The sequence below is a fragment of the Salinisphaera sp. SWV1 genome (genome assembly GCF_052044155.1).
Taxonomy (GTDB): domain Bacteria; phylum Pseudomonadota; class Gammaproteobacteria; order Nevskiales; family Salinisphaeraceae; genus Salinisphaera.
This window is the reverse complement of sequence record NZ_JBQDYE010000010.1, coordinates 54,991-112,661: the sequence shown is the minus strand read 5'-3', so window position 1 is coordinate 112,661 and position 57,671 is coordinate 54,991. Positions and strand designations below refer to the sequence as shown.

General features: G+C 63.6%; 46 protein-coding genes and 2 pseudogenes (2 of these 48 only partly in view). 19 read left to right on the top strand and 29 right to left on the bottom strand.

Annotated elements, in window-relative coordinates; genetic code table 11:
• Positions 1 to 559, bottom strand: partial view of a LysR family transcriptional regulator gene (locus ACS8YF_RS07175; RefSeq protein WP_440849531.1) — the 5' portion only. The gene continues 323 nt to the left of window position 1, outside the view; only the first 559 of its 882 coding nucleotides appear in the window; it begins with the start codon at positions 557 to 559; the stop codon falls past the left edge of the window.
• 148 nt (positions 560 to 707) lie between these two features.
• Between ACS8YF_RS07175 and ACS8YF_RS07170 the strand changes: the two genes are divergently transcribed.
• The 4 genes from ACS8YF_RS07170 (at position 708) to ACS8YF_RS07155 (ending at position 4,273) form a co-directional block, all read left to right on the top strand.
• A complete protein-coding gene (locus ACS8YF_RS07170) occupies positions 708 to 962 on the top strand; it encodes a hypothetical protein (protein WP_440849530.1) in 255 nt (84 codons plus the stop codon).
• A 20-nt stretch (positions 963 to 982) separates the two neighbouring features.
• On the top strand, positions 983 to 1,606 hold the full coding sequence (locus ACS8YF_RS07165) for a LysE family translocator (protein ID WP_440849529.1): 624 nt from the start codon (positions 983 to 985) through the stop codon (positions 1,604 to 1,606).
• A gap of 112 nt (positions 1,607 to 1,718) precedes the next feature.
• Positions 1,719 to 2,672, top strand: a complete 954-nt coding sequence (locus ACS8YF_RS07160; protein WP_440849528.1) for a restriction endonuclease — start codon at positions 1,719 to 1,721, stop codon at positions 2,670 to 2,672.
• Positions 2,673 to 2,860: 188 nt separating this feature from the next.
• The gene (locus tag ACS8YF_RS07155) at positions 2,861 to 4,273 is read left to right on the top strand and encodes an MFS transporter (protein ID WP_440849527.1); all 1,413 of its coding nucleotides are present in this window, start codon (positions 2,861 to 2,863) and stop codon (positions 4,271 to 4,273) included.
• A 230-nt stretch (positions 4,274 to 4,503) separates the two neighbouring features.
• On the opposite strand, the gene ACS8YF_RS07150 is transcribed toward ACS8YF_RS07155, so the two are convergent.
• The gene (locus ACS8YF_RS07150; RefSeq protein ID WP_440849526.1) at positions 4,504 to 6,390 is read right to left on the bottom strand and encodes a GMC family oxidoreductase; all 1,887 of its coding nucleotides are present in this window, start codon (positions 6,388 to 6,390) and stop codon (positions 4,504 to 4,506) included.
• Positions 6,391 to 7,849: 1,459 nt separating this feature from the next.
• On the opposite strand from ACS8YF_RS07150, the gene ACS8YF_RS07145 reads away from it, so the two are divergent.
• Complete coding sequence (locus tag ACS8YF_RS07145; protein WP_440849525.1) at positions 7,850 to 9,166, top strand: MFS transporter; 1,317 nt, start codon at positions 7,850 to 7,852, stop codon at positions 9,164 to 9,166.
• A gap of 382 nt (positions 9,167 to 9,548) precedes the next feature.
• Here ACS8YF_RS07145 and ACS8YF_RS07140 read toward each other — a convergent pair whose 3' ends face one another.
• Positions 9,549 to 10,223, bottom strand: a complete 675-nt coding sequence (locus ACS8YF_RS07140) for an SH3 domain-containing protein (RefSeq protein WP_440849524.1) — start codon at positions 10,221 to 10,223, stop codon at positions 9,549 to 9,551.
• A 744-nt stretch (positions 10,224 to 10,967) separates the two neighbouring features.
• On the opposite strand from ACS8YF_RS07140, the gene ACS8YF_RS07135 reads away from it, so the two are divergent.
• Both ACS8YF_RS07135 and ACS8YF_RS07130 read left to right on the top strand, forming a co-directional pair.
• Entirely contained in the window at positions 10,968 to 12,884 is a 1,917-nt protein-coding gene (locus tag ACS8YF_RS07135) for a DUF3857 domain-containing protein (protein WP_440849523.1), read from the top strand.
• Positions 12,881 to 14,779, top strand: a complete 1,899-nt coding sequence (locus ACS8YF_RS07130) for a DUF3857 domain-containing protein (protein ID WP_440849522.1) — start codon at positions 12,881 to 12,883, stop codon at positions 14,777 to 14,779. Before ACS8YF_RS07135 ends, ACS8YF_RS07130 begins: the two co-directional genes overlap by 4 nt.
• 214 nt (positions 14,780 to 14,993) lie before the next feature.
• Here the strand turns inward: ACS8YF_RS07130 and ACS8YF_RS07125 are convergent, their stop codons facing one another.
• The 10 genes and pseudogenes from ACS8YF_RS07125 to ACS8YF_RS07080 all read right to left on the bottom strand — a co-directional run bounded on the left by ACS8YF_RS07125 (position 14,994) and on the right by ACS8YF_RS07080 (position 26,376).
• A complete protein-coding gene (locus tag ACS8YF_RS07125; protein ID WP_440849521.1) occupies positions 14,994 to 15,815 on the bottom strand; it encodes a sulfurtransferase in 822 nt (273 codons plus the stop codon).
• A 555-nt stretch (positions 15,816 to 16,370) separates the two neighbouring features.
• Complete coding sequence (locus tag ACS8YF_RS07120; protein ID WP_109993686.1) at positions 16,371 to 17,957, bottom strand: APC family permease; 1,587 nt, start codon at positions 17,955 to 17,957, stop codon at positions 16,371 to 16,373.
• A gap of 48 nt (positions 17,958 to 18,005) precedes the next feature.
• The gene (locus tag ACS8YF_RS07115; protein ID WP_440849520.1) at positions 18,006 to 19,319 is read right to left on the bottom strand and encodes an NAD(P)/FAD-dependent oxidoreductase; all 1,314 of its coding nucleotides are present in this window, start codon (positions 19,317 to 19,319) and stop codon (positions 18,006 to 18,008) included.
• 250 nt (positions 19,320 to 19,569) lie between these two features.
• A complete protein-coding gene (locus ACS8YF_RS07110; RefSeq protein WP_109993688.1) occupies positions 19,570 to 20,232 on the bottom strand; it encodes a GntR family transcriptional regulator in 663 nt (220 codons plus the stop codon).
• A gap of 117 nt (positions 20,233 to 20,349) precedes the next feature.
• The gene (locus ACS8YF_RS07105; protein ID WP_440849541.1) at positions 20,350 to 21,927 is read right to left on the bottom strand and encodes an aldehyde dehydrogenase (NADP(+)); all 1,578 of its coding nucleotides are present in this window, start codon (positions 21,925 to 21,927) and stop codon (positions 20,350 to 20,352) included.
• A 77-nt stretch (positions 21,928 to 22,004) separates the two neighbouring features.
• The gene (locus ACS8YF_RS07100; RefSeq protein WP_440849519.1) at positions 22,005 to 22,952 is read right to left on the bottom strand and encodes a dihydrodipicolinate synthase family protein; all 948 of its coding nucleotides are present in this window, start codon (positions 22,950 to 22,952) and stop codon (positions 22,005 to 22,007) included.
• 65 nt (positions 22,953 to 23,017) lie between these two features.
• Complete coding sequence (locus ACS8YF_RS07095) at positions 23,018 to 23,953, bottom strand: 4-hydroxyproline epimerase (RefSeq protein WP_109993690.1); 936 nt, start codon at positions 23,951 to 23,953, stop codon at positions 23,018 to 23,020.
• 277 nt (positions 23,954 to 24,230) lie between these two features.
• A complete protein-coding gene (locus ACS8YF_RS07090) occupies positions 24,231 to 24,593 on the bottom strand; it encodes a transposase (protein ID WP_440849518.1) in 363 nt (120 codons plus the stop codon).
• Between the two features lie 99 nt (positions 24,594 to 24,692).
• Positions 24,693 to 24,870, bottom strand: a pseudogene (locus tag ACS8YF_RS07085) (transposase); the annotation flags it as partial.
• 651 nt (positions 24,871 to 25,521) lie between these two features.
• Positions 25,522 to 26,376 carry a thioesterase family protein gene (locus ACS8YF_RS07080; RefSeq protein ID WP_440849517.1) on the bottom strand — a complete coding sequence of 285 codons (855 nt, stop codon included), beginning with the start codon at positions 26,374 to 26,376 and terminating at the stop codon, positions 25,522 to 25,524.
• Positions 26,377 to 26,545: 169 nt separating this feature from the next.
• Here ACS8YF_RS07080 and ACS8YF_RS07075 point away from each other — a divergent pair, with 169 nt between their 5' ends.
• A complete protein-coding gene (locus ACS8YF_RS07075) occupies positions 26,546 to 27,178 on the top strand; it encodes a TetR/AcrR family transcriptional regulator (RefSeq protein WP_440849516.1) in 633 nt (210 codons plus the stop codon).
• Between the two features lie 406 nt (positions 27,179 to 27,584).
• Here the strand turns inward: ACS8YF_RS07075 and ACS8YF_RS07070 are convergent, their stop codons facing one another.
• The 3 genes from ACS8YF_RS07070 to ACS8YF_RS07060 all read right to left on the bottom strand — a co-directional run bounded on the left by ACS8YF_RS07070 (position 27,585) and on the right by ACS8YF_RS07060 (position 30,484).
• Positions 27,585 to 28,028 (bottom strand): PaaI family thioesterase, encoded by a 444-nt coding sequence (locus ACS8YF_RS07070; protein WP_440849515.1) that lies wholly within the window; start codon positions 28,026 to 28,028, stop codon positions 27,585 to 27,587.
• 417 nt (positions 28,029 to 28,445) lie between these two features.
• A complete protein-coding gene (locus ACS8YF_RS07065; protein ID WP_440849514.1) occupies positions 28,446 to 29,231 on the bottom strand; it encodes an SDR family NAD(P)-dependent oxidoreductase in 786 nt (261 codons plus the stop codon).
• 35 nt (positions 29,232 to 29,266) lie between these two features.
• Positions 29,267 to 30,484 (bottom strand): GGDEF domain-containing protein, encoded by a 1,218-nt coding sequence (locus ACS8YF_RS07060; protein ID WP_440849513.1) that lies wholly within the window; start codon positions 30,482 to 30,484, stop codon positions 29,267 to 29,269.
• Positions 30,485 to 30,541: 57 nt separating this feature from the next.
• On the opposite strand from ACS8YF_RS07060, the gene thiM reads away from it, so the two are divergent.
• On the top strand, positions 30,542 to 31,366 hold the full coding sequence (gene thiM / locus ACS8YF_RS07055) for a hydroxyethylthiazole kinase (protein ID WP_440849512.1): 825 nt from the start codon (positions 30,542 to 30,544) through the stop codon (positions 31,364 to 31,366).
• A 29-nt stretch (positions 31,367 to 31,395) separates the two neighbouring features.
• Here thiM and ACS8YF_RS07050 read toward each other — a convergent pair whose 3' ends face one another.
• The 5 genes from ACS8YF_RS07050 to ACS8YF_RS07030 all read right to left on the bottom strand — a co-directional run bounded on the left by ACS8YF_RS07050 (position 31,396) and on the right by ACS8YF_RS07030 (position 36,783).
• On the bottom strand, positions 31,396 to 32,544 hold the full coding sequence (locus ACS8YF_RS07050) for an AMP-binding enzyme (RefSeq protein ID WP_440849511.1): 1,149 nt from the start codon (positions 32,542 to 32,544) through the stop codon (positions 31,396 to 31,398).
• A complete protein-coding gene (locus ACS8YF_RS07045) occupies positions 32,541 to 33,818 on the bottom strand; it encodes a diguanylate cyclase (RefSeq protein ID WP_440849510.1) in 1,278 nt (425 codons plus the stop codon). The genes ACS8YF_RS07050 and ACS8YF_RS07045 overlap by 4 nt, the downstream gene beginning before the upstream one ends.
• 16 nt (positions 33,819 to 33,834) lie before the next feature.
• Complete coding sequence (locus ACS8YF_RS07040; RefSeq protein WP_440849509.1) at positions 33,835 to 34,203, bottom strand: phosphonate transporter; 369 nt, start codon at positions 34,201 to 34,203, stop codon at positions 33,835 to 33,837.
• 431 nt (positions 34,204 to 34,634) lie between these two features.
• On the bottom strand, positions 34,635 to 35,564 hold the full coding sequence (locus ACS8YF_RS07035; protein ID WP_440849508.1) for an alkaline phosphatase family protein: 930 nt from the start codon (positions 35,562 to 35,564) through the stop codon (positions 34,635 to 34,637).
• A 106-nt stretch (positions 35,565 to 35,670) separates the two neighbouring features.
• Positions 35,671 to 36,783 (bottom strand): lipid A-modifier LpxR family protein, encoded by a 1,113-nt coding sequence (locus tag ACS8YF_RS07030; protein WP_440849507.1) that lies wholly within the window; start codon positions 36,781 to 36,783, stop codon positions 35,671 to 35,673.
• Between the two features lie 364 nt (positions 36,784 to 37,147).
• Here ACS8YF_RS07030 and ACS8YF_RS07025 point away from each other — a divergent pair, with 364 nt between their 5' ends.
• The gene (locus ACS8YF_RS07025; RefSeq protein ID WP_440849540.1) at positions 37,148 to 37,447 is read left to right on the top strand and encodes an ArsR/SmtB family transcription factor; all 300 of its coding nucleotides are present in this window, start codon (positions 37,148 to 37,150) and stop codon (positions 37,445 to 37,447) included.
• Between the two features lie 60 nt (positions 37,448 to 37,507).
• Complete coding sequence (locus ACS8YF_RS07020; RefSeq protein WP_440849506.1) at positions 37,508 to 38,521, top strand: zinc-dependent alcohol dehydrogenase family protein; 1,014 nt, start codon at positions 37,508 to 37,510, stop codon at positions 38,519 to 38,521.
• Positions 38,522 to 38,608: 87 nt separating this feature from the next.
• Here ACS8YF_RS07020 and ACS8YF_RS07015 read toward each other — a convergent pair whose 3' ends face one another.
• Positions 38,609 to 39,880, bottom strand: coding sequence for an O-acetylhomoserine aminocarboxypropyltransferase/cysteine synthase family protein (locus ACS8YF_RS07015; RefSeq protein WP_440849505.1), 1,272 nt, complete (start codon positions 39,878 to 39,880; stop codon positions 38,609 to 38,611).
• 196 nt (positions 39,881 to 40,076) lie between these two features.
• On the opposite strand from ACS8YF_RS07015, the pseudogene ACS8YF_RS07010 reads away from it, so the two are divergent.
• Positions 40,077 to 40,855 (top strand): annotated as a pseudogene (locus ACS8YF_RS07010) (transposase); the annotation flags it as partial.
• Between the two features lie 156 nt (positions 40,856 to 41,011).
• On the top strand, positions 41,012 to 42,289 hold the full coding sequence (locus ACS8YF_RS07005) for an MgtC/SapB family protein (protein ID WP_440849504.1): 1,278 nt from the start codon (positions 41,012 to 41,014) through the stop codon (positions 42,287 to 42,289).
• A 102-nt stretch (positions 42,290 to 42,391) separates the two neighbouring features.
• Here ACS8YF_RS07005 and ACS8YF_RS07000 read toward each other — a convergent pair whose 3' ends face one another.
• Positions 42,392 to 44,902 (bottom strand): YbcC family protein, encoded by a 2,511-nt coding sequence (locus ACS8YF_RS07000; RefSeq protein ID WP_440849503.1) that lies wholly within the window; start codon positions 44,900 to 44,902, stop codon positions 42,392 to 42,394.
• On the bottom strand, positions 44,895 to 46,520 hold the full coding sequence (locus ACS8YF_RS06995; protein ID WP_440849502.1) for an NADH-quinone oxidoreductase subunit L: 1,626 nt from the start codon (positions 46,518 to 46,520) through the stop codon (positions 44,895 to 44,897). The genes ACS8YF_RS07000 and ACS8YF_RS06995 overlap by 8 nt, the downstream gene beginning before the upstream one ends.
• A 96-nt stretch (positions 46,521 to 46,616) precedes the next feature.
• Between ACS8YF_RS06995 and ACS8YF_RS06990 the strand changes: the two genes are divergently transcribed.
• Positions 46,617 to 47,507 (top strand): LysR family transcriptional regulator, encoded by an 891-nt coding sequence (locus ACS8YF_RS06990; RefSeq protein ID WP_440849501.1) that lies wholly within the window; start codon positions 46,617 to 46,619, stop codon positions 47,505 to 47,507.
• Positions 47,508 to 47,923: 416 nt separating this feature from the next.
• On the opposite strand, the gene ACS8YF_RS06985 is transcribed toward ACS8YF_RS06990, so the two are convergent.
• From ACS8YF_RS06985 to ACS8YF_RS06970, 4 genes are all read right to left on the bottom strand, one after another.
• Positions 47,924 to 48,601 (bottom strand): Spy/CpxP family protein refolding chaperone, encoded by a 678-nt coding sequence (locus ACS8YF_RS06985; protein ID WP_440849500.1) that lies wholly within the window; start codon positions 48,599 to 48,601, stop codon positions 47,924 to 47,926.
• 366 nt (positions 48,602 to 48,967) lie between these two features.
• On the bottom strand, positions 48,968 to 50,359 hold the full coding sequence (dbpA, locus tag ACS8YF_RS06980; RefSeq protein ID WP_440849499.1) for an ATP-dependent RNA helicase DbpA: 1,392 nt from the start codon (positions 50,357 to 50,359) through the stop codon (positions 48,968 to 48,970).
• Between the two features lie 91 nt (positions 50,360 to 50,450).
• The gene (locus tag ACS8YF_RS06975; protein WP_440849498.1) at positions 50,451 to 51,800 is read right to left on the bottom strand and encodes a cytochrome P450; all 1,350 of its coding nucleotides are present in this window, start codon (positions 51,798 to 51,800) and stop codon (positions 50,451 to 50,453) included.
• A gap of 210 nt (positions 51,801 to 52,010) precedes the next feature.
• Positions 52,011 to 52,604 carry a fasciclin domain-containing protein gene (locus ACS8YF_RS06970; protein ID WP_440849497.1) on the bottom strand — a complete coding sequence of 198 codons (594 nt, stop codon included), beginning with the start codon at positions 52,602 to 52,604 and terminating at the stop codon, positions 52,011 to 52,013.
• 324 nt (positions 52,605 to 52,928) lie between these two features.
• Here ACS8YF_RS06970 and ACS8YF_RS06965 point away from each other — a divergent pair, with 324 nt between their 5' ends.
• Both ACS8YF_RS06965 and ACS8YF_RS06960 read left to right on the top strand, forming a co-directional pair.
• Entirely contained in the window at positions 52,929 to 53,171 is a 243-nt protein-coding gene (locus tag ACS8YF_RS06965) for a hypothetical protein (protein WP_370453173.1), read from the top strand.
• A gap of 170 nt (positions 53,172 to 53,341) precedes the next feature.
• The gene (locus ACS8YF_RS06960; protein ID WP_440849496.1) at positions 53,342 to 53,896 is read left to right on the top strand and encodes a VOC family protein; all 555 of its coding nucleotides are present in this window, start codon (positions 53,342 to 53,344) and stop codon (positions 53,894 to 53,896) included.
• A 100-nt stretch (positions 53,897 to 53,996) separates the two neighbouring features.
• On the opposite strand, the gene ACS8YF_RS06955 is transcribed toward ACS8YF_RS06960, so the two are convergent.
• The gene (locus ACS8YF_RS06955) at positions 53,997 to 54,479 is read right to left on the bottom strand and encodes a universal stress protein (protein WP_440849495.1); all 483 of its coding nucleotides are present in this window, start codon (positions 54,477 to 54,479) and stop codon (positions 53,997 to 53,999) included.
• Positions 54,480 to 54,662: 183 nt separating this feature from the next.
• Between ACS8YF_RS06955 and hemG the strand changes: the two genes are divergently transcribed.
• From hemG to ilvG, 3 genes are all read left to right on the top strand, one after another.
• Positions 54,663 to 56,060, top strand: coding sequence for a protoporphyrinogen oxidase (gene hemG, locus ACS8YF_RS06950; RefSeq protein WP_440849494.1), 1,398 nt, complete (start codon positions 54,663 to 54,665; stop codon positions 56,058 to 56,060).
• A gap of 13 nt (positions 56,061 to 56,073) precedes the next feature.
• Entirely contained in the window at positions 56,074 to 56,856 is a 783-nt protein-coding gene (gene otnI, locus ACS8YF_RS06945) for a 2-oxo-tetronate isomerase (protein ID WP_440849493.1), read from the top strand.
• Between the two features lie 364 nt (positions 56,857 to 57,220).
• Positions 57,221 to 57,671: the 5' end (the start) of an acetolactate synthase 2 catalytic subunit gene (gene ilvG, locus ACS8YF_RS06940; RefSeq protein ID WP_440849492.1), read on the top strand. It continues 1,283 nt past the right edge of the window; 451 of the gene's 1,734 nt are visible here — the first part of the coding sequence; its start codon is at positions 57,221 to 57,223; its stop codon lies beyond the right edge, outside the window.

The window sequence follows — 57,671 nt, the reverse complement described above, 5'->3', positions numbered from 1 at the left end:
ATGTCGTATGAAGCATGGTGCGGGCGGCGCTCGTTGAATGAACCATCGCCGGTGACGCCACAATGCCGGTAATCTCATCGGCGACGCGGCAGGCGAAGACTTCCGGCCCCCATTCGAAGTCGTCTCGCCGTAGCGCGAGATCGATCGCGCTCGCCTGAAAGTCCACTGGCCCGCCCGACGCGAACAGGTGCAGCGTGATGCGCGGATGCTGGGCGTAGAAGTCTGGCAGACGGGGGATCAGCCACTGCATCGCTATTGTCGGTTCGCAGGACACCACCAGCGGTTTATCCGCGGTGACGGGCTGCTCGAATGTCGTCAACGCGCTCGAGAGCGTATCCAGAAGATTCTGACTGACGCGATATAGCTCGACGCCTTTGGGCGTCAGGCGCACGGCGTGGTGCTCGCGATCGAAGAGTGGGGTGCCGAGTTCACGCTCCAGGTCGCGGATTCGCTTGCTCACGGCACCGGGCGTCACGAATAAGCGATCCGCTGCGGCCGTCATGCTATGGGCTCGGGCCACGGTGACGAATACACGCAGGGCGTCAAGAGATCTGATCATGCGGCGTTTCCTGGCCCTGGCTGGTGCCGTGAGAAAAAGTCTCACATCAGTGTGAAAAAAAGTCGTTTCTCAGCCAAGTGTCTTTTGTCCGATTGTGTCGGCATGAGCCGATGCAATGCCCGGAAACGCACGGGCCAGGAGGGCAAGCATGTCGACTTTGCAGGAAGCCGCAGCAAGACGTTGTCTCGAGGGCCGCATTTTCCCCGAGATCGATATCGAAGATCCATGCCGCAGCGTCGCGCGATACAACCATCGTTTCGTCGACGGCTCCAAAACGACTCAACTGCCCACCCGCCTGGGGGCCCATGCGCCAACCCCCGACGATCTTGGGGGTGAGCGGCCCGCGGTGTTCGGGTGGCGACGTTCCGCAAGGACTTCTAACAGGAGCGTGGCGTTCGCCTGACGGGCGTCGCGTACATATTGATGATCGATGCCAATTATTGGCCCATGCTCGGCACCGTCATGTTAATCGCGGTGGGCATGGCCATCAGCCCCGGGCAGGATTTTGCGCTCGTCAGTCGAAACGCGATGGTGTATTCGCGCCGCGCCGGTGTCTGGGCGAGTTTTGGGATCGCAACGGCGGTCTGGCTTCACGTCGCATATTGCATCACCGGCGTTGCCTTGCTTGTGGCCAGCTTCCCCCGGCTCTACGTGGTGATCCGCTGGACCGGTGCCGCCTATCTCGTTTATCTCGGCATTCAAAGCCTTTTCAGATCGACCGCACACCCGGAAGAAACGCCGGCTCATCAGTCCGATATAACAGACCGGTCGGCTTTTGGTGCGGGTTTTTTATGTAATGCGCTCAATCCGAAAACTACGCTGTTTTTCCTCAGCATATTCACGCAATTGATTAAACCCGCAACGCCGATAAGCATTCAATTATTGTGCGGATTGATCATTTCTCTCGCCCACCTGGCTTGGTTCGGTAGCGTTGCGTTCTGGCTGTCCACCCCACGGCTGCAAGCCGCCATATGGCGATTCAAACCGTGGATCGAAAGGGCGGTCGGCACTGTTCTGATATGCCTAGCCGCGCACTTGGTTTATTAATCGTCATCAATCCTATCTCGCTGATGAGTCAGTCAATACGGCCGCGTCGGGGTTTGTTGTCATATCTCTGGCTTGGGCCTATATTTCGTTAAAAGGATAGGCGACGGGCGGCATGGCGCGGGGGAGAAGACGAAAGCAGGCCGGTGGCCTGGAAGTAATAGCCGGCGCGCCTTGGCCGATCGGTTTTGCTCTGGGCCTTGTTGGGTTCGTGGTCATCCGTTATGGCACCGCCCTTGCGCTGTCGGGTACGGGCAATCCTTACCTGGCACCCACGGCAGAGCTGCTTCGCGGTGGCGCGCTTGCGGGACTGGCGTGGTTGTTTCTTGGCGTCTGCTGGTTCGCGGCGCTGATGTCGTTTGTGCGGCAGCGGTTTTCATCGCCATCGGCGACGGCCAAGAAGCCACCCGCCAAGCGCAGCACGCGGCGTCGTGGCAACGCGCCATCGTCGGCCTACAGACGAGAGGCGCCGTGGGTGTTCGTTGATGAGTCGTCTCGTACGCCCACCCATGCGGCGTCCAGCCAATCGAATGAACCGGCGCCGGTGACGCCGGAGAACATCGCCAATCTGAGCTGGCTGCAGTTCGAGCAGTTGATTGCGGCCAGTTTTCGCCGGAAAGGCTTCTCGGCAGAGCTGACGGCCGAGGGGGCAGACGAAGGCATCGATATCGTCTTGCGAGAACGCGACAATATGCTGCTGGTGCAATGCAAGCACTGGGCGGCGGTGTCGGTAGGCGTGAATGTGGCGCGTGAGTTGTTTGGTGTGATGCACGCCAAGGGGGCTCGCAAGGCGATATTGGCGACCTCGGGCCGGTTGACGCCGGACGCGCGGCGATTCTGTAACGACAACGCAATCCACTGTATCGACGCGGGCAGTCTGTATTCGTTTGTCGATCCGTCCGCGATGCCGCCGCAACACGAGATTGCTTCCGACCGGCGCGATCTTTGCCCCTTGTGTGGCGCCGCCATGGTGCTCCGGCGCGGGCGCCAGTCCGGGCGCCGCTTCCGGGGCTGCTCGCGTTATCCTGCTTGCAAAGGCAAGCGGTTCGCCGGGGTGGCCGACGGCTGATCGGATAGCCGCTTGCCCGGTGTCCGTGCCGGCGTAACCTGGCACCCAATATCTCCCGGATTCGTGGCGGCCCGTGATCTGATCGCGGGTATAGACCCAGTCGTGAGCGAATTAGCTTGTATCATAGGCCGCCACAAAGCGCCTGACCCTTTGCCTGGATTGAAGCCTATGCCGGAAGCTATCTTTCCGTGAGCCGCCTTTTTTCCGACCAACCCGGCGACGACGGGCTGCCGGGTGCCGAGCGCCGGCTGGCTGTTCTGGTGCTGATCATCGGCACGCTGATGGCCGTTCTCGATGGTTCCATCGTCAATATCGCTCTGCCGACCATTGCCGACGAGCTGCATGCGTCGGCTTCGACCACGATCTGGGTCGCCAACGCTTTTCGCCTGATCAGCGCCATGGGCTTGATCAGCTTTGCCGCGCTGGGTGATGTCATCGGCTATCGAGGCGTGTATCTGTTCGGCCTGGTGGTGTTCACCCTGGCGTCGCTCGGCTGTGCATTGTGCGATGCCATGGTGCCGCTGATCGCCCTGCGCGGTCTGCAGGGGTTCGGCGCGGCCGCGACCTTGAGCGTCGGCCCGGCGCTGTATCGCACCATTTTTCCCAAGCGGTTGCTGGGCTCCGCGATCGGCTTGAGCGCGCTGGTTGTTGCCTCGGGAATGGCTGCCGGACCCTCGATCGGCGGCGGTATTCTGGCCGTGCTGGGCTGGCCCTGGCTGTTCGCGATTAACGTGCCGTTAGGGCTGATCAGTTATCTGATCGCGCGCCACGCCTTGCCGAGAGAAGGCGGCCGGGGCGGCCGTTTCGATATCGTCGGCGCCGTGCTCTCGTCGATATCCCTCGGCGCGCTGGTGCTCGCGGTGGATGGGCTGTCCGGCCAGGGCGCCAGCGCCTGGGCGGCGCCCCTGTTCACACTGAGTGTGGTTGCGGGGGTGTTGTTCATTGTCTGGCAACGCCGGGTCGCGCATCCGTTATTGCCCCTGGATATCTTCCGGTCCCGCCGTTTCTCCATGGCGGCCCTGACGTCTTTTACCGCGTTCACCGCCCAGGGCATCACCTTCATTGCGCTGCCGTTTTTGTTCCAGAGTATCCAGGGTTACAGCCCTTTGATGTCGGCCCTGTTGTTCTCGCCCTGGCCGATCATCGTGATTGCTGCCGGGCCGATAGCCGGGCGCTTGTCGGATCGTTTCAATCCGACGCCGATCTCGACCGTCGGTCTGGTGGTGTTCATGCTGGGCATGGTGTCGCTGGCATTGCTGGGCCCGGCGGCGAGCGTCGCGGATATTGTCTGGCGCACCGCGCTCTGCGGCCTGGGCTACGGCTTCTTCCAGGCGCCGAACAATCACGAGCTGCTCGGCAGCGTCCCCCGCGAACGTAGCGGCAGCGCCTCGGGTATTCTGGCCAGCGCGCGGACCTTTGGTCAGTCCCTCGGCGCGGCGTTTGTCGCGATTGTGCTGGCACGTGCGGCCGAGCAACTGGCACCGGGCGCGGTTGCCATGACGGTCGCGCCGGTACATTTGGCCTTATGGATAGGTGTTGGCATCGGCTTGTCGGCAATCGGCATCAGCGCGGCAAGAATATCGATGCACCGGGCGGGCTGATCGTCCTGTTACGAACCGGTAGGGCAGGTTGTGCATACCGTGCGTGCGGGGCAGGTCGTGGCGGTTACAAGACTGGCGCCTGAATGAGCGCATCGGAGGCTCTGCGTGAAAAGCGCGCCGTGGCATCGGCTGCATGAGCCGCCGAAGCCAAGTCGTGTGGCCGAAGGACTTGCACGCCCGAACCTTGCGGCCAGGCAGGGTCGCTGCCGGGCCGCAAGGTCCGCTGTCGTTCAAGCGTCCGCTTGAGCTACACCTTCGTCACGAGGGGTCTGGGCGGGTTCACCGACGAACTCGGCGATCTTCACGCCGTGCGCGGTGGCGATCATTTCCGCAGCCTTTTCGCCAATCATCATCGTGGCCGCGTTTGTATTGCCGCTGACCACGTTCGGCATGACGCTGGCGTCGGCCACGCGCAGGTTCTGGACGCCCATCACGCGTAACTGTGGATCGACGACGCTGCCGATCCGGCAGGTTGTGGTGGGATGATAGACCGTGAATGCGTAGTGGCGTGCAAGGTCTTCGAGCAGTTCATCGCCTGGCACATCGCCTTCGGCGTGCCCATGCTTGTCGGCCAGGAAGGGCGGAATCAGCACGGGGCCGATGCGCCGATCCCCGGGCCAGTGGGCGACCACATCCAGGACCTTGCGCATGACGGCGACCATGACCTTCATGTCGTGCGGATCGTCGAAGTAGTTCATGCGGAGGGCGGGATGATCGGCAGCGCGGGTGCTCTGGAGCACGATCTCGCCCTCGCTGTGCGGCTGAACCGGATTCGCGAGCACGATGATGCTTTCGGCATCGGCCGCCAGTCGTTTGGACGCGTCGTCGAAGTACTCGTCCGGATCCACCCGAAAGCAGCCCCGCCACAGATCGTGGTTGTAGCCGCAGGCCAGAAAGCCGATCTGTGCATCGTGGGTGTTTTGATCGCCCAGTTGGGTCGAAAACCACGCGCCCGCATCGTAGAGCGACGAGGAAATCAGGCTCTCCCCCTGGCTGGCCCATTGGTTAAAACGCCGCTCCGCCTCCTGTTTCAGCGCCTTGAGTGCCTCCGGCATGTGCGCGTCGTCCGCGGGATCCGCCGGCAGCGGCCCTGCAGGCGCGCGCAGTGCATCGGGGCCCAGGGACATCCCGACCTCGCTCATGGGCACCCCGACGCCGGGCGCGGGGAAGAACAGGCCGACGTGGACGTGGTCCTTGAGATGCTTGCCCACATGCGGTGAATCGACATGGCATTCGACGCCGACGGCTTCCAGCTCTGCTCGCGGCCCGATGCCGGACAAAAGCAGCAGATGCGGCGATCCGATGGCACCGCCGCTCAATACCACTTCCCGGGCAGCCGACACGGTACGGGTCTCGCCGCTGGCTGTGCGGTACTCGACACCTGTTGCGATGGATTGCCCCGCGGGGCAATCCAGATGCACCCGTGTGACGTGTGCACCCGTGATGATCGTGAGGTTTTCCCGATGTTCGGGCTCGCCCTCGAGAAAGGCATGGAACGTGCTCGAGCGCTTGCCGCTGTGCGTTGTGGTCTGGAACAGTGAGGCGACACCCGCCGGGCCGCCGCGATCCCGTCCATTGTAGTCGCCCCAGGGGATACCCGCGGCGTCGCAGGCGTCCACGAATTCACGCGCGCCCGGGATCACGGGCGAGCGCACGGATACCCCGAGGGGTCCTTCAGTGTTGTGTGCCGCCTTGTCGATCGGTATTTCGTCGCTCGGCGCGAGCCCTTCCGTCTTCTTGAAATAGGGCAATACCTCGTCGTAACTCCAGCCAGTGGCGCCGCCTTGTGCCCACGCGTCGAAATCCCCCGGATGGCCGCGAACATAGGCCATGTAATTGATGCCCGATGAGCCCCCGAGCATCTTGCCTCGCGGCATCATCATGCGGCCGTCCTTCAGGCCGAGACCGCACTGGCCGGCGTCCGCCGTGTACATCCAGTCGGTTTCCGGGTTCAGTTGTAGCGCCGCGCAGGCGGCCGGCACCAATTCCTCGGCTGGCGGCCGCTCACCGGCTTCCAGTAGCGCGACCCGACAGGTGGGGTCCTCGGATAAATGTGCGGCTATGATCGCGCCGGCGGATCCACCGCCCACGACAACAAAATCGAAATCGTCTGACATGTCTGCTCCTCTCGCACCGGTGTTATTTATGTGAGTATCGGATTCAAAGCCGTTCCCATTGCCGTGTATGCATGGGCGGCACCCCGTTCGCCGCCGAAGTGGGCCTCGAACGTGAAGGAACCGCCGAACCCGGCAGTGGCCGGGCTATCGAGCGCGGTGATCGACTCAGGCGAGTGCGCTAGCCGACGTTACGTGCTGCCGGCCAGCTCGAAGGCGCACGAGCCGGGGAACAAAACCGGATGTCCGCAGATTACCCATTGCTTACAACGACGATAGCAAAGCGCGGGTGTAATCGCGGTCACCGGCAGCTTATGCTTTAGTCGTGCGCAATTTGCGGATATTTTGCCCCGCAGCTCCGTCGGCAAACTTATCTGGTAATTGAGAATACGCTGGCCGTGCCGAACGCGTGGTCGTTTGACTCGCCCTGAATTGGCGCGGCATAACCACTTTATTTGTCGATCGTGGCGGGATTCGGGCGGACGCTGACCTTTGGCATGGTTATCCGCGGTGAATAGGCGTGGCGTTGCCGCCAGGTGGCGGGTCAGTGGGCTGCAGCTTCAGGCTCTGGCTGTACCGGAATTGCAAGTTCGTTGCGACGCATGAGCGGAAAGGGCCTTTACCATTCGTTCTGTCAATTGGCGCCTGAGTCGGCCAGGCGACAAGCCGGGCCCTATTCTTTCGCTGGCATGCATTGGCCGTGGATGGCGAAAGGCGTGATGAATGGCTTGTCCACGAGAGGTCGTGAAGCCGCGGCGGCTGAGCGAGTGGTCAGCGCGGTGTCTGGACGGATTCAGCGATGCCGTATCAACGCTGATTATTAACCCGGCACAAAAATAGATGATTTTTCGAGTTAATAGCGCGAGTATGTGACCGCATGCTCGCTGCGGCCATCGGTCGCGAAGCCTTTGAAAATAAAAGACGGACAGGCGCCGGCTTTTATTTTTGAAGGCGTTGAAAACAGCTGATGAAGTCAGCTGTTTTGATGCCGGATTAATAATAAGGCGATGAGCGTATCGGGCAAATCTTGTGTCCTGCGTTTGATGGCTCACGCACTCACAGGGAAAGACCGCGATTTCCATCCAGTACTTCGTCGATACCGACACAAGCTGGATATCGAATCTTGTTCGGCGACAGCGTCGAATCTCGCGGCCTGGAGGAAAAACGCTGATTGCACTCGACGAACAGGCATGTATTGGCGTTGAGCTTCGAGCAAGTATCCGGATGTTAAGCCGTTGACAATTCAGGCGGTTGCAGCCCGATTGGAGGCCGGTAGGCGATAACGCAGGGCCTGTTTCGGTTGCTCGGCAGCGCTTGTTGAGCCCACCATTTAATGGCATTACGGTCAGCAGAGGTCGGATGTCGCGAGGCCAACGCATGAATCGAGGGCGTCGCGGGTTGGAGATTCAGTCTGACGCCGCAATGGTCCTCGATTATTCACGGCGTATGCGACGGAGGCGATATGAACTCTCGTTCGGGCACAGGTTTTGCGCTGCTGGGGGCCTCGCTGATCGCCATCAGCTATGGGCTGGCGCGCTTTGCCTTCGGGCTGTTCGTGCCGCCAATCCGCGCCGATCTGGGACTGACCCCTTCGGTGATCGGCATCATCGGTGCGCTGCCTCTCGTCAGTTTCGTACTGGCCACGCTGGTCGCGCCGGTCGCCGCCGATCGCTTGGGTGCCCGCAACACCGCAGTACTGTCCGGTCTTTTCGGTCTGGGTGGTCTGGGGCTGATTAGTCAGGCCAGCGCGGCCCTGCCGCTCGGCGTCGGTGTGTTTTCTTGCGGCATCTGTACGGGTCTGATGATGCCGGCGCTCACAGCCGCCATGCAGGTACTGGTGGACCGCTCGGTGCACGGGCGTGTGAGCTCGGTCATGAATGCAGGCACCAGCATTGGCGTGATCCTTGCTGTGCCGACCGTTCTGTTCCTGGCCAGCGCGTGGCGTACGGCGTATATCTCCTTTGCCGTTCTGGCGGGCATCGGGGTGATTGCGGCGTGGTTGTTCATCCCCTCGGTGTCGCGGGTCATGCCTTCGAACGCCGCGCCGCCGCCGCCGATCAGCGGCTTGCAATGGCGACGTCTCGCGCGGCTATCACTGTTTGCATTCGCGATGGGGGTGGTGTCTTCCGCATACTGGATCTTTGCGCCCGATCTGGTGGTCACGCTTGGCGGACTGGCGTCGGATGCCACCGGCTGGCTATGGCTCGCGGTGGGTATCGCCGGCCTCGGCGGTGCCGTGGTGGCCGATCTCGCCGATCGAAACAACCCGCCGATTACACAGGCGCTGATGCTGATGATGCTGGCAGCGAGCCTGGCGTTGCTTGCCGCCAGCCCCGGCCAGCTGGACATCACGGCGTTTTCCGCGCTGGTCTTCGGTCTGGCTTATATGAGTCTCACGGGCCTTTATCTAATGACGGGCATCCGTCTGTTGCCCGGCCGGCTGTCCATGGGGCCAGTCCTGCCATTCATGGCGGTCTCGCTGGGACAAGCGACGGGCTCGCCTATCGTCGGTGCGCTGGTTAATAAGCTTGGCTACGCTCATACGTTTGCCGTGTTCTCGGCGATTGGTGTTCTGGTGGCGATGTTGTCGCCACTTTACCCGCGCTACATCGACCATGAGCCCGAAGAACCGGCCGAGGACGAGACGGGTCTGCAGGCCGCGTACGATTACCAGCTTCAGGACGCGGATGGCGAGCCACTAAGATCGTTCGACGGAGAGGCTGAAAGCCCTGCGGCCGACACAGAGAACCAGACAGACACCGGTACTCGCAATCCCTGACCCGAATAGGACAAACCGGCCCGAATGCCGCTAAGCCAAGGCGTTCGGCGCGGTATCGTGCGCGGTGTGATATTTCTTCCAGCGGAGGCATCCGTCTGCTCGATGGCGTAAACGGTTGAGGTCTGCATTTGACGCATTGCGCCATAGCCAGGGGCAGATGTTGTGCTGTGCGTGCGCAGCCAGGCTGCTCATGATTCGCGCAACGCTGCCAACTGCCATCGGGGTGCGCACGGCGCATCAATCGGCGCGCCGTTGCCGGGGCTGTTGTCGTGACCCGGGATGCAGGGGAGGGCGGTTCGCCGGCATCGTGGACGCCTGAGCCGCAGTCCGGGTAAGGGGCCGGTCCGAGTGGATGGCTCGTGGCCGGCCCTTGAAAGATTCGCTATCTGTTACCGCCGTGCTGTTCCTGACCGTTGTGGCGCTGATCCTGACCCGGGCTACCCGGATTATTGTGCTGCCGTGGTTGTTGCTGGGACGGCGGGCGGCTTCTCTGTTGCTGGCTGTGATGTTGCTGCGCATGCTCCGGCTGCGCTTGTGTTGGCCGGCGCTGATGCTGCTGGGTCGGTTGACGCTGCCGCTGGTATTGTGGTCGCGACTGACTGCGGCGCTCGACGGTATGGACCGGCGGACGGCGATCCGGTGCGCCGCTGCCCGGGCGGTGTTCGCGCCCGCGATCGCCATGGGGGCCGAAACGCTGTTCGTAGCTATGACGCTCGCGATACCACGGGCGATCCCGGTAGTGGTGGGACCAGTAATCGACGAGGCTGAAGGCAATGATGGCGACGCCGATCTGTGGGCCGTAACTCGCGATCGTGACGCGACGGTTGTCGTAGTTATAGTCCAGATAATCGGCATAAACCCAGCCGCGATAATCGAGCGCCGATACATCGCACCAGGTGTAGTCGTCCACACAGCCATAAACCAGAACGCGTACGCCTGGCTGGAGTATATATAGCGCGGGATAGTCGACGCGCGGGCCGGCACGCAGGTTGACCTGGGCAGAGACGACGGCATAACTCTGTGCCCAGGCCGGCGTCGAAAATACGAGCGCGCTCACGAGCATCAGGCCCCATAGGCATGAGTATCGGCGGCGGGAATTCAAACGAGTTGACATGGCTTTACTCCGTGACGTTGCATCCAGAGGCCAGTAACCCGTTTAGCGAGACCGCGACTTGGGTGGGGCGGGCTGTTCCAGGCGGATTACGAACGGTGCGGCAGAAGACAGATTCAGGCGTGGCCTTTGCTGCAGCGTCGCCGCTCCCGCTGCCTGACTGCGGCGTTCGTTCGCACGCCAAAAGTCCCGCCCGGCCGGCTCGATAAGCGCGGCGGGCCACGTTCATTTGATCATACGCCTTACCCATGTGGCCGGCTATTCGAAGAGGTTATTGCCGAAGCGCGCGATATCCGCACTTAGAGACTGGTCGACGCAGTGTCCATGCCAGAACCGAAGAGCAAGGCCTTATCGCGCCCGCTACGCTGAATGTGTAAGCCCGCCAGGTTGTTCAGGTCGAGGCCGAGGACACTGGCGGCTTGCTCTTTCGCGTCGCCGGCGGTAACCGCCTGCAGACGGGCGCGAAAACGCTATCCCCGCGTTTTCTTTGGGTGTATCTCAGACGCTACGCGTGGCAGAAGGCCTGTTCAAACGCCTTGCTGACCGTGGACGGGTGCGACCGGCCGTAAGCTGGAATGAACGTCGGTCTGGTAGAACGGTCATAGCGACAGCCGGGACGATGCGGGCCGAACGCGATTTGCGGTGGCCTGCTTTGCCCGCTGCCGAGTTCAAAACAGGGATCTGATCTGAATGCCGATGATCGCCGATGATGGAAAACCGCTGCAGGCGCTGGCGGCCTGCATTTTCGTTCTTGTGCTGACGCTTGGAGGCGGTGTGGCGCGTGCGGCCGAATCCCAGAGCGGGGCGGCCATCCGGCAGCTCAGTTTTACGGCCGATGTGCACGTGAAGGCCAATGGGCAGTTCACCGAGCGGGATAGCCAGGTGATCGAGGCCCTGACACGCAGCGGCGCACATTCGATCAACCCGTATCAGCAGAAGTTTTCCAGCGCGCTGTCGAAGCTGAAGGTCGTTTCGGCCTGGATCGAGACCGCGCAGGGCAAGCACGTCTCGGTTCCGAAGTCGGATATCTTCGTGCGACCGGTGCAGGCGGCCCAGGGCGCGCCGATGTTCAGCCACGCCAAGGTGCTGAACGTGGTGCTGCCGAATTTCGGCAAGGGTGACAAGCTGCACATCGAGACACTGCAGACGCAGACCAAGCCGTATTTCCCCAAGCAGTACTTCGGCGAGTGGGGCGTCGACGAGCGGCGGTCGGCCCGCAACCAGAAGGTTGTCGTGCATGCGCCGGCCGCCATGCATCTGAAGGCAGCTCAGCGCGGCGGTTGGCGCATGTCGCATCACACCCAGGGCGGCACGGAGACCTTCAAGGCGACGCTGGCGACGCATCATGCGCACTTTCCCGCGCCGGCTACCGTCAGCGCGCACGACTACAGTCCGTTGTTCGAGGTGACCAGTTTCCCAAGCTGGGCCTCGGTGGGCCAAGCCTATTGGGCACGGGCCAAGCCCAAAGCCAGGGTGACGCCGCGGGTCAGGAAGGTCGCCGACAAGGTCGCGGGCAAGTTGCATGGCTGGGCGGCCGTAAAAGCGCTCTACGCCTGGGATTCGGCCCATATCCGCTACGTTGGCCTGGAACTGGGCGTGGGCGGATATGTCCCGGTTTCGGCCAACAAGACGCTGAAGACCGGTTATGGCGACTGCAAGGCGCACTCCACGCTGCTCGAAGCCCTGCTGGCCGCGCGCGGCATTACTGCCTATCCGGTGATGATCAACTGGAACAATACCTTCAACCTGACCCCGCTGCCCGGCCCGGATTTCAACCATGCCATCGATTACCTGCCCAAGTATCACGTGTTTCTGGATGCGACCGGGGAAACCGAGACGCCCGGCCAGCTGGCCATCGGCGAGCGCGACAAGACGGTGGTGGTCGCCGGGCCGCATCCGCGGGTGATGCATACCCCCGGCGGGCAGCCCGACCACAACAAGCTGGTCTACAACGCCCAGTTGCAGCTCGCACCCGATGGCACGCTCAGCGGTAAGGCACATATGACCACATCCGGCTGGTGGGCCTGGTACAACCGCATGATGTTCTCGGAAATACCACCCGGGGCCTACGGCCGGTTGATGAATGCCCTGTTGAAAAACGGCGGCGGCGGGAAAGGAAGTTTCCAGCACAGCAATCCGCGTGTTCTCGACAAGCCGTTCCACGTCAGCGCCCACTGGACGACGCCGGCCTATGCGATTCCGGGCAAGACCCTGACGGTGTCGCTGCAGGCCGGGCCTTATCTGGTGCCGGACACGGGGGGGACCAACGATCCGGTCAGCGCGCTGGCTGCCGTGGCCGGGCCGAATAAACGAACGCACAGCGTGAGCACCTACCTCGGCGAGATCGACTGGCATACGACGCTGACCCTGCCCGCGGGCTACACCGCCACGTATCTGCCGCCGGCCGCGCACATCCACAATGCGGCGGGTAATTTCAGCTTTAGCGTGCACGCCAAGGGCAACAAGGTGCAGGCCAACTACAAGCTGCGTCTCGCCCACGTCCTGTACAAGCCGGCGCAGTATGCCAAGTTGCGTTCCCTGTTACGTAGCGACCTGCGTGATCTGAACACGCCCCTGGTCTTCAGTCACAGCAAGAGTTCGTCATGAATACGCGCAAGATTGCATTGGTCGCCGCGATTGCCCTGGCGGGACTGGCGCCGCTGGCGGCCCAGGCCCGGGTTCAGGCGCAGCCCCAGCCTCCGTCCGGCAACGCGACGTCGCCACAGGTCAACTACAGGATCATCAAGCAGCACGTGGCGTTGAAGATTGCCAAGGACGGCAGCTACACGAAGACCGTCTCGCGTGTCATACAGCCCTTGACCCTGTCGGGCGTCGAGCATGTCTCGCAGATGCAGATCAGCTACCCGGCCAATTTCGCTGCGGTGAAAATTCTCAAGGCCTATACCCAGACCGCCGGCGGCAAGCACATCAACGTTGCTTCCTCGGCGATTTTCACCCAGTCCACGCCCAGCGCCCTGCATGCCCCTTTTCTCAGCGACGGCACGATCAAGAACGTGGTGTTCCCGAGTGTCGCGCCCGGGGCGACCATTCATTTGAAATATGTAGAGCATTTCAAGCACGCCTATCTTCCGGGCGTTTATGCGGTGGCGGCCAAACTCGCCCCCAACGTGCCGGTCAAGTCGGCCAGCGTGAGCGTGACCGCACCGAAGTCGATGGCGCTTCATATCCACGCCCGGGGGACCTGGTCCAAGCACCGGCACCAAGACAACGGGACGACCACGTTGAGTGCCGAGTCGAGCTGGTCGCATGTCGATTTTCCGCCGGAGGACACCGCCGCGCTGACCCAGTATGCGCCCATGGTCGTGATCGGCACGGCGACCGATTGGAAGGACGTGGCCCAGGCCTACGACCGTTTGACCGCGAAATCGCGGCATTTGACGCCGGCCATTCGCCAGACCGCGGCCCGGGCGGCGAACGGCGCGCACGGCCAACAGGCCGTGTCACATATCTACCGCTGGCTGCAAAAACACGTCCAGGTCGTGAACGTCGATTACCATGAAGCCGGCTATCAACCACCGTCGGCGGCCAGTACGCTGGCGCGCGGTATGGGCGACAGTAATGCCAGCGCCAATCTGTTATGCAGCCTGCTTCAGGCCGAGGGCATCAAGGCCGAGCCGGCCCTGATTTCGACCGCGCATCGCTTCGTCGCGTATCCCGGCGCCGATGCGTTTGCCTTCAACCATGTGTTGGTTTACGTCCCGAAATATCATCTGTATCTCGATACCAGCGAGCGCTATGCGGGGATCAACGCTCTGCCGCTGAAGGACGCCGGGCGGCCGGTGCTGCTGGCCGGCCCCGCCGACACCTTGACCCACACCCCGGCACCCGCGCGCGGTGACGTCGAATACCGCGAAGTGCAGAACATGACGTTGAACACGGCGGGCGTGATCCGCAGCGACAGCCGGGTCACCGCTTCGGGCTGGGGCGGCATCGCCTTACGCAAGCATTGGCTCGGCGACAAGAGCGGCGCCCGTCTGCAGAGTGCCGTGCAGACCGGTTACTACGGCAGCGGGCACACCGGAACCATCAAGATCGCGGATATCTCGCATCGATACGACTTGAATCGACCGGTGAGCCTGCACATGCATTGGCGCAATAACGATGCCGTCATGCCGGGACAACGCATGGCGCTGGTCTTGCCGACCCCCGGCCGGATAGCCCGCGAAATGTCGTCTTTCATCGGACAGAAAACGCGCCATTATCCGAGCGTTCTCAAGCCCGGGACGATAGTAGACGTGGTGCACTTGCACCTGCCCGCGGGCATGCATCCGGTCGGTCTTCCCAACAACGAAACCTTCAAGGCGCCGTTCGGCCGCTACCATGTGAGCTATCACTACGCCAACGGCACGTTGGATGTCACGCGTCGGCTGCAACTGACCCGGTTTATCGTCACCCCGAAGAATTATCCGAAGCTGCATCAGTTGGCGCAGATGGCCGTGAACGCCTCGCGCAAAGGGTTTTTGCTCGAGCAATCGAGCTGATCCGCCAACAGCCGCCGACGCCAGGCGTGCTCGGCGATCGCGCCGCCAGCGCATTCCCGGCCGGCCCTGAACGCCGGCGCCGCGGCGATGCCAGGACGCGGTCGGCATCGGCGCCGGGCCCGTCGGCAATGCACGTTGCGGTCAGGACTCGAAGCGCTACATCGCGCATGGGGCAAGACCCGACGCCATGGCGCCCGGCGCCGAACGCCGCGGCTTATGCGCCGGTGGCCACCGGCCGCGACGGGCCGCTGCTCCAGGCGCTCCACGAGCCCGGGTATAGACGCGGCAATGGCCGGCCCAGCACCGCACAGGCCAGGATAATCTGGCAGGCGCTGATGCCCGAGCCGCAGTAGCTGATGGCGGCCTCGTCTTGCGGCAATGCCTGCGCCAGCTCGTCCGGCGAGAGGAAGCGGGCGCGGGCGTCCACCAGCGATCCGGCCGGTATATTCCGGGCGCCGGGGATATGGCCGGCAGCGGGGTCGATCGGCTCGTGCTCGCCGCGAAAGCGCTCGCCGGGCCGGGCGTCCAGCAGCACGGCGTCGCCGCGCGCCACGTCCTCGGTGGTGGCGATCAGGTCGTCGTCGAACGTCGGTTGCCAGTCGCTGGGGTTCGGTGCGGGCGATACGCTTTCGACGGGGTAACCGCCCTCGCGCCATGCCGGCCAGCCACCATCGAGCACATGCACCGCCGGGTGCCCGGCCCAGACCAGCATCCACCAGGCGCGTGCTGCCGCGAGCGCACCGCCCATGTCGTCGTACACCACGACATCGCACCGCGGCGTAATGCCCCAGGCCCGCAGTTGCTCGGCAAACCGCGCGTGGCTCGGCAGTGGATAGCGGCCGCCTTGCGTGGAGGGTGGTGCGGACAATTCGCGGTCCATGTCGGCATGACGTGCGCCCGGCACGTGGCCTTCCTGCCAGAGCGCTCTCCCGGCCTCGGCATCCTGCAGGCGTGCCCGCGCATCGAGCACGACGATATCGCGACCCTCAGCCAGCCAGCCGGCCAATGTTCCGGCATCAATCAATATGTCTTCCATGGTTCGTTCCGGCAGGGCTCGAAGTGGGTGACCTTCAGAGCGTGCCAGTGGTCCGGCCGGCGTGCCAGTAGCCGCCTGTGTGTACGCCCGCCGGCCGAACGCAATCCCCGGATTTGGATTGGTGGTGTCTTGCGCGTAACGCGCGCGCGGGGTGCGGGGTGAAATAAAAAAAATTTAATACAATAGGTTGCAGTGCATCTCGGTCCCGATCGATCGCTTTGGTCAATCGGCGAGCGCGTGTTTTCGAACGGCCGGGCCGGACGATGCCAAGAGCTCGAGATCAGCCCGCTGCGCGAATGTCGTAAGCAGTTTGGTGGCGGCCCGGTGTCGCTCCATTTCGCTTGTTGGCGAATCCGTAATGCCTGGGCGGTTAACCACATTCATGGCGAAGCGTTTTACGATCATACCCGCGCCGGCATAAGTTCCGACAGGCGAATTCGCCGAGGCCGTTGAAAGGCCTCGGCGTGTTCAGTGCGGCTCACGCAATGCGTGGACGAGTGGCAGCTATCGGAGCAACGCCCCGGTATCGTTCCGAGGCGATTGCTTCGCGACATGTCATGTCATTTCTTGTGCCGAATATTCGGGCAGTGAAGCATGTGGCAGGCGGGCCCAGTAAACGGCCCAGTAGTAGGTGATAAGCGCCACTATGGCGATCGCGACTTGATCCCACGGGCTGGCCAGCGTGTGTGAGCCGCCAAAACTGCCCAATGCCGAAATGACCATTATGAGAACGTAATAGAAGACCAACCAGAGCGATGACCGCAGCTGTTCGGCGAAACCGGTACGTGTTGCGGCAAGATGCTTGCCGAAGACCAGATAAACGATAAAGACCAAAACCTGGACGCCCAGTAGCCATGAAATGGTCTGCCAGCCCGCCCAATACAGAATCAGCGAAGCGATGACGAATGCCAATGGGCTGACGACGCCGAGCCCTTTCAGGAAGAACGGGCGGTGCATGTCAGGATTGCTCAGGCGTAGAGCGTGAGCTGAAATCGGGGCCAGGGCGTAGCTGAAGATCAGCGCTGAAGAGACCACGCTGATCAGCGCATCCCACGATGGGAAAGGCAGTGTCCAAAAGATCGACAAGAAGAATGTCAGCCATAGCGCCGGTCGAGGGATGCCCGTGCGTTTATCCACTTTGCCGAAAAACTGGAAGAACGTCCCGGTACTCGACCAGCCGTAGATCACCCGTGGCGTGGTTGACATGTAGATATTACCGGTACCGCCGGGCGAGATGACGGCATCCACGGTTACCAATACGGCCAGCCAAACGAAACCGAGCGATATGGCGATGTCGTAGTACGGAAGATTAAAAACTTGGCCGACTTTGGACCACCCATCGTTGGCAACGATGTGGGTGGGGACACCGCCCACGAAAGCAAACTGAAGCAAAATATAGATTATCGTCGAAGCCACTGTTGTGCCGATCAGTGCCAGTGGCAGGTTACGCTGCGGCCGGCGGACTTCGCCGGCCAATGCCATGAGCGGCGTCAAGCCGAGATAAGCGAACATGACGCCGCCGGTCGCCACTGCTGAGGTTATACCGCTTACTCCGTTGGGCGCGAAGCCGCGTACATCGAAATTGGCGCCTTTGAGTTGGCTTAGCAGGCACACGATCACCAGCGTCGGCACGATGAATTTAAACCAGGTGATGATCGTGTTGGATTTTGCGAAAACGCCGATACTCCAGTAATTCAGCAGGAAGAAGACGACGAATAACAGGAGCTGAATGAACCAGCCGAGTACGGTGGGTGAATCGCTGCCGGCTTGAGTCAAGGCGGGCCACCACCCCGATGCGTATTGGCGAACGGCCAGGACCTCGATGGCAATGAGGCTGGAGAATGCGATCACAGTAATGAACGACACCATGCCGCTGACAAGCGGACCGTGCGTGTAATAGGGGTAACGTACCAGGCCACCGGCTTGCGGCAGCGCTGCCCCCAGTTCCGCATAAACCAGCCCGAGCAGTAGCAAGGCGAAGCCGCCAATCACCCATGACAGTGACCCGGCCGGCCCGGCGACCGCCGCCACCTTGCCGGCGGCGAACAGCCAACCGGAGCCGATGATCGAGCCAACCCCGACCAGAATCAGATCGATCGCGGAAATTTGTCTTTTGAATTGTCCTTGGGCGGATGCCGTCATTGGATTCCTCCTGAGTCGCGTGTTGGCGACAGATGGTAGAAAGATGGCTTACGCGAAACGCGCCAGACGATAAGGCGCGAAGTCGGGTAGAGCGCCGCCTCCGGCCCCCGGCGTTGACGATCGATTGCTGGCGGCCAACGAGGTGATCATTTCCGCCGTCAAGGCCGCTTGGGTCAGCCCCAGGTGATGATGGCCGAAAGCCAGCAGTACCCGCCCATCCATGGCGTGATCGATGATCGGCAACGAGTCCGGCAGCGACGGCCGAAAGCCCATCCAGGGTGTCGCGTCTGTGGCGTCGAGCGGTTGTCGGAATAGCCGGTGGCTGAGGGTTTCCAGTTGCCAGGCCCTGGCCATGTTCGGCGGTCGGGTCAGGCCGGCGAATTCGACAGTCCCGGCCAGACGAAGGCCCTCGTTCATCGGGGTCATGATGAAACGACGTTCGAAAGAAGTAACGGAGAAGGGCAGTCGACCCGTTTCATGAGGCAGCATCAGGTGATAACCGCGCTCGGTATCCAACGGCACCCGTACGCCCGTTAGCGCCTTGACCAGTGGCGCGGAGTGCGCGCCACAGGCCACAAGTGCCTTTCGGGCCGTGAGAGTCCGCTGATCGGTGTGGAGTGCCACGCCGGAAGCGGTAACACGTCCTGATCGCACGTTTTCGCGGACGAATTCAACGCCTTCACGTCGTGCGGCGGTCACGAGGGCATCGACCAGTTGCATGGGATTGACACAGTGCCCGGTGGCAGGAAAAAACAGCGCACCACGAAGTTGGTCCGACAGCGCGGGTGCCTGACGTGCCAATGTGTCGGGCTCCCAAAAATCCACCGGCACATCGTTTGCCTGCATTCGAGCCTGCAGCGCCTGGATGGCGGCGCGCGAGTGTTCTTTTTCGAATACGAGAACGGAGCCGTTGTCGCGCAGAAGCGCGCTATCGCCGGTTGATGCCAGCAGGCGATGCCAGGCGGGCAGGCTATTCTGATTCAGAGCGCGCAGGCCGTTGACGCTGTTTTCAAAAGGGGCAGCGCGCAGATTCAAGAGCGCTTTGAGAAACCATGGCATTGCCTTGGGTAGATAACGCCAATCCACACGCAACGGCCCGGTGGCATCCATCAGCAACTTGGGGAGCTGCACAAGGATTGAGGCGTCAGCGACCGGAAAGACTTGCTCGGTCGCCATGTGGCCGGCGTTACCATATGAAGCGCCATGGCCGGGGGCTTGGGAATCCAGCACCAGCACGCGATAGCCGGCGCGTTGCAGGTCCAGCGCGCAGGTAACACCGATAATACCGGCGCCAACGACGGTCAGATCGAAAGAAGGCGCGGGCTTGTTCGCGTCTCTCGCTGATTGGTTTGTGCTCGCCATCTGCTGCAAATCGTAGATTGTATAAAATATATAATGCGAAAGCTGTGCTAAGTTGTCGACATCGACTTAAGTCGGAGGTGGAGCCAGTTAATTGGTGAAAGACGGCGCGACTTCGGAGGTTGAAGGGCGGCGTGTGTCTACGTTTGCAAGCCGAGAGCGGCGGCCCGGGCGATTCATGCCGGTGCAGTCGTCCCCGTAAAGGCGCACCGCGGTAACGCGGGGAGCCAGCGCTTGCGAAGACGTTGCTGCACTAGGCGGTCAGGACGGAGTTGTCTAGTACGGCGACAATGCTTTCGCAGGCCTCGCGGATATGGGCCTCCAAGGCGGTAGCCGATTCGTCGATTCTGCCCTGACGTGCCAGCTCGATCAGGCCGCGATGTTCTCTTTCGGCCTTATCGATTTCTTTGGTGTATAGCAGCTGCATACGGATATAGCGATCTGCCTTGGTGTTCAGCTGCGAGATGATCGTCATCGATTCCGGTAGATCCGCGGACTGATACAGCGTGCGATGAAAGGCCCAGTTGTATTCACTCCAAGTACCGATACGACTACCGGAGTCCAGAGCGGCGTCATACTCATCGAGGATTTGCTCGGCGCGAGCAAAATCCTCGGCGGCCATGCGCGGGATCGAATGCTTGAAGACATAGCATTCCAGCATGACTCGAAGATCAAAGAGTTCACGAATCGTGGTTGTGGAAAGCTCGGTCGTGAAGGCGCCGCGATGGGGGTGGAAGGCGACCAGCCCCTCGGCTTCCAGAGTCAGCAGCGCTTCTCGTACCGGGATGCGACTGACTTCGTAATCCCGAGCCAGCGCATCCTGGCGCAATTGCGTGCCGCCCTTGAATTCGCCGCCGAGAATCCGTTCGCGCAAATCATCGGCGACATGTTGGGCACGGGTCTTGAAGCGGCTCAAGCGGCAATCTCTTCTAAGGTTATTTTGGATATTTTATGCAATAAAAAATCCAGACGCCATGCGTGCGTTGCACCGCTTGGAACCCGACCGGGATATCGGCCGGGCTCGACAGGCGCGTCAGGCTTGGTACTGGCCGTCGACCAGGCGTGGATGTGCTTCCGGGTTGTCGTGCCGTAAGGCACGAGGCAGCAGCTCGTTCGGGAGATTCTGGTAACAGACCGGTCGTAGAAATCGAACGATCGCCGCCGTGCCAACCGATGTGGTGCGAGCGTCAGTGGTCGCCGGAAACGGGCCGCCGTGCACCATGGCATCGCACACTTCGACCCCGGTGGGCCAGCCGTTGGCCAGGATGCGCCCGGCCTTGTCTTCGAGTATCGGCATGAGGGACTGCGCCAACGGGATGTCCCGATCTTCCAATTGGAGCGTCACGGTCAGCTGGCCTTCCAGCCGTCTTGCCACACGATGCATTTCGTCGATATCGGCGCACGCGACGATCAGTGATGATGCCCCGAAAATTTCGTTCTGAAGTGTCTCGTCGGCGAGAAAGTCGCCGGCGGTGGTGGTAAACAGGCCGCTCTGACAGTCGTTTGGCCCGATGCCGGTCTGGCCTCGGGCAATCTCTGTCACGCGCTCGTGATTGGCAAGCGCGCTGACGCTTTGACGATACGCGTCGGAAATTCCGGGCGTGAGCATGGTCTGTGCATCGCTGCGCCCGATTGCTGCTTGCGCTGCGCCGATAAAGGCATCGAGTCCGGGGCCTTCCAGGGCGATGACAAGCCCCGGGTTGGTACAGAACTGACCGGCGCCCATACTGAGCGACGCAACAAACGTCTCGCCCAAATCGGCGCCGCGGGTTTCCACAGCGGACGGCAGTGCGAACACCGGATTGATCGAGCTCATCTCCGCATAGACAGGGATCGGTACCGGACGTGACTGTGCGGCCTGCCACAGCGCCAATCCACCTCGCCGCGATCCGGTGAAGCCGACGGCGGCGATACGCGGATCCATCACCAATGCATGGCCGATTGCCGTGTCGCTATCGTAGAGCAGCGAAAACACGCCCTCGGGCAGGTTGCAGTGATCGACGGCGGTCTGGATGGCCCGACCTACGAGTTCGCTGGTTCCGGGGTGCGCGTTGTGTGCCTTGACAATGACCGGGCAGCCGGCCGCCAGGGCCGATGCGGTATCGCCCCCGGCGACCGAAAAGGCGAGAGGGAAGTTACTGGCGCCGAACACGGCCACCGGGCCCAGCGCGATCTTGCGTTGGCGCAAGTCCGCGCGCGGCATCGGTTCTCGCTCGGGTAGCGCCGGATCAACCCGAACATCGAGCCACTCGCCCTTGCGCACTACGCGAGCGAGCATGCGTAGCTGGCCACAGGTGCGGTCGCATTCGCCGCGGATACGAGCCTCTGGTAAGCCCGATTCGGCCGTGGCGCGAGTCACCAGTTGATTGCCAAGGCCTTCGATTTCATCGGCGATGACTTCCAGGAAAGTGGCCCGATCGGCCGGCGCCGTGTCCCGGAAATCGTCGGCGGCCGCCTGCGCAAGGGCGCAAGCCCTGTCGAGGTCTTCGGCGCTGCTGGCGTGCCAAAGCGTATCGAGCGGTTGATTGTGCTTCGGGTCGATTGCCTGAATAGCCGGGCCGCCGCCTTTCACACGCTTTTGTCCAATGAGCATTTCGCCAGTCAAACGCATGAATTTCATCTCCCGATATTTGAGAAGAGCATTTCCGAACAGGTGTTCGGGTTTGGGGCTTCTGAAAATTTTGGATATCAGGCGTTTGCAGGATTGCCGGGCCACTCGGCATACCATTGCTGGAAGAGTGCGTACTGAGCCTCGATATAGCGGCGCTGCGCCGTGCTCAAGGCATCCGTTTCGTTGAAATGCAGGGTGTAGGCGGATTCGCCGTTGAGTACCATCAGATGCTTGTAGTAAAGAACCAGGTCGGCCCCCTCATCGAACGAGGACAACACCGCGAGCGCGGATTCCAGTTCCTGGGCCCTGATACGTGCCTCGGGGTCGCCTTGGGCTGCTTTTTTGCTCAACGCGACGAGCTGAAGTATCTCGCGGGGCAGGGCATTGCCGATACCGGTGATTGCGCCCGTCGCCTGGCAATTGACGAAGCCGTGAAAAACCTGCGTGTCGACGCCGACCATCAGTGTGATGTCGTCATCGGCGGAGGTAATGTGCTCGGCCGCATATCTTAAGTCGGCGCCGCCACCGAACTCCTTGAAGCCGATCAGGTTGGCGTGTTCGCGGCGCAGCTCGAAGAATAGATCCGCACGCGTGGCAAAGCCGTAGTAAGGGCTGTTGTAGATAACGGCCGGCAAGTTGGGGGCCGCGTTCAGGATTGCAGAAAAATGCGCTTTTTGTGCCGTTGGCGAATTGCCCCGGGACAGCACACGGGGAATCACCATTAAGCCGCTTGCGCCGATTTGAGCGGCATGCCGGGCATGCGACACGGCTTCGGCGGAGTTGACAGCACCGGTGCCCACGATCGTGGGCACGCCCGCCTGAACGAGTCGGGCGACCCCTTCCTGGCGCTGGGCTTCGCTGAGCAAAGGCCAGTCCCCCATGGACCCGCAATAGACGACGGCACTCATGCCTAGATCGATCAGCTCTCGACCCTTGCCCACGAGTGCCTCGTAATTGGGCGTTCGATCGGGCTGGCAAGGCGTCATCAGGGCAGGGATGCAGCCGGTGAAGATATTATCTTTCATAGGTGTAGGCTCTTGGCGTTCTGTGAATGGGTTGGCCTCGGATGGCTCGATTCGAGCTGGCTCGGTTAGCGCGCCACAATTCCCCAGGCGAATGGGTCGGTGTCGTCTATGAGCAGTGTGGCATCGGCCGTTAGGTAGGCCCGACCCTTGATCCATGGTCTGACCCGGTCCGCTTCGCGTTGGTAATAACCTTCGAACTGACTGCCCGTGATACCGGCCTGTATCCAGGGCGTATCGGGGGCGAGCTTGCCGTCGGCGGCCAAGCATGCGAGCTTGGCACTCGTTCCTGTACCGCAGGGCGAGCGGTCGTAGGCCTTGCCCGGGCAGAGCACGAAGTTACGACTGTCGGCCTCGTCATCCGCGGCAAAGAGCTCGATGTGGTCGATGAGTGCGCCGTTCTTGCCCGTGATGGACTGCGCATCGAGCGCCTGTCGAATGGCCCAGGTAAAATCCGTGAGCGCATCGACGCGCTCGAAACACAGTTCCTGGCCGTGTTCCTCGACAAGGAAAAACCAGTTTCCGCCCCACGCGATATCGCCACGTAGGCGGCCGTGGCCGGGGACATCGAGCTCGACATCTTGACGATATCGATACGCGGGCACGTTGCGGACGGTAACGGCGCCATCGTCGTGCAATAGGGCTTTTACGGGGCCGACGGGCGTGTCGATCGAATGCATCCCGGGCACGATACGACCCAAATGGTGAAGCGATGCCACCAAACCGATCGTGCCGTGGCCGCACATGCCGAGATAGCCCGTGTTATTGAAAAAGATCACGCCGCACGTGGCGTCGGGCGAAACCGGCTCGCAGTAGAGCGCACCGACGAGAACATCGTGGCCACGTGGTTCGAGTAAGCAGGCTTGGCGCCAAGCGTCGAACTTGGTTCGCAGTTCGTCGACGCGTTCCGCCATCGTGGGGGCGGATAGGGCCGGAAAGCCGTCCATCACCAAGCGGGTTGGTTCTCCGCCGGTGTGGGAGTCAATCACATGTATCTCGTTCATGAACGCTCTCTTGCCCCATGGCAGGTTCGGGCCTTGGTTCGCATGTATATTTTATACAATCTACAAAATATAGTGTCAACGTGATTACGGGTTGCTTCTTTATCCGCTTGGCGGCCCAGACAAAAGGCGAAGATACCCTATTGAATTTCGAGTCCGGCAATCGGCATTTTCGGATCGAGTGGCTCCCCTGGCTTCGCGCTGGTGTGGATCAGGTGCGCGAGTGTTCGCATGCTGGCGACGCGCAGGTCTTGCGCATAAAACAAGACCTCCCCCCGTCCTAACTTCTTCTGCCTTCAGGCGCATGGTGGTATCGGTGTCGGCGCGGACGCTGATTGGCCCTTGTGACATCGTTTGCGTCAATCATCCAGCCAGAGCGTACGTACAGGCCAAGGGGAGGCTCGAGCACGGCGCTCTGCCGGATTTTGAGTTTGAAGTACTCAGTATCGAGCAATCCGCGAGCGCGTTTTCGGATCAGGCCGATGGCGACGTGACCGCCCTCCAGACGCGCGGTGGTGATGGGGTGCGCCGCGTAGTTGCAGAGGCCGGTGCGATGCCGCTGCAGCATGGCGACGAAGCGTTTCATGGGCGCCAGGCCCGTGGCGTTGGCCAGTTCGCACCATTGATCCAGGCGTTGGCCCATGACGGTGATGTTCGCTGGCGTGTGCCACAGCTGCCGAATACTGCTGCACTACGTGGAAGCGGTCGAAGACGACGACGACGACGACGACGACGACGACGGCGGCGTGCGGCAGCGCCTTCTGTACGGCGGCTTCGAACGGTGCCCACATGTCCATGGCGACGGCCTCGATGCCGTGGGCCACGGGCTCATCCAGCGCATCGAAGCACGCCATCAGGCCGGCCTTCGACCGACCTTCGGTGACCCATACCAGACCGCCGGAATCCAGGTCGTAGACCATCGTCAGATAATCGTGGCCCTTGGCGCGGGCGACCTCGTAGACGCCCAGGTGCCGCAGGCCGTCAGCGCGCCCGGATCCAGCGTGGGCAGGTCACGTTGCAACGCCCGCTCATCCATGGCCTTGACCGTGCGCCAGGCCGGTGTAGCGTGCGAGTGCGGCGATGCTCATTGTGCCGGGCCAGCTGGCTGATGAATCGCGCATAGCGGCGTGTGAAGCCATGGCCGGGCTCGACGAATGACAGCCGTTCCATACGGCAATCCGTCGCGCCGATGCGGCCCCAGATCGGCAGATCCTGAACCTCGCGACGCAGCCGTCGATTGACGGTGCCCCGCGCGCCGCTCCACCGGCACGAATCGGCGATCTCGGTCGCAGTGAAACACCAGCGTGTCACGCGCTTCGTCCCACGCCACGCCCTTGACGCACTGTCTGCGCAGACCAACAAGCCAGCTTGGGATGGTTGTCGCCATCTGCAAACCCTTTCTGTATTTGTGTAGGGCCTTGTATTGAAAAGGATTCGTCGGCGGTGGTCATCCTTTTCTAGCGCATATCAGTGCAGAAGAGCCCGCTAATTTACTTTCAGCTTTGCGCTAGACCAAGCGATGAGTATAGATCGGGCAGGGCTACAGGCGCCCTTGTGTGGTCCGCGCCATGTCAGCGTTTACGTATCAGGAGCGTCTGTGAGGCCACGCCAATTCGGCCGTCTTCGTCATAGAGGTCACTTAACGTGCAACCGTGGCCAAGTGCCGAGATATGCGTACCGCTATCGACGCCGATCCACGCCGTCGCGGGCCGGCGCCAGAGGTTGACGGTGAGGTCGGTGCTTGCGAAGGAATAATCCTCGAGAGGGACGGACCAGCTGATACCGTTGCCGAGATCCGCGATGGCCACCGCTTGTGCGGACAGCGCGGGCTCATTATCTCCAGTCAGCGGATAGCGAAACCGAAACCAGGCCGCTGCCGGCCCTTGGTCCTCAACGCTACCGGCCGCCAGGCGTGATTCCAGCGCACGATAATGAAACGTCTCGGCACCGGGGTCGGTGCCGGGGATGTGTACGTCGTCAGGGGTTGAATCCGCTACCGGCGTGAGCCGCACCGTCGGCGCATCCGCTTGCCAATCGCCTATCGCATCCGACCGGCCGAAAAGAACATGGGCCACGCAAAGCGGCTGCCCGTCATGAATCAGTTCGAGCCGAACACGTTGTGTCGAGCGGCCACTGTAACGCGCGCACGTAACCGTCAAAGGCTCGATCGGGACCGGCTTGCGGATGTCGAGCGTCAAACGCTGCAGCACAAAGGCGTCATCGTTGACCGCCTCGGCCGCGGTCTGCGCGAGCAGCCCGGCCGGGGCCCCGCCATGCTGGGCGTTCGGGTGCCAAGGGCCGCGCGCCAGCCCGGTGGGCTCAATGCGATCCCCGACTCTTCTGAATACGCTTGCTGGATCAGGTTGTGGCATGGGTATCGGCAGCGGGTTGAAGTGGTGTTCTCGGTATGGAGCCGGTCGGGCCATCGCCGGGATTTGATGATCGGCCCGTGGCCACGTGCAAGGCTCGGTCTGTGACCGTGAATATCTCGACGCCCGTGTTTCGAGTACAGGTTAGAGCGCGTCGAGCGTCCATTGCAATAAGAATTGAACGATGGTTCACTATTTCGGCATGCCATATCGTCGAACGAAAAAGATGGAATCGCGACTCGCTGAGCGCCGTGCGCAGATTCTCGGTGCCGCACGCAGCCTCGTAGCCGAAGCGGGCTACAGGGCTGTCAGCGTGCCTGCGGTCGCGAAACGCGCTGGTGTATCGACCGGCCTGATCTATAACTACTTCGACTCCAAGGCCGTGTTGTTCGATGAAGTCTTCCGCAGCGCGACCGAACACGAGATCGAGGCCTGCGAAGCCGCGGCCCGCCAATCGGGTAGTGCGCGCGAGCGCATCGGCTATGTTATTGAAACGTTCGCGTATCGCGCGCTGGCTGCACGCCAATTGGCCTGGGCGTTGCTCGCCGAGCCTGTGGAGACCGAAATCGAACAGGACCGCCTGCGCTTTCGGGCGCCATATCGGCGCATCTTTGCGGCCCTCATACGAGAGGGGATCGATAACGGTGAGATCACCGACCAAGACGAGGATGTTGTCGCGGCCGCCATGGTCGGGGGCATCGTGGAGGCCCTGATCGGGCCGCTGAGTGCGCCACCCGAGGTCGGCGACGCGGATCGGTTGATACACACGATCATCAGCTACTGCACGAACGCGCTCGGTCCGATGCCCGAGCCAAACGCGCGCCAGCATACCCTCGGGATGGAGTCGGATCATGACTGACTGCACGCAGGATCCGCCCCGGGTCCGCAACCGGTTCCTATGCGATCCGGCATTGCGCCTTTCGCTTGAACGCCTGCTGGCTACTGAGCACGGCCGCGGGCCGTCAGGCCAGTCGCTCGGGCCCGAAATACCGACGACGAGATTTGAGCTCCAAGAGAACGAGCCCCGCAGTCAAATACAATAGAGGCCTTTTTGATCAAGCTGATCCGGCTGCTGTCGGGGGCGCGGCGCTGACCATGATGGCCACGCCACCACCAAGCAAAACCGACACAGGCTTTCGACACGGCGGGAACCCAACGTAGCGCGGTAGCCGACCGCCGAAGGTGCTGGCGTTGCGAGCGCCCGACTCAGCCTTGGCATGCCGGGGCGGCGGTAGAGTTTCGACGTTGTACGCCTAAACACACCGCTAGTGGGCTTGCGTATCGGCGCCGCCAGGCTCGAACGTGACAATCGTGCCTTGCGCGGTCGCACACAGCGCGTCCGCCTTGTCTTCAGCGATGACATAGACATCGCAGCGGCAAACCGCTTGTCGCTTCCCGGCGTAGACGACGCTGCCGTACGCAACCAGCCGATCACCGATACCCGGCTTGAGGTAATTGATCTTGTACTCGGAGGTGAGCACGTTAGGGCCGAGCACTGAGCCGCCGACGAAAGTCAGGGCGTTATCGGCAGCATAGCTGAGCACGCCACCATGCACGAATCCGTTCTGCTGTAGCAGAGCGTCTCGAATCGGGATTTCAAGCGTGACGTGGCCGGAATCAAAAGCGATGAGTTCGGCGCCGACGAGTTGACTGAATGCCTGCGCCCTGAGTGCCTTTCGGCCTATTTCGAATTGCTCGTTCACCATCATTTTATTCTTTCCTGGCTAGCGATAAAGTGAAGAATTGAATTCCAGTTCAACGCTGGAATGAAAAATTGAACAGGGATTCATTTCATTGTCAAATCGCACAAATCAGCCGCGCATGAACAGAGGCATGAAGGAGTCGGGTGCCAGGTCAGGTGTCGTGATGTGCGAGTTGTGGAACGCGTGGGGCCAGATCGCGCTTCGTAAGATCAGCAAGATCATCCGATTAACCCCATTGCAAATGGGGATCAAATGGAGTCTCGAGCTACTGTGTCGTGCACGGCACAAGACGCCATACTTATCATGCTATTTGGCTCGAACTCGGACAAAGCCAGACGTACGCGCTCTGAGTCGCGCGCCACGGGATCAGGAGAAAATGGGGCCAGGTTCGTGGGCAGGGGGGGAGTTTTGTGCTCGAGCCCGTCAAGGCTTGAGGGGACTATGCAGGTTTTCAACAATCGCATTGCCGCCATCGACAATGATGGTGGTGCCTGTGATGTAGCTGGCGCTTGCCGACGCGAGAAAGGCGACGGCGGCCGCAACTTCCGCGGGACGGCCTGCTCGTCCGATGGGTGAGCGGTTGCCCGCCAGTATTTCTTCCTCTGTGCTGGAAGCGGTTTCAATCCATCCGGGCGCCACACAATTGGCGGTAATGCCGGATCCGGCAGCTTCGAGCGCAAGGCTTTGGGTCATGCCTGTCATGCCGGCTTTGGCTGCGGCGTAGGACGCTTCGCCCGCGTTGGCCCCTGTAGTGCCCGTGGTGGAGGAGATGTTGATGATTCGCCCATATCCACGTTTCGTCATCCCGGGCAGAACGTCGCGCGTCATCAGAAAGGCCGTTGTCAAATTCCTGTTGAGAGACAACATCCAGTTATCGAGCGTTGTGTTGACGATTTCCGAGAAGGGTTCAGGGCTTCCCAGTTGGGACATCCCGGCATTGTTCACAAGAACGTCAATCCGGCCATGCTGGGCCTCGGCTCCGGCGCAGAGGCGATGGACCTCGGCCTCTACCGTGAGGTCAGCCACAAACCCATGCGCCGAGATTCCCGATTGGTGCAGTTCTTCCACGCGGTCGAAAATGCGTTTGCTTGTGGCGCAGATGAGTATGAGCATCCCGGCCTGCCCCAGTTCGCGGGCGATAGCGAAGCCAATGCCGTCGGCACTGCCCGCACCCGTGATCAGGGCGACCGGTTTGTCGGGAAGGGTCATGGTCGTACCTCGATTTTCAGGGCGTATACCTGGCTTTACACGCCGAGGCTTTGTTCGTCCCGCGGTTTGGCGCCTGTGATCCCAGTATGGGCGGCGCGGTTTCGGCCTTGTCGCTTGGCGGCGTAGAGCGCGGTGTCGGCTGCAGCGAGCAGCGGGGCGATGTCGATGGGTGTATCTGGCGTATCGGCCACCGCCACGCCGAGCGAGATCGTGATACGGACGGTGGTGCCGTCGAGATCGAGTGGCCGCCAGGCGATGCGTTCGCGGATGTATTCGGCGGTCGCGATGGCGACGCTCGAGTCGGCGCCGGGCAGCAGGATGGCGAATTCGTCGCCGCCCATGCGGGCGAGCCGGCCGGCGTTGCCGAGGCTCTCGTCCACGATACGCACCAGCGCCTGCAGTAGCAGGTCGCCGCTGTGGTGGCCGAGGCTGTCGTTGATCTCCTTGAAGCGATCGACATCGAATACGATCAGCGCCAGCGGCGCATGCGCGGCATCCAGCCAGGCGAGAAACCGCCGTCGATTGCCGGTGCCGGTGAGCGGGTCGGTTTCGGCCATCCGCGTCAGGGAGCGGTTGATGGCGTCCTTTTCCTGATTTGCCTGTTCCAGCCGTGCCTGGCGGGACGCGAGCATCGCGTGCGATTCGAGCTGGTCGCGCAATGCGCGATGGTAACCGCGCCAGACATCCGTACGCAGGCCGAGCCAGAAGGTGATGACGCCGCCGATCAGCGCGACGGCAAGGCCCAGGTTCCACGCCACGGCCACGAGCGTGAGCGACGCCGTGGCCACCAGGCGGGCATACAGAATGCCGGGGATCGCGGCATAGGGCCCCATGATCGTGCCGAGCACGACCATCACCAGCAGTACGCCGGCGGCCTCGCCCGGCAGATGGGGCAGCAACAGCAGCGGGCCGGCGCCCCAGACGAGCCCGTAGACGAAGCTGATCGCAATGAAGCAGAGGGCTTTGCGTTCGGGGGCCTCGTCGAACCGGGCTTGGGCGCGCAGCCGGGCGGCATAGGCGCGCGGAAGACAGCCGCCGGCCGCGGTCAGTACCAGCCAGGCGACATGGGCCGGCGTCGGTGTTTTCGCTATGATGAAGGTGCCGATGACCAGCAGTGTCGTGAGGTTGCCCACCAGGCTGCGCATGCGGATGCCGGCGCAGAAGACCTCCAACAGGCGGGCACGGATGCGCTCGCTGGCACCGCTCCAGCCGACCACGACGTCGATCCCCCTGGCATTGACTGGATACGGCATGCGTGCCCTCCTCACGCAAGACCCGATGCGACACGACACCCCGACGCGAATACGCCGATGAACGCCACGAACGCCAACGATATTGCTGCCCGGTATGCCCGTGTTACAGCCGCGCTGAAGCAGGCTGCGCCGCTTGTTCACAATATCACGAACCTGGTGGTGCAGAACGACGCGGCCGATGCCATCGCCGCCGTGGGCGGGGTGCAGATGACATTGCATGCGCCGGCCGAGGCGGCCGAGATCGCGGCGGTGGCGGACGCGCTGACCGTCAACGTCGGCACGCCGGACCCGGCCTGGCTCGAAGCCGCCGATACCGCCGTACGCACGGTCATGGGGCGTGGCCGGCCGTGGGTGCTCGACCCGGTGGCCGTGGGGTTTTCCGACTACCGGACCGAGGCCATCCACAAGCTGCTGGCCCAGGGTCCGACCGTGATCAAGTCCAATGCCAGCGAAACGCTGGCGCTGGCGCGCACCGGCACGAGCGGGCGCGCCGGGGACAGCCGGCATGCCGTGGATGACGCGATCGATGCGGCGCGGCGGATCGCACGGCAGTACGGCTGCGTGGTGGCCGTGACCGGCGAGCGCGATCTGATCACCGACGGTGCCCGGACCGTTCGTCTGCATAACGGCCATCCCATGATGGGCCGCATGATCGGGTCGGGCTGCATGCTGTCGTCGGTGCTGGCCTGTTTTCTGGCCGTGGCGGATGACCCGTTCGAGGCCGCGCTGGCGGGCCTGGTGCATTTCGCGGTGGCCGGAGAGCTAGCGGCTGCCCGGGCCGGCGGTCCCGGCACGCTCAAGCCGTTGTTGATCGACGCGCTATACAACCTGGATGCAGTGGACGTATCGGCGCGCTTGAAGGTGAGCGAATTGACGCCGTGAGCGGTCTTGGCGCCTATTCCGACAGGCTGTCAATCCCAGTCCGCGGGCTTTCCCATCGGGTTGTGCGGCAGAGCGGGGCCGAAGCGAAAGCGCGTGGGGCGTTCGGCGGGCGGCAGCTGGCTGGCCACGAACGGGCGCAGACGGTGTTCGAGGTCCGCTTCGTCTTTGTCGCCGACCGGGACGATGAACGCCTTCAGGCGGCCGTTGTCGCCCAGCCGCACCGCCGCCTCGGCCACGCCGTCGCATGCGGTGAGCACGGCGGCGATACGGTCGGGATAGACGTTTACCCCGCCGACCTGCACCGCATGGTCCCGGCGGCCCATGAGCTCGATTTGACGCGCGCCGCGCGGCCGGACGTGGTCGGGCAGACGCGCGGGCTGGCCGGTGCGATCGATGAGCGTCGATGGCGCATGGGGCGCGAGCCGCCAGCGCGGTAGCAGGGTGTATTCGATGCCGGGGATCTCGCGCAGCCCGATCGCGCTGGTTTCCGAGCTGCCATAGACATCGACCAGCCGCGCCAGGCCGGTGGCGAGCACGGCCTCGCCGAGTGCGTTGGCAAGCGGCCCGCCGGAACTGATACCGGTGACATGCTCCGGCCACTGTGGGCGCAGGCGTGCCAGCGCCGCCCAGTGGTCGGGAACGCCCACCACCAGATCGCCCGCTCGCGGCGCCGGCATGCCGGGCACGGTGCCATCGATAACCGGCACATCGAGCACGGCCGGCAGCAGGGCGGTCCACACGAGCCCGTAGAGATGGGTCGCCGGGACCAGTGCGATCACCCGTCGCGTGCCGGCAAACCGGCGGGCGAACTCGCGGGTTTCTTCGAGCAGATCGGCCGTGGCATGCGAATGGCGCTGCGGCACGCCGGTCGAGCCGGAGGTATGGACCGTCAATCGTTGAATCCGCTGGGCCGCGATGCCGTCGGCCCATTCGGCCACCGTGGCGGTGGTCTCCGGGGCGAAGGCGATATCGTCCAGCGTGAAAATTTCGCTGAGCGCGGCGGCCACGCCCATTCGTTCCAGAGAATCCAGGGCCAGCGGGGTGGCCGTCTCATGCGGGGCATAGGCTTCGGCCGCGCGCTGGCCGATGTCTTCGTCGCGCAGGCGGTGGAGTTCGCCGGCGATCACGGCGGCGGTGAGTCGGCGGATGGCTGCCCGCGGCAGGTCGGCCCGGGTCACGCCGACGCCGGGGCCACCCGATTGCGCCCGGCGTTTTTCGCCTCGTACAGACGGCGATCCGCGATTACGATCAGATCGTCGGTGGAGCCGTCGGTTTCGCGCATTTCCGCGCAGCCCAGACTGGCGGTGACGTGGAGCCGGTTACCAGGCACCGCGATCTGGAGTTCGGCGATTTCGCGACGCAGCGTTTCGGCCAGCTCGATTGTGGCACTCAACGGGTATTCGGGCGCCAGCAGGGCGAATTCTTCTCCGCCCAGCCGCGCGAAGACCGCCCCCGCCGGCGCGCAGTCGGCGCCGATTTGTGCCACCTGTTTGAGCACGGTGTCCCCGGCCGGGTGGCCGTGCATATCGTTCAGCGCCTTGAAATCGTCCAGGTCGAGGATGATCAGAGATAACGGCTGTCGGCGCGTCAGGCATCGCGTGTGCTCGAGCTTCAACACCTTCTGGAACTGCATCCGGTTGATCGCGCCGGTCAGATAATCCCGCGTCAAGAGCTCGATCAGGTCGTTGGTTTTTTTGGCCGGTTCGGGCACGTCCCGCAGCACCATCGAGAAGCTGCGATCCTCGTCGTCGTCTTGTTCGGCGCGCGCCACCAGCAGGCGCTGGCACCAGTAGCGTTCGCCATTGGCCCGCTTCTCCCACCCTTCGAACAGATGCCAGCCATCGCGACTGGCAAGCGAAAGTTGGTCGGCTATGTAGAACGGGATCTGTGCTTCGTCGCCGGTTTCGGACAGAAACGTATCCACGCATTGGCCGATGACTTGTTCGGCGGCATAGCCGGTCTGCCGGACGAAGGAGGGGTTGGCCGAAAGCACCCTGCCGTCGCCCGTGACCGTCAGTAGCGCATGATCGTTGACCTCGTCGATCAAGGCAGCGAACCAGGTATCGGCCTGACGCATCCGATGTTCCTGGGCCACCTGTTCGCTGATGTCGCTCAAGGTCGCGATCAACTGGTTCGGGCCGCGCTTGACCAGGGAGCAGGCCAGAACCGTGGCGCGCCCGTCGCGGCTCTTCTGGCCCAGATCCACGACGATCCGGTGTCCGTCGCAGATGGTGCCGTGGGGCTCGGCGAAACCATCGGCAAAGTTACGCAGCTCCGGCGCGTATTTTTCCGTTGCGGCGAAGAAGTTATCGACGCCCTGCGCGCCGGCCAGCGGCAGCAGATGCTTCATCGCATGCGGATTCATCAACCCGATCTCGCCGCGGTCATCGAGCTCGATCAGCCCGAACGGGCATGCATACATGAAGCTTAGAAGATCATCTTCAGCTGCCATGGCTCCCGGCCTCCGATCAGCGCTCGACGAGAATATAGCGTCGCACTGCATCGTGGGCCTGCAGCAGCCGCAGCCGGACGCGGGTGGGGCGCATGCGCAGCGTCAACACGAACGGCACGATCTCATCGAGGTCGGCCTCCTCCTCGAAACGCTGGGCAACCAGGAAATTGTTCATGCACTGGCCGATGGTGGAAAAAAACGGCACACCCAGAACATGAGCGGGGTCGACACCGGACATGCGAGCCTCGGCGGCATTGTAGACATCGGCGCAGGTATCCGGGCGAAGGCCGATTACGCCGAAATCGAGCGCATCGCGGTCCTGCGGCGCCATGCTTTCAAGATCGATCAGCCGGACGGTTTCGAATGTCGGCTTCGTGTCGCGCATGTAGGCGCCTCCATGGAATCAGAATGCGGGAACAACCCGTTTAAGTGGCCATCGGGTTCTTGGTTTGTTATGTCGCGCTGCACTTGGCCAGATGGGTGGCGGCCCAGAAGGCATGATGATCCGGCCTGTCGTGCGTCAAAGACTTGGGATGAAGATATGGGATAACCCGAAAGCGCACAACCGAATGGTGATCCGCGAAAATGGCGTGTTCGACGTGCCGGGCCGGACGTACGCGGTCAGGTCGTGTGATACACGCGCCGTCGGGGTTCGGCAAACTGCTCGGGAGGGCCTGGCCCGTTGGGCCCATGCCACCCGGCGACACACGCCCCACCCCAGAGCCGGGCACGACGATCGCTCGAAATCCATGACGTGAACTGACGTTGCAGGACACGGGCAGGGCCCGAGCCGGCGGGCTCACCCCCGCGCGGTGGTCATGACGATGCGCTGCCGCCGGGCGATTGCCAGGGGCCGGTGATCGGTACGGCCTGCGCACTCCGCCCCAGTAGCGGGAGGCCATACATCGCTTCCAGTGTACGCAGCATGCTGTAGTGGTTGACCGGACGCTTGACCTGTCCCTGGCGTACATGTGCGCCGGCGATGATGACCGGAATATGGTTGTGATGAAGATCGTTGTCCTCGTCCCAGGTCAGGATCAGCAGGCTGTTGTGATCCCGTGCCCACTGGACGTAGCCGCCCAGATGGCGCTTCAGCCAGCGGTCGCCCTGGGCGATACTGGCGCTGTGCATGTCGTGGTCGAGGTCGGGGATGACGAACGACACCGTGGGCAGCTTGTTGAAGTCGGAAGGAAAATCCCGAAACGGCCGGTTCTGGTCGGCGTCTACGTTGACCCCCTGCCAGTTGACGGCCGGGTTGTGTTTGCGTGCATAAAGCCCGTGGCGGCAGCCGGTGTAGCCCGGCTTCGGCATGGACTGGGCATAGGTGGCGAAGCTCAACCCCGCATCGCGCAGGGTGCTGGCCAGATTGCGGCTGGTGAACCGGTGCGGACAGCTGTCCAGCAGCACGCCCTGGGTGGTGCCAGAGAACAGTGCGAGGTAATTGGGCTCGCTCGGATGAGTGACGCCGTAGGCATGGGTGAGCGTGGCGCCGGAGGCGGCGAGCCGATTCAGGAACGGCGCCTGGGGATTATCCAGAATCTGGGAATAAGCCTTGTTCTCCTCGATCACGATCACGACATGGGCCGGTCGCGGCAGCCTCCCCTGCGGCAGTCGCGTATGCGCCTGCGAGCTGCCGAACGCCGGCGGCACGCTGCTGGCGAACATGCAACCTGCCAGGCTGGCGGTCAGTGCGCTTATCAGCGCGAGCCGGCGCAGCCGGCGGCCGGGGTGCTGCCGCGGTTTCATGTCGGCCCCGCGTTGCCGCCGCGGCGGCGCATTGAATCGAGTCGATACACGTGCATTGATTGCCCTCTTTTTGTCATGGTGCGAGATGAGCCGCCGTCGCGCCAACTCAGTTGAAACGGTAATCGAACCAGACGGCGCCGAAGTTGTTGTGGGCATCGCTGGCGGGCGGCAGGTTGCCCGTATCCACCGTATTGGTTGTCATCCACATATCGAAATGTACGCCCCAGCGCGGGCGCACATAGTTGACGCCCGCGATCAACTGGCCCACGAACGGCTTCATGTGCAGCGTGTTCTGTCGGGTCCAGGCATTATCGCTGCGAATGAGATTGCCCTGGCGTTCCATCGAGCGCCCCACGCCGGTGCCGCGCACGGCGACGGTGGCATAAAAATAGCCACGATCCGTCGGCGTCTGGGTGGCATCGTAGTTGACACCGCGCCCGAGCGGGTCGGGCAGGGTGGCGAAACCGGGCGGCAATTGCCCGATGCGGGCGATCAGTCCGGTCTGGCCGTAGGTGAAATAATTACCGAGCGCGGCATCCAGGCTCGATGCGATATCGAAATGCGGCGTACGCCAGAGCTTGTGCTGGAATGTGTAGTACAGGTTGACCACCGGCTCGTTGTCGAGCTGGTTGTTCCAGCCGTGCGGCGGCGTGCTCATGATGCTGTGGATGGCGGTTTGCACCTGCTTGCCCCCGGCCAATGGCCCGACCAGCCCGAGCATCAGCTCCGCCCCGTACAGGTTGCGATCGTTGAACGCGATGAAGGTGTTGCCCCAGCCGAGCAGGCCCATGTACGGAAAGTCGTTGGTGATCAGCCGGTGCGTGCCGAGATGGGTGGGGGTGTCCTGGACTTGCCAGAACGTCCAGCTCTCGCGATAGCCCAGCTGCGGGCCTGTCGGCAGCACCCACCGCGCCAGCGACTTGCCAAAGGCCGGGGTGCCATGGGTCTGGCTCAGCCGACGCGCGACGGCCGAATGCATGCTCACGCCGCCGCCGCCCGTGTACTGGTTATCGGAAAGAAACAGCTTGTCGTCCTGGAACGCGAAGGTCCAGGTGACCGGACCGTGCGGGCGCTGGGCCAATGCCAGAGGGCTCAGGCCGAGAAGCGGGGGCAGCCCGAACAACAGCCAGCGCAGCGTGCGGCGCATGCGCCGGTGCGCGCTGGCAACGCACCGCTGCCAGCCTTGTCTTGACGGGTTGCAACATGCACTGCTGCTCATGAGTGTATTCTACACAGAAATTTCCGCGTGCTGCCAGCCCGGCTCGGACTCGAAAACGCGCTCGACCGGAGCCCGGGCCGGCGGTCGCGGGCCGGCATCGATCGCAGTGGCCGGCGCGGCGCCGCGATCGGCCATCGCCAAGAAGAGGCCGGCCACGATACAGCGCGCACCCGCAGGCAGTGTGCGTGATCCCGGTGCCCGGCCATGTCGGTTCAGACCGTGGATTTGTAACGATTGTCGCGGCCGGGCGAGGCGCGGTGATGGGGCCTATGCGGAAATACGGCGAATGTCCGCAACGCCGCAGGGCGCGGCACGGGTGTTGCCTGCGGCGACAGCCTGGCCGCAAACCGTTATCGTGGACCTGATGATGGTGGATCAACTCAAGGCATTGGCCAGCGAGACGAGGCTGCAGATCATGGGTTGGCTCCGGGCGCCGGAAGCGCATTTCCCGGCTCAGGCTCATGGCGACCCGGTCGGCGTTGGCGTCTGCGTCAGTCATATTCAGCAAAAGGCGGGGCTGTCGCCCTCCACGGCCTCGACCCATCTGGCGATTCTGCAGCGTGCTGAACTCGTGTGCGCCACGCGTATCGGCAAATGGACTTATTACCGCCGGAATGAGGCCGCGATCACGACGCTGCTGGACGACATGACCCGCGTCGTCTGATATCTTTGCGGTCAAATATTTCGTTAATTCGCGAAATAACGAATCGAAAAGGAGTCGGATATGTCGAATCAAGCGATTGTCGTCGGTGCGGGCAGTGGTTACGACCGGGTGCGTCGTGAGCAGCGCGATGCGCCGGCCCCGGGGCCCGGTGAGATCACCGTTCGGCTCAAGGCGAACTCACTGAATTTCCACGACTATGCCGTAGTGACCGGCCTGTGGGGCGGCGTGCCGGAAGACCGGATTCCCATGGCCGATGGCGCCGGCGACGTGGAAGCCGTCGGCGCAGGCGTGACCGAGTTCGCCGTGGGCGACTCTGTGGTGAGCACTTTTTTCCCGACGTGGCTGGACGGCGAGGCCGAGGTCGAAGGCTTCGATACGGTGCCCGGAGACGGCATCGACGGTTACGCCCGCGAGCGTGTGACCCGGTCGGCCAACGCATTCACGCATGCCCCGGCCAACTACACGGCAGCCGAAGCCGCGACCCTGACCACCGCCGGCCTGACCGCCTGGCGGGCTTTGATGGAAGACGGGGCGCTGCAGCCGGGCGAGACCGTGCTTGTTCAGGGTACCGGCGGGGTTTCGATCTTTGCGCTCCAGTTCGCCAAGCGCTGCGGCGCCACCGTGATCGCGACCTCCTCGCGCAACGACAAGCTGGAGCGTCTGCGGGACCTGGGCGCCGATCATCTGATCAATTACAAGGAAGACGGCAACTGGGGCCAGACCGCACGCGCGCTCAGCGGCGGTCGCGGGGTCGATCATGTGATCGAAGTCGGCGGGCCCGCCACGCTGGAGCAATCGATGAACGCCGTTCGCGTCGGCGGCCATATTGCCGTCATCGGCGTGCTGACCGGCGTGGCCGGCGAAGTCTCGCTCATGCCGATGCTGGCCAAGCAGATTCGTCTTCAGGGCGTGCTGGTCGGCAACCGGCGTCAACAGCAGGATATGGTCCGGGCGATCGAGGCCAACGATATTCATCCGGTCATCGACCAGCGGTTCCCGCTGAATGAACTGGCCGATGCGTTCCGCTATCAGGAAACCAACCAGCACTTCGGCAAGATCTGCCTCGACATCTGAATACGGCGGCCGGCGGCCCCTCGGATATCGACGGCCCCGCCGCGAGGCGGGGCCGGTGGTCGGGCGCCGCGGCCGCGGCGCCCGTCGTCAGGCGGCGACCGCGAGCGCCTGCGCCAGATCGGCGATCAGATCGTCGATATGTTCGATGCCGACGGACAGCCGCACCATGTCGGGGGTGACGCCCGCGCTTTCGAGTTCGGCTTCATTGAGCTGGCTGTGGGTGGTGGCCGCGGGCATGGCCGCACAGCTCTTGGCATCGCCGATATTCACCAGCCGGATGAACAACTCGAGCGCGTTGTAGAACCGTACGCCGGCATCCAGCCCGCCCTCGATACCGAAGGAGAGAATGCCCGAGGCCCGGCCGTTCATGTAGCGCTGTGCAAGGGCGTGGTCGCGATGGCCGGGCAGGCCGGCGTAGTTGACCCAGGTGATGCGGTCGTGGGCTTCCAGGTATTCGGCGATGCGCTGGGTGTTGTCGCAGACGCGCTCCATGCGCAGGGCCAGCGTTTCCAGCCCCTGCAGAAACATCCAGGCGTTGAACGGGCTCATCGCACCGCCCATGTTGCGCAGCGGCACCACCCGTGCGCGGGTGATGAAGGCAGCCTCGCCGGCATCCCTGGCGTAGTTGATGCCGTGATAGGACGGATCCGGCGTGGTCAGCAGCGGGAAGCGCTCGGCGTGTTCCAGCCAGGGGAAGCGTCCGGAGTCGACGATGAGCCCGCCGATGGTCGTGCCGTGGCCGCCGATGTATTTGGTGGCCGAATGCACGACGATATCCGCGCCGTGTTCGATGGGGCGCAGCAGCGTGGGCGAGGGGACCGTGTTGTCGACGATCAGCGGCACGCCGTGGGCATGGGCGATTTCGGCCAGACGAGCCACATCGGCGATGTTGCCGGAGGGGTTGCCGATCGACTCGCAGTAGATGGCCTTGGTGCGGTCGTCGATGAGCGCGGCCATGGCGTCGAGATCGTCCTTGTCGGCGAAGCGCACGCTCATGCCCTGGCGCGGCAGGGTGTGCGCGAACAGGTTGTAGGTGCCGCCGTAGAGCTCGCTGATTGAGACGATGTTGTCGCCGGCTTCGGCAATGGTCTGGATCGCTGCCGTGATCGCGGCCATCCCGGAGGCCATGGCCAGCGCGCCGACGCCGCCTTCCAGCGCGTTGATGCGCTGTTCGAGCACGCCGCAGGTCGGGTTCATGATGCGGCTGTAGATGTTGCCGGGCACTTTCAGATCGAACAGATCGGCGGCGTGCTGGGCATCGTCGAATGCGTAGGACGTGGTCTGATGCAGCGGCACGGCCACGGCATGTTGTTCGTCCGGCGTGTACCCGCCGTGCAGGGCGATGGTTTCGGGTTTCATGCGAAGGCTCCCTCGGTTTCGTGAATCGCGGCGCCCGGCGTTGTCTCTTGCGCTATCAAGCGGTGGCCGAGCCATTTGAGTTTAGGGCAGCGACGCGGTTTGCGGATATGGCCAGCGGGGGCGGAGTATGGGGCGAGGTATTATGGTGTGTATTGTGAGGCTACGCTGAGTGCCGCATCCGAGTCGGACCGCGCTTATGGCTCGTCCCTTGCGCCTTGAATTTCCTGGCGCCCTGTATGACGTGACCGCTCGGGGATCGCCGCAACGATATCCACGAAGACGACGAGGGCCGCTACGCGTTCCTGGGCGTGCTGGCGGGCGTGGTCGAGCGTTTCAACTGGCTGGTGCATGCTTATTGTCTTATGAGCAACCACTACCACCTGTTGGTCGAGACGCCGGATGGCAACCTGCCGAGGGGATGCGTCAGCTCAACGGAGTTTATACGCAGTACAGCAACCGCCGACACGGTCGTACGGGCCATGTGTTCCAGGGGCGGTACAAGGCGATTTGCGTATAGAAGCAACCGTGTCTGCTGCAGGTGGCGCGCTATATCGTGCTCAACCCGGTTCGCGCTCATAGGGTACGAAGCGCCGGGGATTGGCCGTGGAGCAGCTATCGGGCGACCGCCGGGCGCAGCGATACGCCGTCCTGGTGGACCACTGACTGCATCCTGTCGGCATTCGCCTGGGGCCGTACGGAGGCCGTGTACAAGTATCGGCGGTTCGTGAGCGCCGGACGCGGTCAGCCGGGCCCCCGGCAATCCCTGGCGAACCCGGTGTTGCTGGGCGATGCGCATTTCGTGGATGAAATGCAAGCCCGCCTGCAGCAACAGAATCGAAGCCTTGCCGAGATACCACGCCATCAAAGACCGGCGCGGGCGCGACCGATCGCCGATTCCGTCCGCGAACAGCGGTCGCGCGCGGTTATAGCATGAGCGAAATCGGTGCGTGCTTCGGGATGCATTATTCGACGATAATGCCGGATCATCAAGGCGCAGGAAACAGGCGCGGATGTCGAGCCGGCGGCACCGGCTTCCCGAGCCGCCGATCGCCCGGTGCGATGACGGCGGGTTTGTCCGGATCGGCGCTGCCTCTCTGTCCGGTTTTTCGACGCGGGACCAGGGTTTGAGCCATGAACGTCACGACCCAATTTCTGGCGACGAACCAGACCACGCTGAAACTGGCGGTCGCGCTGTTGCTGGGGGCGATCATCGGGCTGGAGCGAGGCTGGGACGCCCGTAAACAGAAGTCCGGTGAACGCATTGCGGGCATTCGTACCTTTGCCCTGATCGGTCTGCTGGGCGGTGTTGCAGCCTTGTTGACCGCGAAGGTCTCGCCTTGGGCCTTTCCCGTACTGCTCGTCAGTGTCGTGGCGATTGCCCTGGTGGCATTCAGTGAGCGGCTGGCCCATGTTCAGAACTTCAGCATCACCAGTATCGTCGGGATATTGCTGACCTTCTGTTACGGCGCGGTCGCAGTGGCGGTCAACCCCGCCATAGCTGCCGGGGGCGCAGTCGTCACGGCCATCATTCTGGATAACAAGCGGGAAATACACGGGCTCGTGGAGCGCCTCAAATCCTACGAGCTGGATGCTGCCCTGAAGCTTTTGTTGATTTCGGTGGTGATGCTGCCGCTGCTGCCGGACATCGGCATGGGGCCGGGCGGCGTGCTGAACCCGTACCAGATCTGGTGGATGGTGGTCCTGATCGCCGCCATCTCCTTTGTCGGCTATTTCGCGATCCGCGTGGCCGGGGTGAGAAAAGGCATCCTGTTCACCAGTCTGTTTGCGGGGCTGAGTTCTTCCACCGCGCTCACGCTGCATTTTGCCCGCCAGTCCAAACGCGCCCCGGAACTGAGCCCGCAGTTCGCGACCGGCATCCTGATCGCCTGCGGCACGATGTTCATTCGCATCCTGATTTATTGTGCCCTGATCAACCACACGTTGTTGTCGCGACTGGCATGGCCCGTCGCCGTGATGACGGCGATGCTTTACCTCCCGGCGGTGGTCATATGGAAGCGAAACGCGGCGCGTCTGGATATCAGCCGCCCCAGGCTCAATCAGAACCCGCTGGATCTCAAGTCAGCCTTGCTGTTCGGACTGTTGCTCACCGGAATACTGGCACTGGGCGAGTTCGCCCAGGCGTGGCTGGGCAATGCCGGCGTATATGCCCTGGCCGCGACGTCGGGGATCGCCGATGTGGATGCGATCACGCTGTCGTTGACACGCATGTCGCAGCAATCGATCACCATTCAAACCGCCGTGGTGGGTATCGTGATTGCAGCCGCGACCAACAATCTGGTCAAGGCCGGTATCACGGCAGCGATCGGCCGGAAAAGTCTCGCACTGCTCGTGGCCGGCCCCATGCTGTTGTCCCTGGTCGCCGGGTTGGGCGTCGCGTGGTTGCAGTGAGGGCGCGACGGCCGGGGCGCGGCACCGCCTGCCTGGCAGGTCGCCGCGGTTGATGCAAAAAATGTCTCGTCCTTGACGCGCGAGCCGGCCGGGCGACCGGGCTCAGCTGGCCCGGGCTCGCTGGGTGTCGCCATCGATGGGTGTCCAGCCGTCGGCTCGATAGCGCTGCACGGCTTCGCTGCCCGGGCCGATTTGATAGACGAACAGCCACTCGTGGTGGACCAGCTGTCGAATGCTTTCGTGTTTGGCGATGATGTCGGCAATGGCGTCGGCGGGGGCCTGGATGAACACACTGAGCCGCAGCGGCTCGTGTACCCAACGCGTGCCATCCCACAGCGACTGCAGTGACAGGCCGATACGCAGGTCGCCCCCGTTGCCTTCGAATAAACCGATGTGACCGCCGGCGACGTTGTGTAGTGCCTTGTTGCCGCTGCCGTAAACGCGGTTGTCCACGGTCGAGGCGTAGTACTGGAGATTGATCCAGTGCGCGACGATCATCGGCGCCGTCATGATCGACTCGAGAATCTCGTGGTTCGCGTCCTGCGCGGCGTCGTATTCGTGCAAAAAGGCGCGACCGGCGAGATTCAGCCCCCGTGTGCGCTGGCGCGGCGCCACGATCAGGCTGGCGTTGCGGGCCAGCCCCCATTCCGGGCGGACCTGCGACCAATCATGGGCGCCCCGGCCCAGGCGCTCGCGCTGGGCGCCCGGGGCCGACGGGCCGGACTCCAGCCAGGGCGCCCGCTCGGCGTTCGCGCGGGTGCGGGCGTCATCGAGCCAGGTCCGCAGCCGAGCCACGTGGGTGGCCTGCTCCCGGCTCAGGTCCTCGAGATCGAACAGGGTGACCTCATCCGTGGTCGTGTTGTGCAGGGCGGCGACGAAGCGTGTTGTCGCCAGCACGTCGATGTCTTGGTCGCGCAGGCCCCGCCGCACGTCCGGCTCGTTCAGGAGTCCGGCGACGACGCGTGCGTTGATCTCGCCCGAATGACCGCCGCACGCCCCGCAGTCGAGGGCGGATTGCTGTGGGTTGTTGCGGGTCTGGCTGGCGTGCCCGACCAGCATCACGATCGGGGCGAAGCCTTGCGTCAACGACAGGCCGCGCAGAATCCCGGCGGCCAGTTCGATTTTGCGCGCGACGGACAAGGCGGTGCCGTGGTCGGTCAGCCGGGGCTTGCGCGGGTCCGCGCCCGCGGTGTGCGCTGCGTCTGCTGCATGGCCGGGCGACTTGTGCAATAGCCCGTCCTTGAGCAATTTCAAGGCGTAGAGCAGGCCGGTGGACTCGACATACGAAAACGTCGACGTGCTGCCCCAGCGAAAGCGGCGGCTGGTCTCGCTGGCGCGCAGCCGCGTGCTTGCGTCTGCGTCGCGCCGGCAGGTGTCGTCGTGGCCGTTCCCGCTTTCCAGCGTCACCGTCAGGCTGGGGGCGAGCAGCCCGGGGAGTTGCGCTTGCGGCACCGCCGATCCGGGGGCCTGGTAGGCGATCGGGACGCCGAAAAAACCGGCAAAGCCGAGTGTGTCGACCTCGGGGCTGACGGCTTCCAGGGCGCGGCGAAAGACTTCCGATCGCACATCGATACAAAACGCCGCCTGCACCACCGGTGTTGACGGTGCTGAGGTCGGGGTCGGCCCGCCGGTCAGGTCGCCGATGAGCGGCCTTTGATAGCCCAGTTCGAGGGCACGGAGCCAGATCCAGTCGAGTTGCTGGTCGCTGACGTGTTCGGCTTCGATCCGTTCCGCCTGGGTCAGCGCGTGCCGCCAGGCGCCGCGCGAGTCGTCGTCGGCGACCCATTGATACAGCACCCAGTCCCAGGCCAGGCGCATCGCGAGCAGATCCCGCAGTGTCGTGTCTTCGCGCCCGGCCAGGTCGGCCTGCCAGCACAGATAGGCACACCAGGACGCCCAGCCGTTCACGCTCAGCAGCAGTGCGTGCAGATAGGTTTCGGCGTGATCGAGCGGGACCGACATGGCGGCGAGCGCGGCATGGATCAGGGCGTCCGGGCTGTCCGGCAGGTCTTTAAAGCGTTTTTGAAGACCGGGCTCGCCCATCAGAATCGCAATGCCACGGTCGTGCATGACGTTGTAATGCCAGGCAGCATAGAGCCCGCCGGTTGGCCTGCCCGGCCAGTCACCCTGACCGCGATCGAATGCCGACGCGCACAATTGACTGATCTGATGCACGATTTCCTCGGTCCAGGCGGTGCGGTGGGCGAGATCCCGGGCCTGGTCCAGTTGATCGGCCACCAGCGCGACGCGGGTGGTACAGGCGGGCTGCTCGAGATGAGCGACCAGCGTTTCCGCCGTGAGCGCCGAATCGGCTTCGCGACAAGCGGCTTCCAAATCGGCACGAGCGATGCGGCCGGTCATCCATTGATCGCGCAAGTAGGCGCGCCCCGGCAGAGCCCGGGCGCCACCGCGTGCCGCGACCCGGGCCGCGGCCTGCTGGATCGGCAGCCCGCGCAATCCCCACCAGGGGTTGACGGCGACCGATTGATCGAGCGGCCAGGTCGGGGCGATCCGGGCGCAGGCACCGGCGATGGCCTCGTCGAAAGCCTCGGCTGAAGGCGCGGCCGGCGGGCGGCGTATTGCGGCGGGCTTCGGGGTTGAAACGTTACTCATGCGCCGTGCTCCGGGTCGGGGATGGGGGCGTCGTGGCAAGCGGTGCGCGCGCGGGCAGCCGGGGCGGCCAGATCACGAGCGTCAGCCGTGTGAATAACTGATCCAGATAGAAACCGCCGTACACATGGGGCTGCAGCCAGGCAAGGCGGCGCGCGCCGCCGGCTGTGGTCAGCATCGCGCGCACGATGAACAACGCGCCGAACGCCAGGGTGATGCCGACTTCGCTGGCCATGGAAGGCGCGGTCGTCGTCGGCGGCGCCCAGAATGTGGACAAGAAAGACCACAGCAGATAAAGACCGGTCACGGCCAGCGCACCGGCGCCCGTGCGCCACCCCATTTCGCGCGAGTTGGCGCCTTCGCCGATCAGCGAGGCGACCGCCAGCACGAGCACCGCAAAGACGGCCGGATGGCCGCGCCCGAGGCTCGGGATTGCAAACAGCCCCAAGATCACGACGCCCGCGGTGCCCGCGATGACGAGCCAGCGCGTGGCGGATGGCTCGGCGCTGGGTGGCGTGCACCAGCGGCGGGTCGATGTCGCCACGATCTCGCCGGCCGTGAGAAAGGAATACGCCTTGTAGAACGAATGCGCCAGCAGATGCAGCAAGGCCAGGTTATACAGCCCGAGTCCGCATTCCATGAGCATGAAACCCATCTGGGCGCAGGTGGACCAGGCCAGCATGACCTTCACGCTCACACGGGTCGTCATGATCAGGGCGGCAATCACGGCAGTACTGGTGCCCGCAATCACCAGCAGTGCCTGGGCCAGGCCCGCATGCGCCATCAGCGGCGCGAGACGGATCATCAGAAATCCGCCCATGTTGACGATACCGGCATGCAACAGCGCCGATACCGGCGTGGGTGCTTCCATCACCTGAATCAACCAGCCGTGGAAGGGCAGCTGGGCGCACTTGAGGATCGCCGCACAGGCGATCAGGGCGGTGGCGAGGGTCAATGCCGGTGTGAAAGCGGCCGGCTCGACCCGGGCGAACACCCGGTCCATCTGGAAGCTGCCGTAGTGCATGCCCACCAGAATCAGCCCCACAAGAATGAACGCATCCGCGACCCGGCTGATGAGAAACTTCTTGTGGGCGGCCAGCAGCGCCTGGGGACGCTGATGGTAATAAGTCAGAAGCTGATGCAGGCAAAGACTGGTGGCGACCCAGGCCGCGCCGAGCAGGAGCAACTGATTGGCGACCACCAGGGTCGAGATGCTCGCCAGCGTGGCGCAGAACCAGCGCCGGTAAACATGCTGCGCCGGATCGTCCGCCGTGGGGTCGCCAGCCAGATATCGGCGGGAGAAGGTGAGAATGACCAGACCGATGAAGCTGATCAGCGCCAGCATGGCCAGCGTGACCGGGTCGACGCGCACGCTCGGCGCGAAGCTGGCGGGGTGCGGCCAGGGCAGGCGTGCGATCAACGTCGGCGACTTTGCCGTGACGAGGTATAGCAATGCGAGCGCCATGGTGAAACCGATCGCGCAGCGCGCATAGACCAGCGTGGCTGGCCAGCGGGCGAAAACCGGGCCGCGCCGATCTCCTGATGCGATGGCGGCCCAGAGATAGGTCGCGGGCACACTGAGGGCGAAAAAAGCGGTCGCGGTGGTGTCGATGGCGTACATATCGGCCGGTCCGGTCGGAAACCCGATTAGACTAGAGCGACTTTATGTTCAATAAAAATACTTATTTATATATGTTTCATTCTGTATTATAGAACAATGCCGCAGTTGAATTACCATCACCTGTATTATTTCTGGCGTGTGGCCAAGCAGGGCAACCTCACGGAGACGGCGGCCCGCCTGCATCTGTCGCAGTCGGCGCTGTCCACCCAGATCAAGAAGCTTGAAGCGTCGCTGGGGCAGCCTCTGTTCAAGCGTGTCGGCCGGCGGCTGGAACTCACCGAGTCGGGCCGGGTGGCGCTGGATTACGCCGAACCGATCTTCAACCGGGGCGAGGAACTGCTGGCCACCCTGCGCGAGGGGCGTGGCGCCGCACGGCAGGTCGTGCGTATCGGGGCCATGGCGACGTTATCGCGAAACTTCCAGGAGGGTTTCATTGCGCCGCTGATGGGCCGAAACGATATCTCGCTGGTCCTGCAGTCCGGCCGACTCGATGATCTGCTCGGGCAGCTCAGCACGCACCGGCTGGACCTGGTGTTATCCAACACGACGCTTCCCAGCACCGCGGAAACGCCCTGGCGCAGTCGGCGTATCGCCCGGCAGGCGGTGAGTGTACTCGGGCGTCCGCGCGACACCCCGTTTCGTTTGCCCGATGACCTGGCCGACGCCCGGATACTGCTGCCCGGCGAGCATAGCGAGATACGCACCGCAGTGGATATGTACTGCGAACACTGGGGTCTGCGCCCGCATATTCTTGCTGAAGTGGACGACATGGCCATGCTGCGCCTGATGGCACGCGACTCGGCGGCCGTATCGATCATGCCGCCCGTGGTCGTGCGCGACGAGATCGCCGACGGCACGTTGGTGGAATACGGGCAGCTGCCCAACGTGCACGAAAACTTCTATGCCATCAGTGTGAAACGGTATTTCCAGAACCCACTGATCGCACAACTGCTCGCGCGCACACCGGATGAGCTGATTCGCGACTGAGCCTTGCTGCCGCGCCAATGACATCCAGGTAAAAGCGCACTTGATTGCGTACCACACGCAGCGGGCTGAACAGCCAGGGTAATGGGTCCGCCAATGCACGCGAACGAGTGCAAACAGGAAGAAAGATCAAGGCACCGCTGGCTTCAGGTGCGCGAGCTATCGCGTCGTCAAGCCCCGGACTGAACTTTGTGCATGAGTCCAGAAGCCGCATGCTGCGCCCGGGACTGGCCGCCATAGCCGGGCCATGACGGCCGGGGTTCCCCGGGCGCGCTCGCCGCAAGCGATGGCCGGCGACCCCGGCATTCACGTGAGCGGCCGATCAATTGCGGTCGGCCCGCGGCCGGCCGGTTGGTCCGGCCGCCGACGCCCCGGGCCATCGTGTGGTAGCCGGGCCTTGCCCTTGCGCTAATGCGCCGTCAGTCGTCGCCATTGTGTTGCCAGCCACCGGCACACCAGGGCCGATCCTGGCGCCAGCGTTTGCGCTGTTCCGGGGTGAGTATATTTTGAAATTTCGTGCGCATCTGAAGGCTGTTGACCAGCAACTGGCGCCGCGTGGTGGCGATATGGTCGTAGACCTGACCGACCGCTTTCGGATCGGGGTTCGACTCTGCCATGAGGTTGCGCATCTGTTCCATGTATTGGAAAAGCTGCCCCCGGAGCTGGCCCTGCTGGCTCGCCTCGGTGCGCCAGAGCTTGCCCAGTGACTGACGCTGCTGGGCACTGAGATTCAGTGTCGACTCCGGCATCCCGCCGTAGTCATACATCATGCCAGGGCCGTAGCCGTCGCCGTACATCATGCCGTAGCCGTAGCCCGGCATCATGCCGGGGCCGCGCATCCCGGCCGGCCCGGCACCGTTCCACATCATCATCGGCCCGTAGCCAGACCTCGCACCCGGACCATAGCCGTACATCATGCCCGGGCCATAACCATACGGCGGCGCCTGTGCCGGCGTTTGCGTCTCGCTCGAAGCCTGCGGCGCGCCGCCGTTGCGCCCCATCATCCCGTTCTGGGCCAGGGCGGTCGAAGACAGCACGGCGGCCAGTACCAATCCGCTGAGCCAGGGGGTTGTTTGCATGGCCTTCTGAAATTTCATGACTCGGTCCTCTTGATCACGCGACTATCGAATACGGCATGCGGTTGGCATCCGGCCGAACCGGACGCCGGATGACGGCATGGCAACGATATTGGCCCGTCGATGACACCGGGCACTTGACCGAAATCAAGTCATGGCGCTGATGGCGCGGAGCGCCCTATCGGCCAGGGCGCTGTATGTTGCAGTCTGAGGGGCGCCGGACGCCGCGGCGTTCTCAATACGTCAACGCATTCATCACAAGCCATAAAGGGGAAGTCGCGAATCCAGTGGTCTCCGCTGCATACGGATAAGGCACGGTCTCCCGCAGCAGAATGACTGCCGCAGGTCCGATCCGCAGGACAGCTGCCAAGTTCGTGATCGCGCCGATCAATCGCCCAGCACGCCCACGCGAAAGCGGCGGCCCTTGATCCCGGATTGCCGCAGCCGGTCACGCGCGGGCTTGGCCCGGGATCGCGCGACGGCGACGTAGGCGCGCATGGGCGTGATCTCGATCTTGCCGACTTCGTCGCCGTTCAACCCGCCTTCGCCGGTGAGCGCGCCGAGAATATCGCCCGGGCGCAGTTTGTCGCGCCGGCCGCCCTGGATGACCAATGTGGCCATCGGCGGCTCGGCACGGGCCGAGCCGTCGTTGTCGGGCCAGCGCGACCAGTTCAGCCGAATACCGGCGGCGACGGCAATACGCTCGGCGCGCTCGCGTTCGCGCGGCGTGCAGAACGACACCGCCCGCCCCGATTCGCCGGCCCGGCCGGTGCGGCCGATACGATGCGTGTGGGTATCGATATCGCGGGCCAGGTTGACACTCACCACCAATGGCAGCGACGCGATATCCAGGCCGCGTGCGGCCACATCGGTGGCGACCAGCACGGCACAACTCTGGTTGGCGAAACGCAGCAGCACTTCGTCGCGCTCGCGCTGTTCGCGGTCGCCGTGCAACGCCAGCGCGGACACCCCGCGCTTGTTCAGATGCGCACAGACGCGATCGACATCGGCGCGCCGGTTGCAGAACACCAGGGCCTGGGAGAATGTCTTCTGGCGCCGCTTTGAATCGGCCAGAACCCGTTCCAGGGCGATCAGCTTGTCGGCATCATCGACAAGATGGAAGACCTGGGCGATGCGTAGCGGCGGGCTCTCGCCGCGGGTCGCGGTGATCTGCTTCGGGTTGCGCTGCAGCCGGCTCGAGATGTCGCGTATGGCCTCGGGCCAGGTCGCCGAGAAGAGCAGGGTCTGCCGTTGGCCGGGCAGGTAGCCGACGATGGCCTCGATATCCGCGATGAAGCCCATGTCGAGCATGCGATCGGCTTCATCGAGCACCAGGGTCTGCAAGGCACTCGTGTCCAGGCTCTCGCGCCGCAGGTGCGCCAGCACGCGGCCGGGCGTGCCGACGATGATATGCGGCGGCTGGCCGAGCGAATTGACCTGGGCGCGCATGGGGGCGCCGCCGCATAGCGTCATCAGTTTGACGTTCGGGATGGCGGCCGCGAATTGACGCAATGCCTGGCCGACCTGGTCCGCCAGTTCGCGCGTCGGGCACAGCACGAGCGCCTGGGTTCGGGCCAGGTCGACAACCAGCTTGTTGAGCAGTCCGAATCCGAAGGCGGCGGTCTTGCCGCTTCCGGTATCGGCCTGGCCCAGCACGTCGGCGCCATCGAGGATGGCGGGCAATGTCTGGGCCTGGATCGGGGTCGGGCGGGCAAAGCCGCGGGCCGAGGCGCTGTCGATCAGCTCCTGGCGCAGGGCGAGTTCGGTGAAGTCTTTCATGCGACATGATCGCACGGCGTGCGTGGCGCGGTGGTGTTCGAGTCGGCGCGCCGGGGCGTGGGCACGCCGGGCTTGTGGGGCTTCGGCCGGCTCACGCGGGGCGGCGCGGATAGCGTACGATCTGCCCGCCGTCGGCCGGCGCGAAGGCGACGCCGCGCGATTTCCAGGCTTCGCTGCGCTGGTCGGTGGGTGTGATGGTGTGCTCGGTCAACAGGGTGCGAAGCACGATCTGCAGTTCCATGTGTGCGAATGCGGCGCCGATGCACCGGCGCGCGCCACCGCCGAACGGGATCAGTTCGTAGGGATCGGGGCGTTGGTCGATAAAGCGCTCGGGGCGGAAGCGGTGCGGCGCGTCGAACAGGCGCGGGTCGGTCTGGACCAGTGAAATGCCGATCATGATGTGCATGCCGCGCGGCACGCGCCAGCGACCGATGGCGTAGCCGTCGGCGAGCACCTTGCGGAAGGTCATCGCGATCACCGGACGCGTGCGCTGCACTTCGTTGATGAAGGCGTTCAGAAGCGCGTCGTCGCCGTCGTCGACGGCCGTGACCAGTTTCGCCATGAACGCGGGATGACGACGCAGTCGTTCGACAGCCCAGGCGAGCGTTGTGGCGGTGGTCTCGTGGCCAGCGGTGAGCAGGGTAATGAGTTCGTCGGCGATCTCGCCGTCGCTCATGGGCGTGCCGTCGTCGTAGGTCGCGCCCATGAGCATGGCCAGGATGTCGCTGCGCCGCTCGCGGGTCGCGTCCGCCCGGGCGCGGGCGATCAGCCGGCCGATGATCGCATCGTATTCGGCCCGCATGCGGTTGAACCGGCCCCAGGGGGCGAGGCCGAACAGGTCCCATCGGGGCATCGGTGTGGCCGCCAGGACCGAACCGAGCTTGACCATGCGCGGCAGCAGGCCCCGCAAGGTGTTCAGGTCCTCGCCTTCGGCCCCGAAGACCGTGCGCAGGATGATGTTGAGCGTGATCGCGTTCATGGCCGGCAGGCTGGCCACGGGTTGGCCGGCCGGCCAGGCGGCCATGCCGGCGCGCGCTTCGGCGGCCATCAAGACGCGATATTCGGCCAGACGACTGCCGTGGAAGGCCGGGGTGAGCAGTTTGCGCTGCGCCCGATGCGATTCGCCGGCGCGGGCGAATAGCGACCCCGAGCCCATGACGCGACCGAGATTAGGTTCCATGTTGCCGAGATCGGCTGGATCGGCCTTGAGTATCTGGCGCACTTCGCCCGGTTCGCTGATGACTAGACATTGGCCGAACAACGGCAGCTTGAGCGTGAAATCCGGCCCGTACTGGGCGCGGCGCTGATCGAGCGACATCGACTGGCTTCGATCGAGCCGAGCCCGCAGCATTCGCAGCAGGAAAGGGGCCTTCGGGCCGTCCGGCAACACATAAGCAGCGGCCAGGGGATCGATCTCGCTGGCGGCTGAGTCGCGACGCATGCAACGTCTCCCGGTCGAGCGTGGTTCGAAATTACGCCGGCTGTGCGCACAAAGCAATCAGTGGTGAATGTAAAGGTTGAGGATGCATTCGGTCGTCAAATCCGTGGTGCCGGTGTTGGACGGTGGCCGCCCCGGCGGCGAAAACGGCACAGGCCACGTCGGCTCTCAGCCCCGTGACCTGTGGTTTGCGTCGCTCTATGGGAATGGGCGCTACGGCATCAGCACCTTGTTGATGACGTGGACCACGCCGTTCGACTGGGTCACATCGGCCTGGGTGACGGTCGCCGTGTTGCCGTGGGCATCGGTCACCATGAGGTTGCCGTTTTGCATGCTGAAGGTGAGCGGCTCGCCTTCCACGGTTTTCATTTCCAGCATCGCCTGGTCGCCGTTGGCGGCGATCATGTGCATCAGCGACGTCGAATCATAGTCACCGCTGATCACGTGGTAGGTGAGTATTTTTTGCAGCCGGGCCTTGTTGGCAGGTTTGAGCAGGGTCGCAACGGTGCCGTCCGGCAAGGCGTCGAAGGCCGAATTGGTGGGCGCGAATACGGTAAACGGGCCCGGTCCCGAAAGCGTACCGGCCAGGCCGGCGGCCTTGACCGCGGCAACCAGGGTGGTCAGATTCGCCGCCTGTGACGCGTTTTGTACGATGGTCTTCGATGCATACATCGGCGCGCCGCCCACCATGGGCGGCTGGTCTTGCATGCCACTGGCGGTTGCAACGCCCGCGCCGAAGGCGAACAGGCTGCAACCGAGCAGAGTGGAAACAACCGCCGTGCCGATTCTTCTGGGTATTGTGTTCATCAATCGCTCTCCTGAGCATAGGGCGGCCAAACAGCCGCTCACGGCTTAGATAGACACAAGCGACTGTTTCGGATGCGGCAGGCCGTGAAATCGTTGGGCCGATGCGGCAGTCGCCGGGTCGGGGTCGTCGTTAAAAAAGATGAAATAACCGCGCCATACGATGTGCATCGAATGCAGGCCCTGGCTTGCCGCGTTTTGTTGTTTGGGCGGGCCTCGGGGTGTCGTGTGACGGTGGCGACTGCAGGCCGCAACTATTTCGTTCGTCCGCTCGCGAATTGGCATACACTCAACACGAGCTGCAGGCGGGGCGCCCACGATTTCGAGTTGCGCATCCGACGGCCACGGGCCGCGTTCGAGAAGACGGCCCGGCGGGCCTTGGAGGCGCCGGGCGCGCCCGGGCAGCATCGACGACAAGGCATTTGCCATTACCAGAATGAACAGGCAGGAGCGTGTGTCATGAGCAAGGGAATGGATCGAAAGAAACTGGACAAGAAGAAACCGACGCGGACCCTGAAGGAGAAACGCGCCGCCAAGGCCGCAAAGACCGAACAGAAGCGTTTTATCTGATCGATCGGTTCGGCGTCGGGGCCGGTAAGGCTCGGCATGATGGGCCTTGCCGGTTCCGCGCGCCCCGCGCATCAGATCGGGATTGTCGGCAGGGCCGCATGGTGTAGGTGCCTCAGGATGCGCCTCACCAGCGTGTGGGCCGGCGTGGTTCGATCCGATGGGGGCCCGTCATGAGATGGAAGGGTGTACATCACGTCGAGTTCTCGGTTCTTCGCTATGAGGAATCGATTGCGTTCTTCGACCGAATGTTCGGCTGGCTCGGCTATCGCAGCTTCTGGACGCTGGATATCGGTTATCGGTCCACGTATTACATGGCCCGTTTCCCGTTCTTCCACAGCTATATCGGAATCCAGCCGGCCTCGGGCGGCGCCCCGTTGAGTTCAAGGCATCACGCGCCGGGGATTCATCACGTCGCCCTCTGGGCGAGAAACCGGCGCGAAGTGGACGCCTTCCACGAGGGTTTCCTGTTGCGCAACCGCGTCGAGGTGACCGATCCGCCCGCCGAGTATTCGGCATACACGCCCGGCTACTATGCGGTTTTCTTCGACGACCCGATCAGCGGCATACATTTCGAGCTGTGCCACACGCCGTTGCTGCCGTCGGTTGCGGCGGTCAGACGCTGGTTTCGTGCGTTGAAGGTGGAATGGAAACAGCATCCGGAATGGCACCGCCCGCCCTGGTCACAGGCGATGCGCCCATTGCCGTCGAAAAAGGACCAGGGCTGACCCGGCCGCGGGTGCCGTGTCGCGTCGGATTCTGCGATCCCGGCGCGATGCTTGGAAACGCGATCGCGGCCGGTCCCCGGGGCGGTTGCCCGGTGACGGCTCAGAGGCAAAGCGCATCACGGCTGATTGGGTCGAGCGCGGCGGGCTCGGTTGCCGTGTGTTGCCGAACGATCAGGACCGAACGAGCGCTGTGCCGAACCACCTGGGCCGCCGTGCTGCCGAGCAGCACGTCCCAATGGCCGGGGTTGTGCGAGGCCATGATGATCATGTCGGCATTGAAATGGTCCGCGCGCTGCACGATCGTGCGCGCGATGGGGCCGATGCGAGCTTCGATTTCCCATGTCACGGCCTCATCGAGCCATGTCCCGGCCACGCGCTCGAGCTGGTCACAGGCGAGGCTGCCGATATCGTTCAGTTGGTCGAGGCCGACGAACGGCAGCACCCCGGCCGTGATTTCGGGAATGACGGTGAGTAGGATGACGTGGGTCGGCTTCGAGTCCGCGATGCGCTCCACGGCAGCGAAGATGCTCTTGAAAGTGGACGCCTGATTGAGATCGAGCGGTACGAGCAGGGTTTGTTGCATGGCGACGGCTCCAACGATCCGGGCTTCCAGTTTCGCCGCGCGCGGATGCCGCCGGGTTGACGTGGGTCAACCCGGCAACGGATGGAAGCGCCGGGCCGGGTGGCTGGATGGCGCCGGCATCTGCCGCAAAACCTGCCGCTCGGATGGCTATACTAAAGCCTGATTTTCTGAACGTGAGGCGTTATGCCCGAGGCCCTGGACCGAGACGTGCTGGTGGTCGGCGGTGGCGCCACCGGGCTTGCAGCAGCGTGGTCGTTGGCCAAGGCCGGTCGAGAAGTCGCGCTGCTGGAAGCCTCGGACCGGGTCGGCGGTGCCCTGCGCAGCGAGCGCATGGGCGAATGGCAGATCGAGCACGGCCCGAACACCGTGATCATGAAGCCGCCGCTGTATGCCCTGATCCGCGAGCTGTCGCTGCTGGGCGAGGCCCAGCCCGCGAACCCGAATAGCCGCAAGCGCTTCGTCGCACTCGACGGACAGCCGGTGGCACTGCCGACGCGGATCTGGAACGCGCCGGGCAACCCGCTGATTGGCTGGCGCGGCTGGGGCGGTCTGCTGCGCGAGCCGTTCGTCGGGCGTGGCCCCTCGGATGACGAAAGCCTGGCGACGTTCGTGACGCGCCGGCTGGGAACCCGGGTGCTCGAGCGTCTGGTCGATCCGTTCGTGTCGGGCGTCTACGCCGGCGACCCGCAACGCTTGTCGGCCGCGGCCGCCATGCCGCGGCTGGTGGAACTCGAGCGCGCGCACGGCTCGTTGATTCGCGGCGGACTGTCACGGCTGTTGACCTCGAACCGCGAGCCGGCATCGATGCCGCGTGAATGGCGGGGCAAGTTGCTGAGTTTCCCGCAGGGGCTGCAACGGCTCGCCGATCGGCTGGCCGAGGTCATCGCCACGCGTCCCAATGCCACGCTGGCCTGCAATTGCCGGGCCCAGCGCGTCGCGCGCGAGGGGGCATACTGGGTAGTTCTGGATGATGCCGGCCGTCGCTGGCGGGCGCCCGAGCTCGTGTTGGCGGTTCCCGCTCATGTCGCCGCACGTCTGCTGGCGTCGCTGGACCCGGCGCTGGCCAGGCCGTTGGCGGCTATCGTCTATTCGCCGGTGAATATCGTATCGCTCGGATTTCGGCGCGCCGACATCGCGCATCCGCTCGACGGTTTCGGGCTGCTGATCCCGCATCTCGAACAACGCCAGACGCTGGGTGTGTTGTTTCCATCGTCGTTGTTCCCGAACCGCGCGCCCCCGGGGCACCATCTGCTCAGCGTGTTTCTGGGCGGGCGCCGTTCGTCCGGGATCACGGACACGGACGATGCCACGCATATTGGCCAGGTGATCGCCGATCTGAGCGATCTGCTGGGGATCCGCGGTGCGCCCATCTGGCAGCGCGTCGTGCGTTGGCCGCAGGCGATTCCACAGTACGAGATCGGCCACCTCGACCGCCTGGCTGCCATCGACGCCGCTGTGGCCCATCACCCTGGGCTATCGCTCGCCGGCAACTGGCGCGATGGCATCGCCGTGGGCGATTGTCTGGACAACGGCCGGCGTGTCGGAGAGCGCGTCGCTGCACGTACCGGCCCGTCTTCCTGAAAGCGGGTTCGATATGCCGCGTTTCGCCGCCAATCTCAGCTTCATGTTCAACGAAGTCGACTTCATCGCGCGCTTTGAGCGCGCTGCCCGGGCGGGTTTCGCGGCCGTGGAGTTTCTGTTTCCCTATACCCACGACGCCGACGAGATCGCCCGCCAGCTCGCTGCGCACGATCTCGAGCTGGTGCTGTTCAATGCCCCGCCGGGGGATTGGCAGGCCGGCGAGCGCGGCCTTGCTGCATTGCCCGGACGCCAGGCCGAGTTTCGAGCAGGGATCGAAGACGCGCTGATTCATGCCGAGCGGCTGCACTGCCCGCGGGTGCACGTCATGGCCGGCAACATGACCGCGCCGGCGGATTTCGATGCCATGCACGAGACGTTTCTCGACAACCTCGCGCATACGGCGCGCCGGTTTGCCGAGTACGGCATCACCGCGCTCATCGAGCCGATCAACAGGCGCGACATGCCGGCGTACTTCCTCAGCCGGCAGGCGGCCGCGCATGCGATCGTGCATGAGCTCGGCGCGACGAATGTGGCGGTGCAGATGGATTTCTATCATGCCCAGATCATGGACGGCGATGTCTGGCGCACCTTCCGGGCCGGCCGGGATCGCATCGGCCATATCCAGATCGCGGGCGTGCCCGAGCGGCACGAACCCGACGACGGCGAACTCAACTACCCGTGGTTGTTCGAGCGGCTCGACGCGGCGGGTTACTCTGGCTGGATCGGCTGTGAATACATCCCGCGCGATGACACGCAAGTCGGGCTGGCATGGTTTACGCCCTGGCGCCGGGGCTGAAAGACCGCAACGGCCGGAAACGGCGGCGCCTGCTGCGGACGGCGACAAGATGGGCACAGGCGCGGGCCGCGGTGAAACGGCAACATGCCGCAGCGGTGTTGACAGCCGAGCGGCGGCGCCGTAGCTTCTGACCCCGTTGTTATCGGAAGCCGGCTCGACCGCACAGTCATGCTGTTCAATGTCATCAACGTACGCATCGTAGGCGCCCTGGTGGTACTCGTATCCACCGGGGGTTTTGGCGTGCGTGAGGCGATGAGATAGACCGACATCCGATCACCCAGCACTTCGAAGCCCCCGGCACCGCAAGGTTCCGGGGGTTTTTTTTGGCCGGTCGACCGGCAAGACGATCAATGGCAGACAGGCGATGAACGCGGCACAACAAATCCTGGAAATCTTCGAGGCGCACGGCATCGATACCGTGTTCGGTTATCCCGGCGGTTGCATCATGCCGCTGTACGACGCGCTGGTGGACAGCGCCAGGGTCACCCATGTGCTGTGCCGGCACGAACAGGGCTGTGCGCTCGCCGCCGATGGCTATGCCCGATCCAGCGGCCGGGTCGGCGTGGCCATTGCCACCTCGGGCCCGGGCGCGACTAACCTGATCACCGGCGTCGCCAACGCGCACCGCGATTCGGTGCCGATGGTGGTGATCACCGGGCAGACGCCCTCGACCCTGATCGGCACGGATGCCTTCCAGGAAGTCGATGTGCTCGGCATGACGCTGGATATCGTCAAGCACAGTGCGCTCGTGACCCGGTCCGAAGACGTCGGCCCGGCCATCGACCAGGCGCTGCGGCTGGCGGCCAACGGCCGGC

Excerpts from the sequence above, each read along its gene's own strand:
- ACS8YF_RS07075 (WP_440849516.1), top strand. The coding sequence starts at position 26,546 with ATGGAATCGCGACTCGCTGAGCGCCGTGCGCAGATTCTCGGTGCCGCA.
- ACS8YF_RS07160 (WP_440849528.1), top strand. The coding sequence starts at position 1,719 with ATGGCGCGGGGGAGAAGACGAAAGCAGGCCGGTGGCCTGGAAGTAATA.
- ACS8YF_RS06985 (WP_440849500.1), bottom strand. The coding sequence starts at position 48,601 with ATGAAATTTCAGAAGGCCATGCAAACAACCCCCTGGCTCAGCGGATTG.
- ACS8YF_RS07170 (WP_440849530.1), top strand. The coding sequence starts at position 708 with ATGTCGACTTTGCAGGAAGCCGCAGCAAGACGTTGTCTCGAGGGCCGC.
- ACS8YF_RS07070 (WP_440849515.1), bottom strand. The coding sequence starts at position 28,028 with ATGATGGTGAACGAGCAATTCGAAATAGGCCGAAAGGCACTCAGGGCG.
- ACS8YF_RS07040 (WP_440849509.1), bottom strand. The coding sequence starts at position 34,203 with ATGCGCGACACGAAGCCGACATTCGAAACCGTCCGGCTGATCGATCTT.
- thiM (WP_440849512.1), top strand. The coding sequence starts at position 30,542 with ATGAACGCCACGAACGCCAACGATATTGCTGCCCGGTATGCCCGTGTT.
- ACS8YF_RS06995 (WP_440849502.1), bottom strand. The coding sequence starts at position 46,520 with ATGTACGCCATCGACACCACCGCGACCGCTTTTTTCGCCCTCAGTGTG.
- ACS8YF_RS07105 (WP_440849541.1), bottom strand. The coding sequence starts at position 21,927 with ATGCGTTTGACTGGCGAAATGCTCATTGGACAAAAGCGTGTGAAAGGC.
- ACS8YF_RS07150 (WP_440849526.1), bottom strand. The coding sequence starts at position 6,390 with ATGTCAGACGATTTCGATTTTGTTGTCGTGGGCGGTGGATCCGCCGGC.
- ACS8YF_RS07090 (WP_440849518.1), bottom strand. The coding sequence starts at position 24,593 with ATGGGCCAACGCCTGGATCAATGGTGCGAACTGGCCAACGCCACGGGC.
- ACS8YF_RS07135 (WP_440849523.1), top strand. The coding sequence starts at position 10,968 with ATGCCGATGATCGCCGATGATGGAAAACCGCTGCAGGCGCTGGCGGCC.
- otnI (WP_440849493.1), top strand. The coding sequence starts at position 56,074 with ATGCCGCGTTTCGCCGCCAATCTCAGCTTCATGTTCAACGAAGTCGAC.
- ACS8YF_RS07035 (WP_440849508.1), bottom strand. The coding sequence starts at position 35,564 with ATGAAACCGCGGCAGCACCCCGGCCGCCGGCTGCGCCGGCTCGCGCTG.
- ACS8YF_RS07025 (WP_440849540.1), top strand. The coding sequence starts at position 37,148 with ATGATGGTGGATCAACTCAAGGCATTGGCCAGCGAGACGAGGCTGCAG.
- ACS8YF_RS07120 (WP_109993686.1), bottom strand. The coding sequence starts at position 17,957 with ATGACGGCATCCGCCCAAGGACAATTCAAAAGACAAATTTCCGCGATC.
- ACS8YF_RS07005 (WP_440849504.1), top strand. The coding sequence starts at position 41,012 with ATGAACGTCACGACCCAATTTCTGGCGACGAACCAGACCACGCTGAAA.
- ACS8YF_RS07045 (WP_440849510.1), bottom strand. The coding sequence starts at position 33,818 with ATGGCAGCTGAAGATGATCTTCTAAGCTTCATGTATGCATGCCCGTTC.
- ACS8YF_RS06960 (WP_440849496.1), top strand. The coding sequence starts at position 53,342 with ATGAGATGGAAGGGTGTACATCACGTCGAGTTCTCGGTTCTTCGCTAT.
- dbpA (WP_440849499.1), bottom strand. The coding sequence starts at position 50,359 with ATGAAAGACTTCACCGAACTCGCCCTGCGCCAGGAGCTGATCGACAGC.
- ACS8YF_RS06970 (WP_440849497.1), bottom strand. The coding sequence starts at position 52,604 with ATGAACACAATACCCAGAAGAATCGGCACGGCGGTTGTTTCCACTCTG.
- ACS8YF_RS06990 (WP_440849501.1), top strand. The coding sequence starts at position 46,617 with ATGCCGCAGTTGAATTACCATCACCTGTATTATTTCTGGCGTGTGGCC.
- ACS8YF_RS07060 (WP_440849513.1), bottom strand. The coding sequence starts at position 30,484 with ATGCCGTATCCAGTCAATGCCAGGGGGATCGACGTCGTGGTCGGCTGG.
- ACS8YF_RS07130 (WP_440849522.1), top strand. The coding sequence starts at position 12,881 with ATGAATACGCGCAAGATTGCATTGGTCGCCGCGATTGCCCTGGCGGGA.
- ACS8YF_RS07065 (WP_440849514.1), bottom strand. The coding sequence starts at position 29,231 with ATGACCCTTCCCGACAAACCGGTCGCCCTGATCACGGGTGCGGGCAGT.
- ACS8YF_RS07115 (WP_440849520.1), bottom strand. The coding sequence starts at position 19,319 with ATGGCGAGCACAAACCAATCAGCGAGAGACGCGAACAAGCCCGCGCCT.
- ACS8YF_RS07100 (WP_440849519.1), bottom strand. The coding sequence starts at position 22,952 with ATGAAAGATAATATCTTCACCGGCTGCATCCCTGCCCTGATGACGCCT.
- ACS8YF_RS07000 (WP_440849503.1), bottom strand. The coding sequence starts at position 44,902 with ATGAGTAACGTTTCAACCCCGAAGCCCGCCGCAATACGCCGCCCGCCG.
- ACS8YF_RS07020 (WP_440849506.1), top strand. The coding sequence starts at position 37,508 with ATGTCGAATCAAGCGATTGTCGTCGGTGCGGGCAGTGGTTACGACCGG.
- ACS8YF_RS06955 (WP_440849495.1), bottom strand. The coding sequence starts at position 54,479 with ATGCAACAAACCCTGCTCGTACCGCTCGATCTCAATCAGGCGTCCACT.
- ACS8YF_RS07145 (WP_440849525.1), top strand. The coding sequence starts at position 7,850 with ATGAACTCTCGTTCGGGCACAGGTTTTGCGCTGCTGGGGGCCTCGCTG.
- ACS8YF_RS07030 (WP_440849507.1), bottom strand. The coding sequence starts at position 36,783 with ATGAGCAGCAGTGCATGTTGCAACCCGTCAAGACAAGGCTGGCAGCGG.
- hemG (WP_440849494.1), top strand. The coding sequence starts at position 54,663 with ATGCCCGAGGCCCTGGACCGAGACGTGCTGGTGGTCGGCGGTGGCGCC.
- ACS8YF_RS07125 (WP_440849521.1), bottom strand. The coding sequence starts at position 15,815 with ATGGAAGACATATTGATTGATGCCGGAACATTGGCCGGCTGGCTGGCT.
- ACS8YF_RS07165 (WP_440849529.1), top strand. The coding sequence starts at position 983 with ATGATCGATGCCAATTATTGGCCCATGCTCGGCACCGTCATGTTAATC.
- ACS8YF_RS06975 (WP_440849498.1), bottom strand. The coding sequence starts at position 51,800 with ATGCGTCGCGACTCAGCCGCCAGCGAGATCGATCCCCTGGCCGCTGCT.
- ACS8YF_RS07095 (WP_109993690.1), bottom strand. The coding sequence starts at position 23,953 with ATGAACGAGATACATGTGATTGACTCCCACACCGGCGGAGAACCAACC.
- ACS8YF_RS07015 (WP_440849505.1), bottom strand. The coding sequence starts at position 39,880 with ATGAAACCCGAAACCATCGCCCTGCACGGCGGGTACACGCCGGACGAA.
- ACS8YF_RS07080 (WP_440849517.1), bottom strand. The coding sequence starts at position 26,376 with ATGGCCCGACCGGCTCCATACCGAGAACACCACTTCAACCCGCTGCCG.